We start from the raw sequence: 57,671 nt of genomic DNA on the forward strand, positions 1-57,671 counted from the left end.
GAACCTTTGCCGCAAGAGCCTGATTGAGCCGCTTGCCAAGATCGGCAATTTGCGCATTTTGCTCAACGTCCTTCGCCTCGCTGGCTTCGAGGGCCTGATTGAGTTTGGCTAGTTCCCTGCGGAGCGCAGCAATCTGGCTATTGAGGATGGTGACCTGTGACTGCGCCGCTGCCGAGAGTTTTTCTTCCTCTGACAGCTTGTCCTGCGACTGCAAATACAGGGCCTGCAACTCGGCAAGCCGAACATCCCGATCTTTGATGTCCTTCTGCGCGAGTACTGTTTGATCCTTCTCATCGGCAAGCCGGGCTTCAAGCTCCTTGCTGCGATCGCGGAGAGAACTGATTTCCGTATTCTTGTCCTCGAGTTTGCCAGCCATCTCGCTGACATCTTTTTCAAGTTTCTTGCGCATTTCCTCGAGGGTCGCAATGTCGCGTTTCAAGCTTTCAAGTTCGGCGAGGTTGGCCTTGACCGTTTTTTCGCTAACCGACAGCTTTTCCTCGATTTCAGCGCGGGCCGATTTGGCCGCTTCCGTTTCTTTCTTCTGTTCCCGAAGAAGGACGGTGAGCTTGTCGCGTTCTTCCTCCGCCGACAGGGCGCGGCTTGAAAGGGTATCGAATTGAATGATGACGTTGTCGCGTTCTTCCTGCACCTTGGCAAGATCGACGTTCATCTGGCTAATCTGATCTTCAAGATTGGCGCTGGTCCGGCGTTCAAGGGCCAGCAGGTCGGATAGCTCGTTGACCTGCTGGTTGAGCTTTTCAAGTGCGGCATCGCGCCCCGAAAGGGCGGTCGACAGAAAGAATTGCGCAAGGACAAAAACCACTAGCAAGAAGATAATGACAAGCAACAGGGTCGTCAGCGCATCGACAAATCCCGGCCAAATCTCGTATGGAGCGCGTTGTCCGCGACGTCTACGAGCCATTACTCACTCCGTTCCTGAACGCGGGCACCAGATCAACCACGGCGGCTTTCTTCAGCAATGGCGGCGATGGTCCGCGTTAGCAGTTTGATGTCGCTGCGAATGTCCTGTACCACCTGTTCGCGCCCATCTGCGCTTTCCTCAAGCAGACGGACCATATGCACATCAAGATTACGCAAATGGTTACGACTGGCCTGGTCGAGACCCGCCTGATCACCGTTTTTGGCGATCCGTTCCAGCACCGGTTTGAGGTCCGTCTGGCTTTCCGCAAGTCGTATGAGCAAATCCTGCTCGGTCCGCATCTGGTCGGTGAGGGCGGCGAGCCGTTCACTCAGGTTGATCAGCGAATTTTCCGCCGAGCCCCGCTTGTCCTCATTGCGGGCGAGAGTGCGTTGCAGATTATTCAGACTTTCGCCCGTCTGTTCGAGCAGGGCCTGAACATAGGCCGGAACGCTCTGGTCGCCCTCGGAGATGATGGCGGAGCCGGCGCCGGAAAAGCGGGTGATCGATGTCAGCCATTCTTCCAGATCGGTGTAAAAGCGGTTCTGCGCCTGACCGGCCTGCATATCCAGAAAACCGAGAACGAGCGAGCCGGATAACCCGAACAGCGAGGATGAAAAGGCAACGCCCATGCCTTTGAGGGGCTGCTCAAGACCGATTTTCAGTTCGTCAAAAATCTTGGAGAAATCCCCGCCGCCGACATTCAGGGTTGAAATCGCACCACCGACAGAATCAACCGTTTGCAATAGTCCCCAGAAGGTGCCGAGCAGGCCCAGAAAAACGAGGACATTGATCAGGTAACGCGATATATCCCGGCCTTCGTCGAGGCGCGCCGCGATACTGTCCAGAATAGTATTCATGGTGACAGCGGTCAGGCGTACCGGTCCCTTGGTGTCGCCGATGATGGTCGCCAGCGGCCCCAGCAATTTCGGTCCGCGTGCCGCCGGCAAGGACGACTCGCGCCGCCGCAGGCTTTGCGTCCAGTTAATGTCATAGCGAAGGATAATCACCTGTCGGAAAATAAACAGGATACCAAAAAGAAGGACAAAAAGGATCAGGCCGTTAAGCGGGGGATTGGCAACAAAGGCAGTTTGTATTTGCTGATAAAGCAGACCTGCAATGACAACGACAACCGCCAGGAAAATCCCCATTCGGATGAGGTAGCGGTTTGGCTTCTTGATATTCGGCGTTCCAGCCAGACTTTGAGGTTCAACGTTTGAATAAGTTGTCATGATTACCGTGCAATTAAGACCAGGTCAACGCGATCAGCCGGGCCTTGGCCTTCGGGTTCACCAAGTGCGCGTACTTCAATTTTTCTGTTTTCAATACCCATATCCATCAGTTTTGACCGAACGGCAAGCGCCCTGCCAAGTGACAGTCGGCGGGCGGCACTGACACTGTTGCCGGTGCCGTAAGCAAAGAGCTGGAGAACCTGTCCGTCGCTGCCTTTCATCTTGTCAATAATAGCTTGAATAACATCTCCGGCCACATCCGGCAACGCCGTTTCCCCTGCGTTAAAAAGGATGCTGTCCGATTTACCGTAGTTCGGTAATTTGGCAGAAGATATCGGGGAAGTTGGTTGTCTGGCGGCGGCAACAGCTATTTCCTTGTCCACTGCGCCGGATGGCGGGCCTTTCTCTTCAGCCGCGCGGTCAGCTGTGTTCTCTGCGAGACCCTTAGTGCTGACCTCAATATCATCAAGGCCGGACAACGGGATTGTCGGCTTGGCGGGGGTCGGCAAGGGCACAGGGACGGCTTTCGAGGCGGGCGAGACATTCTGATTGCCTGTCGCACCTGTATTTTCCGGCAGTTTGGCAAATTTAACCGGCGGCTTCGGGACTGGTTTTGATGCGAGCAGAGACGGCTTTATCCGGGGCGTGACAATTTTCGACGAAGTCTGGAGATTCTGGCTATTCCCGGTTACGCTTCCCGCCAGATCAGCAAGGGCGGGAGTGTATCCGCCAGCGCAGATAAGCAGGGTTGCAACCAGACTTGCGATTGTCCGGCGCCTTTTTGGTCCCGTCATACTCACCGTCATCTTACCTCCATTCAGGGTATCTCTCCGGCCGGTACTGTATGAGCAACCTACTGCGCTCTACCAAAATCTGCCAGTTGAAAATATCCAATGTATAGACTGGTCGCCTCATGTCAGCACAATACTGCAGGCGCCTCCACGTCACAATCACTTAGTTAGTTGCGCACGGTAGTCAACGACAGACTGCGAATATCGGACCGGGCGGATGCGGCTCGCTTTATTTTGAGAGCCGGTTTTTCCGGAGAATATCCATCATCGCGTTATTGATACCGCTATTCGTTGCCAGGATATCACCTTTTTCGAGCATTTTCTCACCACCGTCGAGTTGGGAGACTAGGGCTCCTGCTTCGCGGGCGATGATGATGCCAGCGGCCATATCCCACTCGGACAGATTACGTTCCCAGAAACCATCGAAGCGTCCGGCGGCGACATAGGCGAGATCAAGCGCGGCTGCCCCAAACCGGCGGACACCGGCGGAGACTGCCATGACACTCGCCAGTTCCTTCAGGAATTTTTCGTGATCGGCGACGCCCGTAAAGGGGATTCCGGTGGCCAGAATGCAATCGGCCATGCGTGTTCGGCTTGAAACCCGAAGGCGGCGGTCGTTCATAAAGGATCCGACGCCCTTTTCTGCCCAGAACAGTTCGTCCTTTACCGGGTCGAGAATGATGCCGGCAATAACCTCTTTACCGGCCTTGACGCCGATGGAAATGGCGAAATGGGGGATGCCATGAAGGAAATTCGTTGTCCCGTCGAGGGGGTCAACAACCCAGTAATGTATGCCGTCCTTGGATTCGACGAAGCCGCCCTCTTCAAGAATAAAGCCGAATTCGGGCCGCAGGCGGCCGAGTTCTTCGCGTAACGTCGCCTCAGCGGACAAATCCGCCTGACTGACGAAGTCTGCAGGTCCTTTGCGCGAAACCTGCAAATGCTCGACTTCATTAAAATCGCGCAGCATTTTGCGCGCAGCCTTGCGGGCAGAAAGTTCCATCGCATTTATGAGGGCGGATTTTCTCGCCATGTTCAATTACCTGATAAAATTCTCGGGTGACTGTAACGGCCCGATTAATCCGCTCGTTTGAGATACTCAGTTGTTTCCGTATTTACAATGATTTTCTCGCCCACACCGCAGAATGGCGGCACCATAATACGGACACCGTTTTCAAGAATGGCAGGTTTGTAGGAGGAGGCGGCGGTTTGCCCTTTCACGGTTGGTTCCGTCTCTGTGATTTCAAGAATTACCTGCTCGGGCAGGATCACCGTCAGCGGGCTTTCCTCGTGAAATTCGATTTCCACATCCATGCCGTCCTGAAGATAAACCGCTTGCTCGCCCACCATGTCCCGGTTAAGGGAGACCTGCTCATAGGTATCGGTATCCATGAAAGTCAACAGACCCCCATCTTCAAACAGGAACTGGTATGGTTTTTGTTCGAGGCGGACCTTATCGACGGATTCTGAGGCGCGAAAACGCTCGTTTAGTTTTGTGCCATCGCGCAGGTTTTTAAGCTCCACCTGCAGATAGGCGCCGCCTTTGCCCGGTTGGGTATGCTGGATCTTGATTGCAACCCAGAGGCCGCCCTTATGCTCAATGACATTGCCGGGACGAATGGCATTTCCGTTTATTTTCATGGTTGAACTCTGCTCACTCTAGGTTAAAAAAACTGGCTGGACCCTAACAAGTTGCGAGGGCCTTATCAATCACGCGATTGAAGGCTCTGACGGCCGCTTCCGGGCCCTCCGCAAATTCCCAAACGCCGGCCGATACCGCCAGGAAATCAGCGCCGCCGACGATCAGGGCGGCGGCATTCTCAACGGTAATTCCGCCAATTGCCACCGACGGGATTTCAACCATGCTCGACCACCATTCAAGCAGCTCCAGATCGGCCGCTACCGTGGGCGACTTGGTGGTTGAGGGGTAGAAAGCACCGAAGGCAACATAATCGGCACCACTTTCGGCGGCCTCGATCGCAAGATCCCGGGAGTTCTTGCAGGTTACCCCAATGATCGCATCTGGTCCCAAAATAGTGCGCGCCTCGCGGTAGGGCATATCGTCCTGACCGATATGGACGCCATCAACCCCGAGATCTCGTGCTAACGCGACATCGTCGTTGAGAAGAAAGGCGACGTTTGCTGCCTCCGCGATCGGCCGGAGGCGAAGAACGGTATCGCTGATTTCTGCCACCGAACTATTCTTGAGACGTAGTTGGAAACAGGCGACGTCCCCCCCGGCGAGGGCATTTTTAAAGGCAATTTCAAATGCGTTTAGGTCAATCTCGGATGGGGAGATCAAGTAGAGGCGGGTGCGGAATGTGTCTGCTTCCGAAGGGGTCGGCATTGGGGCTATTCCATATCGCTGTTATATTCGCCATCGCGGGCGGCACTGGTCAGTTTTGCGCGATGCAGGAACGCCTTCTGCGCATCGGCAACATTCTCCGGCTTTCCTTGCCAGACCGACAGGGCCGAGGCCTGAAGGGCGCGGCCGAAGGAATAGCTGATCTCCCAGGGAAATTTGTCCATCATGTTCATGGCATTCAGATGTGTCGTTGCCTGCATCTCGCTCTGCCCACCGGACAGAAAGACGATGCCGGGCACCGCCGCCGGGACAGTCTGCCCGAAACAATAGAGGGTCTTTACAGCGACTTCCTCGACTTCCGCCTGGATCGGGCAAGTGTCACCAGACACCACCATGTTCGGCTTGAGCAGCATCTGCTCAAGAACGACGCGTTGCTTATAAAGTTCGTCAAAAACGGTTTTGAGCATCGTTTCCGTGACCGCATAGCATTCGTCGATATTATGATTGCCATCCATCAAGACTTCCGGCTCGACGATGGGAACGATGTTCGCCTCCTGACAGAGCGCGGCATAGCGGGCGAGAGCATGGGCGTTGGTATCGATGCAATATTGACTGGGCGCACCGTCACTGATGCTGATGACCGCCCGCCATTTGGCGAAACGGGCGCCGAGAGTATAATACTCAGCAAGGCGCTCGCGCAGGCCATCAAGCCCCTCGGTCACCAACTCGCCTTCGGAAAAGGCAAGTGGCTTTGCCCCCATGTCGACCTTGATGCCGGGAATTATCCCGCGATCATTGAGAACTTCCGTAAACGGACGGCCGTCACTGGCCTTCTGGCGCAGGGTCTCATCATAGAGTATGACGCCGCTAATATAATCGCCAACCCCGTCAGCGGTGAAAAGCAATTCGCGGTAATCGCGGCGGCTGTCCTCGGTACTCGCTGTATTTATGCTGTCGAGGCGCTTCTTGATGGTGCCGGTGCTCTCATCGGCGGCAAGGATCCCTTTGCTGGGCGCAACGAGCGCCTTTGCAATGTCTTCCATGTCCATTTCATCCATGTTCTTCCTCCGATGTTAGAATTTCAGCGATCAAGGGCGGCAACGCCCGGTAGCGTCTTCCCCTCCATCCATTCAAGGAAAGCACCGCCCGCTGTTGAAATATAGGTAAATCCGTTCGTGACACCGGCCTTGGCGAGTGCCGCGACCGTATCGCCGCCTCCGGCAACGGAAATCAGCTCGCTGCTTTGGGTGCATTTCTCCGCTTCCCTTGCTACCGCGACCGTGCCGTCGCCAAAAGGGTCAATCTCGAAAGCACCGAGTGGGCCATTCCAGATCAATGTCTTTGTGGAGTGGAGTCGGTCGTTCAGATATTGAACCGACGCCGGACCGGCATCAAGGATCATCTCATCCGCCGCCACATCGCCGATGTCGGCAATCCTGTGGGCGGCCCCTGCCTTAAATTCTTTTGCCAGAACCGCGTCTGTCGGCAGGATGATGCCGCATCCCACGGTCTTCGCCTTCGCAAGGATATCTGACGCAGTGCCGGCGAGGTCATGCTCACAGAGCGACGCGCCAACATTGACGCCCTTGGCATTCAGGAAAGTATTGGCCATGCCACCGCCGATGACAAGGCTGTCGACCTTCTCGATGAGATTGAATAGGAGGTCGAGCTTGCTGGAGATTTTCGCACCGCCGACAATGGCCATTACCGGCCGTGTGGGGTTTTCGAGAGCCGCTGTGAGCGCGGTGAGTTCCGCTTCCATATTACGCCCGGCAAAGGCGGGCAGGATATGGGCAATAGCCTCGGTTGAGGCATGTGCGCGATGAGAGCAGGAAAAGGCGTCATTGACGTATATATCCCCGGCGGCAGCCAGTTGCGCGGCAAATGCCGGATCGTTCTTTTCCTCTCCGGGATGAAAGCGCACATTTTCGGCGAGGAGAATATCCCCGAGGTTCATTTTTTTGACCTGTTCTGCTAACTCGGGTCCGATGCAGTCGTTAGCAAAAGTGATCGGTTGGCCAAGGCGGTCGGCGAGGCCTGCGACCACGGGCCGCAGGGACATTTCCGGCACGCGAGTTCCCTTTGGGCGACCGAAATGGCTGAGAATAACAATTCTGGCCTGTTTCCTTGCCAATTCCTGTAATGTCGGGATGATCCGTTCAATGCGGGTGAAATCGGAAATCTTTCCGTCTTCCATCGGCACATTCAGATCGAGGCGAACGAGAACGGTTTTCCCCTTTGCTTCCAGATCATCAAGGGTCTTGAAAGCGACCATTCCGCTCACTCCGTTCTTAACTACAGCTCATCCGGCATTCGTCATGGCAATAGCCGTATCGCTCATCCGGTTCGAGAATCCCCATTCATTATCATACCAACTCAGAATTCGGACAAATGTTCCTTCAATCACCTGCGTCTGAGTCAGGTCGAAAGTTGAACTGGCCGGATTATGGTTGAAGTCGATGGAGACCAGCGGTTCGTCGTTGATATCCAGTACGCCTTTTAGCCGACCCTTTGAGGCCTCAATGATCGCAGCATTGATTTCCTCAACTGAAGTGGACCGCCCGGCAACAAAGGAGAGGTCAATCATCGAAACATTCGGTGTCGGCACCCGGATCGAGGTGCCATCCAGCTTGCCAGCAAGTTCCGGTAGCACCAGTCCGACCGCCTTGGCCGCGCCGGTCGACGTCGGGATCATTGACATGCCAGCGGCCCGTGCCCGGTGCAGATCGGAATGCAAGGTATCAAGGACCGGCTGGTCGCCAGTGAAGGCATGTACGGTGGTCATGAAACCATGCTTCAGCCCAACGGCATCATTAAGGACTTGGGCTACCGGTGCCAGACAGTTCGTGGTGCAGGAAGCATTGGAAACAACCGTGTGGCTGGCGGTCAGCTTGTCATGATTGACGCCATAGACGACGGTCATGTCGACTTCTGTTCCGGGGGCGGAGATCAGGACTTTTTTGGCACCTGCCTTTAAATGCGCGGCGGCCTTGTCGCGATGTGTGAACAGGCCTGTGCATTCAAAGGCGATATCCACCTTCAGATCGCCCCAAGGCAGATCGGCCGGATTACGTTCTGCCGTCACCTTTATCGGTCCGCGGCCAAGATCAATTGTATCGCCGGAAACAGTGACGGTTCCGGGATACCGGCCATGGACGCTGTCATATTTTAGCAGATGGGCATTCGCTTCCACCGAACCCAGATCGTTTATGCCGACGACCTCGATGTCGGTACGACCGGACTCATAGATCGCCCGCAGAATATTCCGTCCAATACGCCCAAAACCGTTAATTGCTACACGAACAGCCATTTTCCTTCACTCCTGATTTTTCGATTAAGCAGTCTGCACACTGCCTGCACCCATATTTAAACTTTGTTTTTGACGGCGGCAACAATCGCGTCCGCGGTGATGCCAAAATGTTTATAAAGATCTTCCGCCGGAGCGGATGCGCCAAATGAGTTGATGCCGATAAACACGCCGTCGGTCCCTATATATTTTTCCCAGCCCATGGAACAACCCGCCTCAATGGCAATGCGGAATGTATCAGCGCCGAGAGTTTTGTTTTTATAGGCCTCGTCCTGTTGATCGAAAAGCTCCCAACTGGGCATCGAGACAACGCGGCTGCCGATACCGGAGCCTTCAAGAAGCTTTTGCGCCTGAACCGCAATCGAGACCTCAGATCCAGTGGCAATGATCGTCACCTTGGCATCCAGGTTGGAAGCAGCGAGTTCGTAGCCGCCACGGGAACAAAGATTTTCATCCGTATGGTTTTTGCGCAGTAACTTAAGACCCTGACGACTGAGAGATAATATGGACGGTGTTGATTTCGCCTCAAGTGCCAGTTGCCAGCATTCCGCCGTTTCCACCGCGTCCGCGGGACGGAATACGTTGAGGTTCGGTATTGCCCTGAGCGCGGCCAGATGTTCGACCGGTTGATGGGTGGGGCCGTCCTCACCAAGGCCAATGGAATCATGAGTCATTACATAAATCACTCGCTGCTCCATCAGGGCCGACAGGCGAATCGCCGGACGCGCGTAGTCCGTGAACACCATAAATGTGCCGCCATAAGGAATGAAGCCCTTGTGCAGCGCGATGCCGTTCATGATCGCGGCCATCCCGAATTCGCGCACGCCGTAATAGATATAGCGGCCCGAGAAATCCTTCTGGTTGATCGGCTGCATTCCCGGAGTCTGCGTGAGATTGGAGCCGGTTAGGTCGGCCGAGCCACCGATGGTTTCACTGATGGTTTCGTTGATGATTTTCAAGGCTTCCTGGCTGGATTTTCGCGTTGCCCAGCCGGGCGCCTCTTCACTCAGTCCTTGTTTATAGGTGCAGATGGTATCATCGAAGTCAGCGGGAAGGTCACCTGAGAGACCCCGGTTGAACGCCGAGCGTTCCTCTTCCTCCAATGCGTCGAGGTTTTTCTCCCATTCGGCGGAGAGGCGCGCGCCCTTGGTTCCAACCGTGCGCCAGCAATCAAGGATCGTATCGGGGATCTCGAAGGGGGCATAGGGCCAACCAAGTTCTTTTCGGGCCAGGGCAATTTCGTCGGCACCCAGTGGCGCGCCATGAGCCCCGGAGGTTCCTTGCTTGTTGGGAGCCCCGAAGCCGATGGTTGTCCGGCAAGCGATCATTGAGGGCTTGCTGGTCGATTTTGCGGCTTCAATTGCCTTTTCTATCTGTCCGGCGTCATGGCCATCCACGGACTGCACATCCCAGCCCATCGCCTCGAACCGTTTCTGCTGATCGTCGGAGACGGACAGTTCGGTTGCGCCGTCGATGCTGATATTATTGTCATCCCAGAGAACAATCAGCTTGCTCAGAGCAAGATGCCCAGCGAAGGAGAGGGCTTCGTGGCTCAAACCCTCCATCAGGCAGCCGTCGCCGGTGATGACATAAGTATAATGGTCGACAACAGTCTTGAAACGCGCGGCCTGCATCCGTTCAGCGAGGGCCATACCCACAGACATGCCCAGTCCCTGACCGAGCGGGCCGGTCGTTGTCTCGATGCCATCGGCATGGCCATATTCAGGATGCCCGGCGGTTCTGGACCCCAATTGACGGAAATTCTTGATTTCCTTCAGGGTCATGTCCTTGTACCCGGTCAGGTACAGGAGCGAATAGAGCAGCATCGAGCCGTGCCCGGCGGACAGGATAAAGCGGTCGCGGTCGGGCCAATGCGGGTTCGCCGGATCAAATTTCAGAAATTTCGAAAAAAGGACAGTGGCAACATCGGCCATTCCCATGGGCATGCCCGGATGACCGGAGTTGGCCTGCTGGACGGCATCCATGGAGAGGGCGCGGATGGCATTCGCCATGTCATTATGCTTGGTCGAGTTTGGCGACGTCTTAAGCCCGATTTTGTTCATGCTTGGCTCATCTTTATCCACCAGTTCATCATTTTTCGTTCAGACACAGTTATTGCTATCTAGGGTAATCATGCAAATACTAAGGTCTTCAGATTGCTGGTGCCCACGTTGGGTTGGTTTCAGTTCGCATCAGTGATTCATGTCAGTCCGCGTATTTCCGGCGGAAATTTGTTCCGCAGGTCCTGCTCCCGGTCGGGACAGCCACAGGGCCATCTTTTAGGAATCGAGGGGAAGATGCCGCCCAATAACCGGTACGTCAACCGCTTAGTTGCTGTTAATCGGGGGAATCGGGATAAAAGCGCATCAAGCAATTGTGTTGACGAGCGTTACGGCATGATCGTATTGTCATGGGTGAGGGATTTCTGGTAACTGATCATAACCAATGTGAAAAAGTCTGATGGGGAATTTGGATAACAGCGAATCGAGAATGGAAGCCGCATTATTACGGCTTGAAAAAGCGGCTGCCTCGATCAGCACGGAACATCTGCGGGGCAATTTGTCGGCAGATACCGACGAACTTGCCGCAGAAAATGCGGCGCTGAAGCGCGAACTCGAAACACTAACGAAAAAATACGAGTCCTTGAAACAGAAGACGGAGATGGTCTCGGGGCGTCTTGATCACTCCATTGAACAGCTCAGCATGATACTGGAGCAATAAGATGACGTCATTGACAGTCAAGGTAAATGGCAGACCCTATCCTATTATCTGCGGGGACGGGGAAGAGGAGCATCTGGAATATCTTGCTGAGTTTGTCGATAAGAAAGTTCAGGACCTGGCGACATCGATCAGCAATGCTAGCGAAGGCCAACTATTATTAATGGCCTCCCTTTTGATCGCCGATGACCTGTCGCAGGCCTATGAGACAATCGAGAAGCTTCGGGACGGCGGGGCCGAGGCGAGCGTCGGCACCGATACGACTGCCTGGGCGGAAAAAATTGAGGCTATTGCACGTAAGCTCGAAAGTGCCTAAATAGGGATGGAGTGTTGTACTGGCTTGTGCGTTAGACGAATGACATCCTGGGGCCAATAACGAAATCCTGGGAACTGATCCCTGTCTGGACCGTGGTCCTAGCATATTGGTGCCCACCTGACTTGTCAGGCCACAGAGATTTCCACGCGTCGACGGCTATGTTGGTGCAGCACTTTTTATTTTATTTCTGATTGTAATCCTGTTATTTCAACCTTGAAAAACCGCCTGTGACCCCATCCCTTGCAGAACAAAAGCAGATGCAGCGCGAGCTGGCTTTTGCGACGCGCAGGGCAGTAGATGCGGACGATGCTGGCGATAGGGCGGCAGACCTTTTTCTGGCAAATTTTGCATCGCTTGAAAAAACCATCGTCTCCCTTTACTGGCCGCTCGGATCTGAACTTGATACGCGGCCGTTGCTTCATCAACTGCATGAGCGGGGGGCCATTTGCGCGCTGCCGGTCGTAGATCGTAAAGATCATCCGCTTCGCTTTCGGGCCTGGGAGCCGGATACCGTTCTCGAGCCGGGATCGTTCAAGACTCTCGTGCCATCAAAAAGTGCCAAATTTCTGACGCCCGCCGTTGTCGTCATCCCTTTCCTTGCATTTGATGCTGATGGTTATAGACTGGGATACGGGGGCGGATTTTATGATCGCACCCTGGATAAGCTGCGGTGGGAGCAGGGATGTCTCGCCGTTGGCTTCGGCTATGCGGCGCAACAAGTAGCCAAGGTTGTCACCGACCCGTTTGACCAGAAACTCGACTGGGTGGTGACGGAAGAATATGTTAGGAAAATAACGTGAAAATCCTTTATTTCGGGGATGTTGTCGGTCGCGCGGGCCGGGATGTTCTGGTTGGCAGGTTGCCGGAAATACGCCAGCGGCTCAGTGTTGATTTCGTCGTCGCTAATGGCGAGAATGCCGCTGGCGGGTTCGGCATCACCGAAAAAATCGCCGAGGAATTCTATGGTGCGGGCGTCGATTGCATCGTTTTGGGCAATCACAGTTTCGACCAGAAGGAGATAATGCCCTATCTGGAAAAGGACGCAAGAATGCTTCGTCCGCTCAATTACCCAAAAGATACCCCCGGCCGTGGGGCCAGTGCCTTCAAGATCCGGAGCGGGAAAAGCATTCTGGTGATGCAGGTTATGGGGCGGTTGTTCATGGATCCGCTCGATGATCCTTTTGCCGCCGTGGAAAAGATGCTGGCAACGGCAAAACTCGGAAAGAAATACGACGCCATCCTTGTTGATATCCATGGCGAGATCACGTCTGAGAAAATGTCCATGGGGCATTTCTGCGACGGCCGGGTATCGGCGGTGGTCGGCAGCCATACTCATGTCCCGACGGCGGACGCCCAGATATTTCCGGGTGGCACCGCCTATCAGACTGATGCGGGTATGTGCGGCGACTATAATTCAGTAATCGGCATGGAAAAGGATGAGCCGCTTCGCCGTTTCACCCGGAAAATCGCGGGTGGGCGCTTCACGCCGGCAACCGGGGAGGGAACGGCCTGCGGTATTTTTATTGAAACGGATGATAAAACCGGCCTCGCCAAATATATCGCGCCGCTCAGGGTTGGCGGTCGATTGATTGAATGCTGGCCGGAGACGGCGTAACTTCGGTTTCGTCATAAAAAGGACGTGCCTCTTGCTGGCGGATCGGCTACAAACGGCATCAACTGTAAATATCGGGACAAGGTCGAGAGACGAAATATGGCGGGACATTCACAATTCAAGAACATCATGCATCGCAAGGGCGCCCAGGACAAGAAGCGGGCGAAGATCTTTGCCAAGCATATTCGCGAGCTGACTGTGGCGGCGAAATCGGGTCTCCCGGATCCGGCCATGAACCCGCGCCTCAGAAGTGCCATTTCGGCCGCCCGCAGTGATAATATGCCCAATGACAATATCGATCGGGCGATCAAGCGGGCTTCGGGGGAGGGCACTGGCGAGGTCTATGAGGAAATTCGCTATGAAGGTTATGGCCCCGGCGGGGTTGCCGTCATTGTCGAAACCCTGACGGACAATCGTAACCGGACCGCGGCGGACGTGCGCGCGGCCTTCACCAAGTCCGGCGGCACCTTGGGGGAAACCGGGTCGGTTGCCTTTATGTTCGACCGTATCGGGCAGGTTATCTTTGAGGCCGCGGATATCAGCGGTGAAGACATGTTCGAAGCGGCGCTTGAGGCGGGTGCGGAAAATGTTGAGAGCGACGGTCAGATACACGAGGTGACCTGCGCGCTTGAGGATTTTAACGATGTGCGCGACGCGCTCGAGGAGAAATTCGGAAGCCCGCGTGAAGCGGGCGTCGTCTGGAAACCGCAAAATACTATCCCTGTAGAGACCGAGGATCTGGCGGGATCGATTTTCAAGCTGGTGGATGTGCTCGAAGATAATGACGATGTGCAGAGAGTATCGGCGAATTTTGATATTCCTGAAGAGATTATGGAAAAGCTGGACGGGTAAACCTGAAAGGATCGTCGTTCGACATGCGTTTATTGGGGCTGGATCCGGGACTTCGTCATACTGGCTGGGGAATAATCGAGGTGGAGGGAAATGCGCTTCGCCATCTCGCCAATGGGGCCGTTTCTTCGGACGGGTCCTTTGATCTGGCTAGGCGGCTTGTCCAGCTTTTTGAGGGTATCCAGAAAGTCATCGTCGACTGGGCCCCGGATGAGGCCGCGGTCGAGGAGACGTTTGTCAACAAGAACCCGGTTTCAACGTTAAAGCTCGGACAGGCGCGCGGGATTGCGCTGCTGGTACCGTCGCTGCACGGCCTCGCGGTCGAGGAATATGCTCCCAACAAAATCAAGAAATCCGTTGTCGGCGCCGGTCATGCCGGGAAAGATCAGATTCACGCCATGGTCGGGATGCTGCTGCCCGGCTGTGTCATTTCCAATGAACATGCCGCGGATGCGCTTGCCGTCGCCATCTGTCACGCCCATTACGCGGGCACCAACAGAAGTTTAAAGAAAGCCACGATGATGGCGGGACGGGCGCCGTGATTGCCAAACTCACTGGAAAGCTCGATGATATCGGCGAGGACTGGATCGTTGTTGATGTCGGTGGCGTCGGCTATCTCGTATTCTGTTCCGGCCGTACCCTTCGCCATTTGCCTGAAAAAGGCGGGCTCGTCAGCCTTTATATTGAAACCCATGTGCGCGAAGATCACATTCACCTGTACGGATTTGAGGGCGTCACCGAACGAGCCTGGTTCCTGCTTCTGCAAACCGTGCAGGGGGTTGGGGCCAAGGTTGCCCTCGGTGTCCTCTCGCTTTATGACGGCAACGAACTGACGCAGATTGTCGCTGCCGCGGACAAGTCGGCGCTGACCCGTGTTTCTGGAGTCGGGCCGAAGGTCGCCGCGCGGATTACGGCGGAACTCAAGGACAAGGTCGCAAAAATGGATCTGGGACCGGCCGTGCTCGGGCTTGGGACCGACAGCAAGCCAGTTGCCGCCCCGGCACAGGCCGCGGCCGGGGATGCGGTCTCCGCCTTGGTCAATCTTGGATATGGCCGGACCGAGGCCTTCGGTGCGGTGGCGGCGGCGGGCCGGGCCCTTGGCGCTGAGGCGACGGTTGAAGCCCTGATCACGGCCGGTTTGAAGGAGCTTGCCGCATGACCGAGGACCGGCTCGTAAGCTCCGCAGCGGCGGATCAGGAGGAAATGGAAACCCAGTTCCGGCCGCAGGTCATGAACGACTTTATTGGCCAGAAGCAGGTTCGCGACAACCTGAGTGTCTTCATCCGGGCGGCAAAATCCCGTGGGGAAGCCCTTGATCATGTGATGTTTTTTGGCCCCCCCGGCCTTGGCAAGACGACGCTCGCACAAATTGTTGCGCGGGAACTTGGTGTCAATTTCCGGGCGACAGCAGGGCCGGTAATCACAAAGGCGGGCGATCTGGCGGCGTTACTGACCAATCTTGACAAGAATGATGTCCTGTTTATCGATGAAATTCACCGATTGAGTCCGGCGGTAGAGGAAATCCTCTATCCGGCGATGGAGGATTTCCATCTTGATCTGATCATCGGTGAGGGACCGGCGGCGCGCTCAGTTCGCATTGATCTACCTCCCTTCACCCTGGTCGGCGCAACAACACGATCAGGATTGATCACTACTCCCCTCAGGGAGCGGTTCGGAATTCCGCTGCGGATGAATTTTTATGAGCCGGAGGAACTGAAATTGATCGTCGCGCGGGGCGCGCGGGTCCTCGGCCTCACCTTAACTGAAGACGGTGCCATTGAGATTGCCAATCGCAGCCGGGGAACTCCTCGCGTTGCCGGGCGTTTGCTACGTCGGGTCCGGGATTTTGCCTCGGTCGCGGGGGCAGATATTGTGGACGCGGTCAAGGCCGATGCGGCGCTTAACCGGCTGGAGGTGGACAAACGCGGACTGGATTCCATGGACCGGCGATATCTTGGCCGTATCGCTCACGACTTTGGCGGCGGTCCGGTTGGTGTGGAAACGCTTTCGGCCGCGCTGTCAGAGCCGCGTGACGCGATTGAGGATATTATTGAGCCCTACTTGATCCAGCAGGGATTTTTGCAGCGGACGCCGCGCGGACGGATGCTGACGCAGGCGGCCTTTGACCATCTGGGCCTGCCGTTCCCAAAGGAAGTTGGCGTCCAGCTTACGCTTATGGAAGATGAGGACAATAATGACTGAGGTGACAATGCTCGGCCGGTTCGAGGCGGGTCCGGGCGGGACACAGCATATATTTCCGGTGCCGGTCTATTGGGAAGATACCGACGCCGGCGGGATCGTTTATTATGCGAATTATCTCAAATTCACCGAGCGGGCCCGCACAGACATGTTGCGCGGTCTCGGCATCAACCAGCAGGAAATGCTGCGCGAGGACGGGGCAAATTTTGTCATCCGTGCCTGTGAAATTGAGTATATCAAGCCCGCCCGGCTGGAAGACCAACTCGAAATCGTCACGGTTATCACCAGCCTTCGGGGCGCGTCGCTTCATATGCAGCAAGATGTCTGCTGTGAAGGCGAAATATTGGTAAAAACCACGGTACGAGTAGCCTGTCTGGGTGAAGACGGAAAGCCACAGCGTCTTTCTTCTGCCATAAATGACAAGTTTAATGCGATTCTAGGCTATTCGGGGTTACTCGCGCATACAACAGCCAAGGAAGACTAAATGGAAAAAGAAACTCTCGTCGTTGCCCAGAACTTGGGCGGCGGTGCTCATGATTTGTCAATGATCAATCTGTTTTTGCAGGCGGATATTGTTGTGCAGATTGTCATGATTGTCCTTATTCTCGCCTCGTTCTGGAGCTGGGCCATTATCATTGACAAGATCGTTCGCTTTCGCCGAGTAAGCGCTGATGCCGATGAATTTGAGAATGAGTTCTGGTCGGGCGGCAACCTCGAGGATTTGCATCGGCGTGTCGGCACCAGCCCCGATAACCCGCTTGCTATGTTGTTCTCGGCGGCGATGAAGGAATGGTCGCGCTCGACGGAAAAAGGTCTTGGAAAGCATTCGCATACGGGCTTACAGGCGCGTATACACCAGGTCATGAGGGTCACCATAGATCGGGAAATGGACAGACTGGAAAAATATCTCGGATTTCTGGCGACCGTCGGCTCGACCGCCACATTTCTCGGCCTGTTCGGCACGGTCTGGGGTATTATGAACAGCTTCCAGTCAATTGCGGCGACCAAGGACACCAGTCTTGCGGTTGTTGCTCCCGGTATCGCCGAGGCTCTGTTTGCTACGGCGCTCGGGCTGGTTGCGGCAATTCCGGCGGTTGTCGCCTATAACAAATTCACCAATGACTTACAGCGCATCATCACGCGCCTTGAAGGGTTTGCCGGTGAATTTTCTGCCATTCTATCCCGCCAACTCGATCTTGACGACTGATCATGAATAATAACCCTTACACAGCCTTCACCGGCAAGGGGCGTCGTCGGCGCCATCAGCAGATGTCCGAGATCAACGTCACGCCCTTTGTCGATGTGATGCTGGTCTTGTTGATCGTCTTCATGGTAACCGCACCGCTGCTGACGGTCGGTGTTCCACTCGATCTGCCGAATACCAAGGCGGGGACCATTCAGGGCAATGACGAGCCACTGGTTATCAGTGTCAATCGCGAGGGAACCCTGTTCATTGAGGATATCGAGGTATCACTTGAAAATCTGGTGCCGAAGCTGCGGGCCATTACGGGCGCCAAACAGGACCAGCGGATTTTTGTCCGCGGAGACAGTAACGTGAATTACGGACGGGTCCTGTCAGTCATGGGCGAGATACATGACGCCGGCTTTACAAGGGTGGCAATGGTCTCTGGCGGTCCAGAGAAAAAGCGCCAGTCAGAGTCCAAAAAAGACAGCGAAAAGTAAGGAGGCATTTTCAAAAATGAGAGTGCCTGCACTAGCTTCGGCCGTATTGCATATGCTGATCCTCGTGATCATGTATACCGGCTTGCCGTTATTTACGGACCCGGAGATATTGGAGCAGCCAACCGTCATTCAGGTCGATTTTGTCGATGTGGCCGATATTACGAACCTGCCGAAACCGAAACCGGTTGTCAAACCCGAGCCGGAACCGAAGCCGGAGCCGAAAAAGGTAGAGCCGAAACCGGAACCCAAGCCTGAGCCCAAACCCGAACCAAAGCCGGAAATCAAGCCGGAACCGAAACCCGAACCGGTGGTCAAGCCGGAGCCTGAGCCCGAACCAAAACCCGAGGTGAAGCCGGAGACTGAGCCAGAACCCGTTCCAACGCCAAAGCTAAAGCCGGAACCCAAACCCGAGCCGAAGCCCAAACCGAAGCCTGAGCCAAAACCGGAGCCGAAGCCCAAACCGACGCCTGAGCCAAAACCGGAGCCGAAAAAGCCCGAACCGAAGCCGGAGCCAAAAAAACCGGCCTTTGATCTCAAGCAGATGAAGGCGCTTCTAGACAAGAAGAAGCGCGAACAGGCGGCGACCGCGTCGGAGGCGACGGACACAAAAAAGCCAAATTCTGCTGAAAAGGTGCCCAACTCATCAACTCAGGCGGCCGATGCCTCGCTGCCGATGTCGATCAGTGAACTGGATGCATTGAAACAACAGGTCCAGAAATGCTGGAGCGTCCCGACAGGTGCGGCAAATGCCGAGAATTTGGTGATAACGATCGAAGTGCGACTAAATCGGGACGGGACGTTGAACGGCTATCCAAATGTTGTTAATCAGGGGGCGTTCAAGAACGACTTTCAAAGAGTGGCCGCAGAGAGTGCAAGGCGGGCGGTTATTCTGTGCGCGCCCTATCAGCTGCCAGCGGATAAATATGAACGCTGGCGCGAAATCAAAATGAACTTCGACCCCAAGGAGATGTTCGGACAATGAAAGTAAAGATGATGCGTAAATTCAGGTTGGCCAGCGCGGTGATGATGGCTTTGGCCGCAAGCCTCGTTTTCTCCAGTATTGTCCGGGCCGAACTTGTCATCGACATAACCCAGGGTAATATCAAACCACTCCCCGTTGCGATAACGGATTTCTACAGCGAAACCGAGGCGACCGGCAAGATCGGCAAGCAGATGGCCGATGTCATCCGCGCCGATCTTGAACGCTCGGGGCTGTTCAAGCCGATTGATCCGCGTGCCTACCTGCAGGCCCCGCAGGATCTGCAGGTAACGCCAGTATTCGCCAATTGGCGCAAGATTGACGCGCAGGCGCTCTCCACCGGACTGGTCCGGGCGCTAGGGGATGGCCAGATCAATGTTCAATTCCGCCTTTGGGATGTCTATGCAGAGCAATATCTGGTGGGCGTGCAATATACGACGCCGCCGTCAAACTGGCGCCTTACGGCCCATCTGATTGCCGACCAGATCTACAAGCGATTGACCGGCGAAGAAGGGTATTTTTCCACTCGGGTCGTTTATGTCTCCGAGGCCGGTCCGGCGGATCACCGGATCAAGCGTCTGGCGATCATGGATCAGGACGGCGAAAACCACCAGTTCCTGACCAGCGGTGATGATCTTGTTCTGACACCGCGATTTTCTCCGACGCAGCAGGTCCTAACGTATTTGTCCTTTTTCAACAACAAGCCCCGGGTCTATCTTTACAATATCGATACCGGACAACAGGAAATACTCGGAGAGTTTCCGGGGATGACATTTGCGCCACGTTTCTCGCCGTCGGGTAATCAGGTGGTTATGAGCATGGCCCGGGACGGCAACACGGAAATTTACCTGATGGATTTGCGGACACGGGAGCTTAAGCGCCTGACCAATAATCCGGCTATCGATACGGCGCCGTCCTTTTCTCCGGATGGAACTCAGATTACGTTTGAATCGGACCGCGGTGGGCGCCAGCAGATCTATATTATGGATGCGGACGGCTCAAATGTCCGGCGGATCAGCTTCGGTAGTGGCAATTATGGCACACCTGTCTGGTCTCCGCGCGGTGACTTGATTGCCTTTACAAAACTAACCGGCGGTCAGTTTTCCATAGGAGTTATGCGTACGGATGGCTCGCAGGAACGCATTCTGACTGAAGGCTTTCATAATGAAGGTCCGTCCTGGGCTCCGAACGGCCGTGTTTTGGTCTTTTTCCGCCAGACTCGCGGAAAAAATGACGGGACCGGTGATAAAGTTCGCTTGTGGTCGATAGACCTGACGGGATATAACGAACGCGAGGTAATCACACCCGGTGACGGCTCGGATCCTGCCTGGTCCCCGCCGTATAACTTGAACCGGTGAGATTAAAGCAGTATAGTTTGCGAGTTTAAATAATCATGGGGACCATCTTTGAACGTTGAGCGCGGATAATTATTCCAAGTTTGACCTGAGATACCTGAAGTTCAATGATTTCCATAGGATGGGAGTTAAGTAAATGCGGCTCAATTTAGGCCTTAAAGCCTTAAGTATATTCACAGCGTTGCTGCTGGTTGCAGCATGTGAAACAGCACCAGTGGAAACCGGGGATAGTTCGGGTATGGGCGCGACCACCCAGACGACCGGAACATCTGGTTCCTCTACAACCACCGTCGTGACGGAAACGACATCGAGCGTACAGCCTGGCAGTCAGGAAGATCTTGTCCTGAATGTCGGCGATCGTGTATTTTTCGGATTTGACAAATATGACCTGTCGGATGAGGCACAAGCTACCTTGCAGCGCCAGGCCGCTTGGCTGAACGCAAACCCGACGGTGACCCTTCTGCTTGAAGGCAATGCCGACGAACGCGGTACGCGGGAATATAACCTTGCCCTCGGTGATCGCCGGGCAACAGCCGTCAAAAACTATCTGGTAACGCTGGGTGTTTCAGCCGGTCGTCTGTCGACGATTTCATATGGCAAAGAACGCCCTGTGGCCCTCGGCCATAACGAAGCTGCCTGGGCGCAGAACAGACGTACGGTTTCGGTTGTAAACTAGACGCGAGTTATCAATTCAAACGCCCGGTGCCGCGCTAACCTGTTTAGCGACGACAGCGGGCGTTTTTTTGTTGATGCAACATTCCTGTTAAATTGGCGGGTGTTACCTGCTGACCATAAAATTGCCAAATTTTCGAACGAGTTTGAAATCGCTGGAATGATTTAGATCTTTAGCGCAAAGGATTGAAAAGAGGGTGTGCCACCGATGACAGTGAGCTTATCAGGACGCGAGGATCGGAAATTGCGATTTGGGGCAAACAGAAAGCGTCTGGCCGGCTGCCTCCTCGCAGTGGCATTAACGATGGGCGGCAGTTCAATGGCGGTGGCCCAGAGCAGCGAGATCCGTTCCCTCGTGGACAGGATCAATCGGCTGGAGCAAGATATCACGGACGTGCAGCGGCAGGTTTATAGCGGTGCGCCGCCCGTCTCGCGACCGGCGAAACCATCATCCGCATCTCCATCATCACCGTCATCCACATCCTCCGAAGGCATCAGCAGTGACGGGCTCGCGCTTCTGTTGAAACGCATTGATGCTCTTGAAGAGGATCAACGACGGCAGACCGGTGTACAGGAAGAAACGACATTCAAGTTGAACCAGATTTCGACCCGCCTGGATAAGCTAGTCAAGGATGTCGATTTTCGCCTGACAGAAATCGAGACCCGTTTCGGCGGGCAGGGCAGTACAGGAATGGTGCCTTTGGCGGATACACAAAATCAGGCAACGACCGGCACGCCGGAAACATCCGGTCCCGCTGTGCTGGGGGAGCCCGCAATGCCCGATGGCAGCAAGGTTCTTGGCACGATGACAACTCCAAAGGGATTGACGCCGCCCGCATCGACAACAGGGGGTGGAACGGGCCAGTCGGCAGGCTCTCTCGCTCCGGCGACAGGCGCAGCTTTGCCGGATGGGTCAGCTTCGGATCAGTATAATTACGCTATTTCCCTTGTTCGCGCCGATCGTTATGACGAGGCGGAAGTGGCATTCAAGGAATTTCTGAGCATCCATAAGGATGATCCACTTGCCGGAAACGCCCAGTATTGGCTTGGGGAAACCTATTATGTGCGCGGTAATTTCCCGGACGCGGCCTCCGCTTTTTTTGAGGGCTACCAGAATTATCCGGACAGCTCGAAGGCCGCAGATAACCTGTTGAAACTTGGCATGACGCTGGGACGCATGGACCAGAAGAAAGAGGCCTGTGCCACTTTTGCCCAAATGGACAAGCAGTTCAATAAAATCCCGCTCCGTCTCAGCCGGACCGCCGATCGGGAAAAGAAAAACTTTGGATGCACCGGGTGAGGTGACGCAGGGTGGGCCTTATGACGGTCTCTGACCTGACCAACCTGTTTTATCGGAATATGGACGCCGCTGGGCTTGTATCGGGTGCTCGGTTGGCCGTAGCGGTTTCAGGGGGATCGGACAGCATGGCCCTTGTCTTGCTGGCCAATGACTGGGCAGCCCGGCGGGGTGTGGAACTTTACACTATTACTGTGGATCATGGATTACGTGCAGGCTCTGCTCTGGAGGCAGAAACTGTTGGTCGTTGGCTGACGGTACGGGGAATGCACCATGATATCCTGCGATGGGCTGGCCCCCGCCCGGATACCGCCATTCAACGGCGCGCGCGGGAGGCGCGCTATGATCTGATGGCGGAATATTGCAAAGACCGGGATATTCATAATCTCCTGCTAGGTCATCAAATGGAGGACCGGCTTGAAACCCTGCTCATGCGGTTGTCTAAGGGGAGCGGGCTTGAAGGTCTGACGGCGATTCAACCCTTGAGCTGGCGCGGGGCCCTGCAATTGCTTCGTCCATTGCTAGAGGTCAGACGGCAGGTCCTCAGAGACTATCTCATAGCGAACGGGCAGGAGTGGGTAGAGGATCCGAGTAACGACAACCCCGTCTATACGCGTACCCGTGTCGGGGCCTTGCTGGAGGAGTTGCAAGGACTCCCGGGCAGCAGTCTTGAGACCATTGCGTTATCGGCAATGCGGCTCAACCGGGCATCGGACGCCCTCGACCAGTTGACGATGGCGCGTCTTTCCGACTTTTGTGAGGTCAGTCCGTTTGGCTTTATCCGGTTTTCAACCGAAGCCGTCACTGGATGCCCTGAAGAGATTGCACTTCGGTTTCTTGCGCGGATTTTCACTGATGTCGCCGGGACAGGACAAAGGATCAGGTTGCAGGCGCTTGAAAATTTGTATGACAGGGTTTTTCGAAAGGACGGCGAGGGGCCAGAGACGCTCGCCGGGTGCCAGATTTCGAGATCACGCGGGAGCTGGCTGGTTTGCCGTGAGCCGGGTCGGAAGGGCTTACCCGAACAGCAGGTCACCGACAATCGGCTTTTGCTTTGGGACGGACGCTACCGGGTGGAAGATATGACACCGACCGCCGCACCTGAATTGCCGCTCGCGGTGCGCCGAATCGGTGCTGACGGCTGGCGTGTTCTGAAAGCGGAAGGATTGACAAAAGAGGAGCGGGAGTTGCCGGCGAAAGTGCGAAATAACCTGCCGGCTGTCTGGTCGGGCGAGAAACTTGTCGCCGCGCCGCTGTTTTCCTGCAACTTTGCGCAGTCTCCCATTGCAAAGGACCGCTTCAAGATGTTATTCAAACCTTTGATCTCCTGAAGTTCCTCAAGGATAAATAATGGCCTACCTATTGGAACTTGATGTTAACGGATTATATCTAGACTAGTTTTCATTCTACAGGCTGTACTTAATTATGACCGAACCAATCAGTCGGCCGGTCCGGGAAGGTAATAATTCGTGAATCTCTTTGGCAAGAATATCGTACTGTGGGTCATAATTGCCCTGCTCGTCGTCGCCCTTTTCAATATTTTTAATGATTCTTCCCCGCGGACCGCAGGAACCTCTCTTCCCTATTCAACTTTCTTGACGGAAGTGGAGAATGGCCGCGTCAAGAATGTCACCATTCAAGGGCATAACATCAAGGGATCGACTGAGGATGGCCGCTCGTTCACGACCTACGCGCCGGAAGACAGCACCCTCGTAAGCAAACTGAGTTCCCACGGCGTGACAATCAATGCAGCGCCGAAGGATGAGGGAAGCATGTTGATGACAACATTGCTGTCCTGGTTCCCGATGCTCCTGCTGATTGGTGTCTGGATTTTCTTCATGCGCCAGATGCAGGGCGGCGGTGGAAAAGCGATGGGCTTCGGCAAATCGAAGGCCAAGCTGCTGACGGAAAAACATGGCCGGGTGACATTCGAGGATGTTGCCGGGATCGAGGAAGCGAAAGAGGAACTCGAAGAAGTTGTTGATTTCCTGAAAAATCCTCAGAAATATCAACGTCTCGGCGGGAAAATCCCGAAGGGTGTATTGTTGATCGGCCCTCCCGGTACGGGTAAAACGCTGCTTGCACGCTCTGTTGCAGGTGAAGCCAATGTGCCGTTCTTTACCATTTCAGGTTCCGATTTCGTTGAAATGTTTGTCGGTGTCGGCGCCAGCCGCGTCCGCGATATGTTTGAGCAGGGCAAGAAAAATGCGCCTTGTATCATTTTCATCGACGAAATCGATGCGGTCGGTCGTCATCGTGGCGCCGGTCTCGGCGGCGGGAATGATGAACGCGAACAGACGCTCAACCAGATGCTGGTGGAGATGGATGGCTTTGAAACCAACGAAGGCGTGATTCTGCTGGCAGCGACAAACCGCCCCGATGTGCTTGATCCGGCGCTGCTGCGGCCCGGCCGTTTCGACCGTCAGGTCGTTGTGCCGAACCCGGATATCGTCGGCCGTGAGAAAATACTGAAGGTGCATATGCGCAAAGTTCCTCTGGCACAGGATGTGGATGCCCGTACGATTGCCCGTGGTACCCCCGGTTTCTCGGGCGCGGACCTTGCCAACCTGGTGAACGAGGCGGCCTTGTTGGCGGCGCGCAAGTCACGGAGGCTGGTCACACAGCAGGAATTCGAGGAAGCCAAGGACAAGGTCATGATGGGTGCAGAGCGGCGCTCCATGGTGATGTCGGAAGAAGAGAAGAAACTGACCGCTTATCACGAAGGCGGACACGCTCTTGTCGGTATGCATATGAAGGCCTCCGACCCGATCCATAAAGCAACGATCATCCCGCGCGGACGTGCGCTCGGCATGGTTATGCGCCTCCCGGAGAAGGACAGCTATTCCCTGCGCCGGGATCAATGTCTCGCGCATCTGGCGGTTGCCATGGGCGGACGGATTGCCGAGGAAATGATCTTCGGTCATGACGCCGTCACTACGGGTGCCTCCGGTGATATCAAGATGGCGACCGACATGGCCCGCCGTATGGTCACTGAATGGGGTCTTTCCGACAAGCTTGGACCGTTGTTATATGGCTCAAACCAGGAAGAAGTTTTTCTCGGCCATTCTGTCGCCCAGCAGAAAAACCTTTCCGATGCTACTGCTCAGCTGATTGATCAGGAAGTCCGGCGCTTCGTCGAGGAAGGCGAGGAGACCGCCCGCAAAATTCTTAATGAGCATATAGACCAGCTTCATCGTGTTGCGAAGGGCCTGCTTGAATACGAGACGCTGAGCGGTAAGGAAATCAAAATCCTGATGGATGGCGGTACGATTGACCGGCCGGAAGACATGGAAGCCCCGGTTGATAAGGGTCCGAGTTCTACGGTTCCTGACGCGGACGGGCATAAACGGCCCAGCACTCCGGGCGGGGATCTGGAGCCGGAACCGCAACCTGGTTCGTAAAGGGCGGGTTTATGCAAGAGTTTGAAAAAGGCTCCGCTTTACTGCGGGGCCTTTCTTCTATGGTGAAAGTTTATCTCGCGCCGGGCAATTCCGATGATGAGATTTTCGTGAGCCTTCGAAAAACAGCCCGAGAGGTTCTTCACTATCGGAGTTGGAAATCCGCCGTTCTGGATTGGGCGAAGAACGAAGGCGGCGACCTTGCCGTTGTTGTCGCCCACCAAATCAAGGCCCTTGATCTTTTTGTGACGACGGGGAGGAACACCGCGCTCTGCCCGCAGGTCATGGGCATTCTCAACGTGACGCCGGACAGCTTTTCCGACGGAGGGGCCCATTTGGATACTGCGGCCGCCCTGCGCCATGGTCAGCAAATGGTGAACGACGGAGCCACTATTCTCGACATCGGCGGGGAGAGCACCCGTCCGGGATCCGACGCGGTTCCCCTTGATACTGAACTGGCAAGGGTGAGTCCAGTAATCGAGGGATGCCGGAACCTAGGCGTTCGTATTTCGATCGATACCCGGAAAAAGGATCTGATGGCGGCAGCGGTGGCAGCGGGCGCAACCCTGATTAATGATGTGAGCGCCCTGGAGTATGATCCGGAAAGCCTGCCCTTCGTGGCGGAGAGTGGCCTGCCGGTCTGCCTGATGCATAGCGCGGCCGATCCGAAAATAATGCAGGACAATCCAGACTATGACCATGTCGTTTTCGATGTAATCGATTATCTTGGTGCGCGCATTGCGGCCTGCGAGGCGGCGGGGATACCCCGGAACCGGATAATTGTTGACCCCGGAATCGGGTTTGGCAAAACCGTCGAGCATAATCTCGCGCTGATAAAGGGCCTGCCTTATTTCCATGCCCTTGGATGCGATGTCCTGCTCGGCGCCTCACGCAAGGGCTTTATCGGCAAGCTGACCGGAGTACCGGTGGCAGCAGACCGTATCGCCGGATCGATCGCGGTTGCCCTTCACGGCGCAGAGGCGGGTGTGCATATTTTACGGGTTCACGACGTTGCCGAAACCTGTCAGGCAGTGCAAATCTGGCATTCCATTAAAACCGCCTCTTTTTAGACATGTTTTAAGGGTTTCCTGCTATGCTGATTTTAACAGCTTCAACCGGTAGAAATTAGGTATGACACGGAAATATTTTGGAACCGACGGCATTCGCGGTACTGCCAATCAGGAGCCGATGACTGCCGAGATTGCGTTGAAAGTCGGCAAGGCAGCAGGACGTAAATTTGCCGGGCGCGGCAATTTCCGGCATCGCGTGGTGATCGGCAAGGATACGCGCTTGTCCGGCTATATGGTCGAGCCCGCCCTGACGGCAGGATTTACCTCCGTTGGCATGGACGTGATTTTGGTCGGGCCATTGCCGACCCCGGCCATTGCCATGTTGACGCGCTCGCTCTGGGCGGATCTGGGCGTGATGATCTCTGCCTCCCATAACTCCTTTGAGGATAACGGCATCAAGCTTTTCGGGCCGGACGGTTACAAACTTTCCGATGAGGTTGAGAAAAGCATCGAGGCTGACATTATCGATGACAGCAACATAGCCCTGGCCGAGCCCCGGTTGCTCGGGCGGGCGCAACGGCTTGATGATGCTGGCGGGCGTTATATTGAATTTGCCAAAGGCAGTTTTCCGCGCAAGCAATTGCTCAAGGGTCTGAAGATTGTTGTCGATTGTGCAAACGGGGCGGCCTACCGGGTCGCGCCCACGGTGCTCTGGGAACTGGAGGCCGAGGTCATTTCCATGGGTGACAAGCCCAATGGCTTCAACATCAACGACGGATGCGGCTCCACTTCGACGGAGGCAATGTGCGCCCGGGTTGTCGCCGAGGGGGCTGATCTCGGGATTGCCCTTGACGGCGATGCAGATCGGTTGCTCGTTTGCGACGAAAATGGTCGCCTCATTGACGGTGACCAGCTTATGGCCTTGATCGCCCGCACCTGGCAACTGCGGGACCAGCTTCGCGGCGGCGGTATTGTCTCGACCGTTATGTCGAATATGGGCCTGGAAAAATATCTCGGTGGCCACGGTCTGTCACTAGTCCGCACGGGTGTCGGCGACCGATATGTCGTTGAGCATATGCGCGAGAACGGCTTTAATGTCGGCGGCGAGCAATCGGGCCATATTGTGCTCAGTGATTACAGCACGACCGGCGACGGTCTGATTGCGGCCCTTCAGATCCTGTCCGTCATCGTCGAGAAGGGACGCCCGGTTAGCGAGGTTTGCCACAATTTCGATCCGTTCCCGCAAATCCTAAAAAATGTCCGCTACACGTCCGGCGATCCACTGGCGGCGATTTCTGTTCAGAATGCCATTAAGGATGGCGAGAAACGCCTTGGCGCCGACGGACGGCTGTTGATCCGGAAGTCCGGCACCGAGCCGCTTATCCGTGTCATGGGGGAGGGAACCAACGACAGCCTCGTCAATGAAATCGTGGATAACATAGTAAGTGAGGTCACCGCCTCGATTGGCTAAAACTGTAACACTATTTTTGGGGATGCCATGAAGGGACGCGTACTTATCATTGCCGGATCTGATTCCGGTGGCGGCGCCGGAGTGCAGGCGGATATCAAGACGGTCACGGCGCTGGGCGGCTATGCGGCGACGGCCATAACCGCGCTCACCGCACAAAATACCTTGGGTGTTCAGTCGATTGAAACTGTCTCGGCCGCCTTCGTTGTCGAACAGATTGACGTTGTCTTGAGGGACATCGGGGCAGATGCCATCAAGATCGGTATGCTCCATCGCCGTGAGGTGGTGGAGGCCATTGCGGATTATTTCGATGCGGCCACGGACTTGCCACCGATCGTGCTCGACCCGGTGATGATTGCAAAGGGCGGCGCGGCCTTGCTTGCAGAGGACGCCGGAACCGCAATCAAAGCACGTTTGATTGGCTCTCATACCCATTTGCTCACCCCGAATATTCCGGAGGCCGAGCAACTGACCGGGATGAAGATTGAAAAGCTTTCCGATATGGAAAAGGCTGGGCGGTTGTTGCTGGATGCAGGTCCGATTGCCGTTCTCATGAAGGGTGGTCATGGGAAAGGTGAGATGATTGTAGATTTACTCGTCTCTCCCGAGGGGGTGCACACTTTCTCGCATCCTCGCATTGAGACCCGCCATACCCACGGTACCGGATGTACGTTATCGTCGGCAATTGCAACGGGCATCGCACAAGGCCTGCCGATGAAGGAGGCGGTCGCCCGCGCCCTTCGCTATATTGAGGTTGCCATCACACAGGCACCGGAAATCGGCGCCGGGCATGGTCCGCTCAACCATGGGCATACGGTTACCCGTTTCAGCTGAGTGCCGTAATCAGCGCTTCTATTTCATCTTCAGTATTATAGTAATGAAACGAAGCCCTTACCAGATCATCTATATCCCGTTTCTGAAAATCATAAAGCGTGCTGGAGGCCGACGATACCGACACATTGATGGTAGTTTCGCTCAATAGTTTCTTGATCTCTTCCGCCGGCTTTTCATCATGGGTGAAGGTGACGATCCCACCCTGCTCTGCGCCGATATCCTGCACGGTAAGGCCGCGGATTTTCGACAATTTCTCTCGCGCCGTTTTGGCAAGCCCGCGAAGCCGGTGAGAAGTCTCCTTGATGCCAAGGGCATTGAGATAATCCACGGCGACGCCAAGACCGATAACGGCGGCCGCATTGAATTCCCAGTTTTCGAAGCGGCGGGCATCGTCGCGCATTTTGTAATCAGTGAGTGATGTCCATTTCGCGCTATGCATATCAAGGAAGGGCGGCTCCAGCTTATCCATGAAACCCTGGCGCACATAGAGAAAGCCCGTGCCGCGCGGCCCCCGAAGATATTTCCGCCCGGTTGCCGAGAGCATATCGCAGCCGATTGCCGCGACATCCACGGGGACCTGACCAACGGCTTGACAGGCATCCAGCAGATAGGGAATGTCATGACGGCGCGCGACTTTACCGATTTCCGCCGCCGGATTGATCAGGCCGCCATTGGTCGGAATATGGGTGATCGAGATAAGCTTCACCCGTTCATCGATCATCTGTTCCAGCGCGGCAACATCCATTTGTCCGCTCGCATCACTCGGTACGAAATCAATTTTGACGCCAGTGCGCTTCGCCATTTGCAGATAGCCTATGACATTGGCGGCATATTCCGCCTCTGCCGTCAGGATGCGGTCGCCGGGCTTGAAGGGCATGCCATAAAAGGCCATCTGCCAGCCGTCGGTGGCATTCTCCGCCAACGCTATTTCAGTGCGGTCGCAGTTAATCAACTTGGCAATAGCATCATAGGTCCGCTCGAAAGCCGGTCTGGCGCGAGCATGCGCCTCATAGCCGCCAATGGCGAGTTCCAGATCGAGATGCTCCTTCACCGCCTCATAGACGGGGAGGGGCATCAGCGCCGCCCCCGCATTATTGAGGTGGATACGGTTCTTAACCCCCGGCGTATCGCGTCTGAGTTTGTCGATATCGAGAGTCATTCAGTCCCCCCTCAGCGGTGTCCGGCGACGGCGCGGGGAACATAGACATCCTTCAGCCGGGCAAGTTCGTCCATATCGAGGGAAATATCGAGCGACGCAATAGCTTCCTCCAATTGGTACATCTTGCTCGCGCCAATGATCGGGGCGGTGATCGCGGGGCGGTGATGCACCCAGGCAAGGGCGATCTGGGCCGGTGTCACACCGCGCGCCGCGGCAATTTCCTTCACCACGTCGAGCACCGCATAATCCGCATCCTGACCGATCCGCATTCTCTTTATCATCTGGTCACTCCGCGAACGGGTAGTATCGCCTTCGCTATCTTTTTCCTTGTTACCCGCAAGGAAACCGCGGGCAAGTGGCGACCAGGGAATAACGCCGATGCCCTGATCCTCACAGAGCGGGAGCATTTCGCGCTCTTCCTCGCGGTAAACAAGATTATAGACATTCTGCATGGAAATGAATTTTGCCCAACCGTTCTTCTCGGAGATCGCCAGGGATTTCATGAATTGCCAGGCATACATGGAGGACGCGCCGATATAGCGAGCCTTACCCGAGCGGACGACATCGTTCAGGGCTTCCAGTGTCTCCTCGATAGGGGTTTCATAGTCCCAGCGGTGAATTTGGTAAAGATCGACATAATCGGTCCCGAGACGACGAAGTGAATCGTCGATGGCCTGCAAAATATGCTTGCGGGACAGGCCCTGGCTCAATGGATGCTCGGTCATCGGATTAAAGACCTTGGTGGCGATGACGGTTTCGTCACGCCGCGTGAACTCCTTCAAGGCCCGGCCGACGATTTCCTCGGACACGCCCAGCGAATACATATCGGCGGTATCAAAGAAATTGATACCGCATTCGACGGCGCGCTTGAAGAAGGGGCGGCTCTCGTCCTCGGGCAATACCCAGTCTCGCCAGTTGGGGTCGCCATAGGTCATGGTGCCGAGGCAAAGCTCGCTGACTTTCAGGCCGGAATTTCCAAGTTTCTTGAAGTTCATTATTCTCTCCGCTAGAGCTGTCGTGAAAGCGCCGCGATCAGTTTATCGACATCGGCATCATTATTAAAGAGGTGAGGCGTGATCCGGAGCGAGGTGCCGCGGACGGAAATATAGATATCCTCGGCCAGCAGCCGATCCAGAAGATCACCCGGCAGACCTTTCTCATGCCGCAGGCCCAGAAAATGGCCGGCCCTGAGAGATAGCGGCAGCGATTTGAAACCCAGTTTCTCGCATTTTTGGGCAATGTCCGCCGTGCGCGCGGCGAGAGTTTTCTGAATCTCCGGTACTTTCCAGCCCAGAAGCTGCTCAAGCGCGGCAATCGCCATGGGCATCAGGGTGAAATTTGCCCGCTCCCCCATGTCGAAGCGGCAGGCGCCGGGCTGGTAATTCTCCGAATAGTCAACAAGACCGGCAAAATTCTCCGATCCCGCCCGCGCGATCCAGTTATATTCGAGCGGCTCCCCGTCCTGGAACTCCGGGGCGACATACATGAAGCCGAGGCTATAGGGCCCCAGCATCCATTTGTAGCAGGCGGCAACAAGAAAATCGGGCTTCACGCGTGCGACATCGATGGGCATCGCGCCGATTGATTGCGTGACGTCGAGAACCAGTTTTGCCCCATGCTCTCGGAGCTTCTGCCCAATTGCCTCAAGGTCAAGCAACGCGCCGTTCGTCCAATGGTTATGAGGAAGGGCGGCGACGGCGACCTGATCATCAATCGCGGCGAGGAGGGCGGCCGTCCAGTCATGATCGGCCGGGGTCTCGATTACAACCACCGTCGCGCCGGTTCGTTTTGCTAGCTCTGTCCAGCAGAAATAGTTGGAGGGAAACTGCTCGGCGAGCACGAGGATTTTCTGGCCGTTCTCGACCGCGATATTCCGGGCCGCCACGGCGAGGCCGTAGGACGCGCTGGAGATAATTGCGATATCATCCGGACCTGCGTTGACCAACGTCGCAAACAACGCCCGCGCCTGCTCCGATTCGGCAAAAAAATCATTCGGAGTGACGGTCCAGGGGGCGGACTTACGATCAACTCCCGCATATCCCGCCGCCTGGCCCGATTTCAACTGCGGCGACATATAGGCGCAATTGAAATAGGCAATATGATCAGGGATATCGAACAGGGAGCGCTGGCAGGGGATCATGAGCAGGGACCTCGGATAGGAGAAGGTTTTTCACATTTTTACGCTCAAAGCCCTGTTTGGCCAGTTCTTTATTGTCTCTGCGACAATAGCCCACGCATTTACGCCACGGCTCGATGCGGAACCGGAAGAGTCTGACAAAATGCCGCAGTGCAAAAATTCCCGTTGACAGCGCCCTTCAAATTTTGTCTATGGACGGCGGGCCACATCCCCCCACCGGGGTGCTCTAGACTGGAAGGTTTAGTTAATATGACAGAAGAAATGCGTCCTACGAGTCGCCCTGACTCTCCTTTGTTTTCATCCGGCCCTTGCGCCAAGCGCCCCGGATGGTCCCTCAAAAATCTTGAAAATGCCTGCCTCGGCCGGTCTCATCGTTCCGCTCCGGGCAAGGCCAAACTTAAAGCCGTGATCGATAAGCAGCGGGTTATTTTAGGCATTCCCGACGACTATAAAATCGGGATCGTACCGGGCTCGGACACCGGCGCCGTTGAAATGGCGCTCTGGTCAATGCTGGGCGCGCGTCCCGTGACGATGCTCGCTTGGGAAAGCTTTGGCTCCGGCTGGGCGACAGATGTCGTCAAGCAGCTAAAATTGACCGATGCCGAGGTGGTCACTGCCAATTATGGGGATATCCCCGATCTTACCGCCGTTGACTGGGCGCGCGATATCGTCTTCACCTGGAACGGGACCACCTCCGGCGTTCGGGTGCCGAACGGCGACTGGATTTCCGATAGCCGCGAGGGGCTGGCCATCTGCGATGCGACCTCGGCCGCGTTCGCCATGGACCTGCCGTGGGATAAACTCGATGTTGTGACCTGGTCCTGGCAGAAAGTGCTGGGCGGGGAGGCGGCCCATGGAATGCTGGTATTGAGCCCGCGCGCCGTTGAGCGGCTCGAAAATTACACGCCATCCTGGCCGCTCCCGAAGATTTTTCGCATGACCAAGGGCGGCAAGCTGATCGACGGGATATTCAAGGGTGAAACCATCAATACGCCCTCGATGCTCGCGGTTGAGGATGCCCTTGATGCCCTTGACTGGGCCGAGAGCGTTGGCGGAGGTTCTGGCCTGGTCTCGCGCACCGATAGCAATTTCAAGGTCATCGAAGACTGGGTTGCCAAGTCCGACTGGGCTGCCTTCCTTGCCGACGATCCGGCGATCCGCAGCACCACGTCTGTTTGTCTGAAAATTACAGATAAATGGTTTGCGGATTTATCGGCGGAGGATCAGGCCAAGGCGGCGAAACGTCTGGCAACGATTTTGGCCGATGAGGGAGCCGCGCTCGATATCGGCTCCTACCGGGATGCTCCTGCGGGTCTTCGGATCTGGGCAGGCGCAACCGTCGAGACCTCCGATCTTGAGGCGCTGATGCCCTGGCTCGACTGGGGCTATGCCGAGGTTAAATCCACTTATAAAATTATTTCCTAAATCCAAGGAACAGAAAAATGGTTAAAGTCCTTATCTCTGACAAGATGAGCCCTCGCGCTGCGGAAATTTTCCGGGAGCGGGGCGTTGAAGTTGATGAAAAACCCGGCATGACGGTGGAAGAGCTGAAAGCCTGCATTGGCGAGTATGACGGCCTTGCCGTTCGCTCGGCCACCAAGGCGACGGCGGAAATCATCGCCGAAGCCACCAACCTGAAAGTCATCGGCCGTGCCGGTATCGGGGTTGATAATGTAGATATCCCGTCGGCAACGGCGGCTGGTATCTGTGTAATGAACACGCCCTTTGGCAATGCGATCACCACCGCCGAACATGCCATCGCCATGATGTTTTCCCTCTCCCGCCATATCCCGGCGGCGAACCAGTCGACGCAGGCCGGAAAATGGGAGAAATCGAAATTCATGGGGGTCGAGCTTTACGGCAAGATTCTCGGTGTTATCGGCTGTGGTAATATCGGTTCGATCGTTGCCGACCGTGGGATCGGTCTCAAGATGAAGGTTGTTGCCTATGATCCGTTCCTGTCCCCTGAGCGGGCACTGGAAATCGGTGTCGAGAAGCTGGAGCTGGACGAGCTGTTCGCCCGCGCTGATTATATATCGCTGCACACCCCGATCACGGACAGCACGCGCAACATCATCAACGCGAAAAATATTGCCAAGATGAAAAAGGGCGTGCGCATCGTCAATTGCGCGCGCGGCGGCCTTGTGGTCGAGGAAGACCTGAAGGCGGCGCTGGAATCGGGACATGTCGCCGGTGCGGCGCTCGATGTGTACGCCGTGGAACCGGCAACGGAGAATATCCTGTTCGGGATGGAAAATGTCGTGACGACGCCGCATCTTGGCGCCTCCACTGATGAAGCACAGGTTAATGTCGCGATCCAGGTTGCTGAACAGATGTCTGATTATCTATTGCTGGGGTCGGTGACCAACGCGCTCAACATGCCGTCGGTTTCGGCGGAGGAAGCTCCAAAACTGAAGCCCTACATGGCGCTTGCGACACAGCTTGGCAGTTTCGCGGGCCAGGTAACAGAAAGTGGCATAAAGAGCGTGCGGATTGACTATGAAGGCAATGCCGCCGCACTAAACACCAAGCCGCTGACCTCGATCATTCTGCAAGAACTTCTGAGCCCCTTGCTCGATACCATCAATATGGTCAACGCCCCGCTTGTCGCCAAGGAGCGGGGCATCGACGTGACAGAGAGCTTCAATGATCGCGAAGAGGATTACCAGACCCTGATCCGTCTCTCGATTACAACAGAGCACCAGACCCGTGATATTGCGGGCACCTTGTTCGGCGATAATCGGCCGCGTATCGTTAGCATCAAGGGCATCAATATGGAGGCCGAATTGGGCCCGCATATGCTCTATGTGACTAATGAGGACAAGCCGGGATTTATCGGGGCGCTGGGATCTATTCTTGGTGAGTCGAACGTCAACATTGCGACCTTCCACCTCGGCCGTGACAAAAAGATTGGCCAGGCCATTGCCCTGATCGAGATAGATTCGGAATTATCCACGGCAACCCTGAATGCCGTTCGGGAACTGCCACATGTGGCCCAAGTTAAACCGCTGAATTTCTAGGATTATTCTAGCAAATCTCTCACCTTTGCGCGACCAAGAAAAAGCGGTACTTAAAAAGTACCGCTTTTTTGCTGTTCCTGTTGGCGGCGCGACCGAAATATGCTTTATAGGCCCACGTAATGAATGACTATTCCGAAAAAGGCCTGTTGCCAGCTGGTTTGGCAGACATGCTCCCACCGGCCGCGGCCCGGGAAGCGCTGATTAACCGCACCTTGATGCAGGTATTCGCGGCCAATGGCTATCTGCAGGTAAAACCTCCCTTAATCGAATTTGAAGAACATCTGCTTGAAGGATCCGGCGCCGCAATGGCGTCGAAAATGTTTCGGGTGATGGATCCTGTTTCCCATCGGATGATGGGAATCAGGACGGATATCACCCTGCAGATTGCCCGCGTCGCGACCACCCGGATGAAGCAGGATCCACGTCCGCTCCGTCTTTCTTATACGGGGCAGGTCCTGCGGGTGCACGGCACACAACTGCGACCGGAACGGCAGTTCGCGCAGGCCGGGGTGGAATTAATCGGTGGTGCGAATACAGCGGCCGATGCGGAGTTAGTCCTGCTCGCGGCGGAGGCTTTGGGTGCGCTGGAAATCGGCACTTATTCAATTGACCTGACACTTCCAATACTTGTTCCAACCATTTGTAATGAATTGAATATAGATGAGGAGACGGCACGCTCCGCTCGCGAAGCCCTCGATCACAAGGACGCGGCGGCGCTTACTGGATATGCAGCGCCGTTATCGACGATCCTGATTGCGCTCCTGAAGGCGTCGGGACCGGCCAAACAGGCAATTGCCGCCCTTGACGCAATATCCTTGCCAAGAAAAGCCGCGGCCCAGATTGAGGCGCTGAAACAGGTCGTGAGAGAACTCGCCGAGGCTTCCCCGAACCTGAGACTGACGATTGATCCTGGCGAATATCGTGGGTTTGAGTACCAGACGGGTTTAAGTTTCACCGTTTTTGCGCAAGGGGTACGCGGCGAACTCGGGCGCGGTGGACGCTATCTGTTGATGGATGGGGAACCGGCGTCCGGCTTTACCCTGTTTCTCGATAGCTTGATGCGGGCTGTTCCGCGCAAAACCATGGATGATCGGCTGTATCTTCCTTTCGGAACTGCGCGCGAAACAGGCTTCGACTTGCGCAACAAAGGCTGGAAAACGGTTGCCGGGTTGGCACCCGAGAAAAACATCAAAGCGGAAGCGAAGCGGCTGCAATGTGGCCATCTGCTCGCCGAGGACGGTGTAGAAAAACTCCCCTGAGTTATAGATGACATTAAGGACAGAGAATTATGGCGAACGTGGCAGTTGTTGGCTCCCAGTGGGGTGACGAAGGCAAGGGCAAGATTGTTGACTGGCTTTCTGAGCGGGCCGATGTTGTGGTTCGCTTTCAGGGTGGCCATAACGCGGGCCATACTCTTGTCGTTGACGGCAAAGTCTACAAGCTGAGCCTGCTCCCGTCCGGCGTCGTGCGGGGCGGCAAAATCTCGGTGATTGGCAATGGGGTGGTCGTTGATCCCTGGGCATTAGTGAAGGAAATCGAGACCGTGCGGGCGCAAGGCGTGACGGTCGATCGCAATACGCTGAAAATTGCGGAAAATGCGACCCTGATCCTGCCGCTGCATGGGGAGCTTGATGCTCTGCGCGAGGACGCCAGTTCCAATTCTGCGGTCAAGATCGGCACTACACGACGCGGCATTGGCCCGGCCTATGAGGACAAGGTGGCGCGGCGCGCAATCCGGGTTTGTGATCTGACCGATCAGGACCTGCTTGCACGGAAAATTGCCACCTTGCTTGACCATCATAATGCGCTTCGCAAGGGCATGGATGCGCCACTTGTGGATGGCAAGAAGCTGCTCGCTCAACTTATTGATATTGCTCCGCAAGTACTTGAATTTTCAGATATTGTCTGGCGCCGACTTGATGAGGCGAAGAAAAATCGCAAGCGGGTCCTGTTTGAGGGCGCGCAAGGGGCGATGCTGGATAACGACCATGGCACCTATCCGTTCGTGACGGCCTCCAACACCCTCGCGGGGCAGGCAGCTGTCGGCAGCGGTGTCGGGCCGGGGTCCGTCAATTATGTTCTCGGCATCACGAAGGCCTATACAACACGGGTCGGCGAGGGGCCATTTCCGACGGAGCTGTTTGACGAGGTCGGGGCAGGACTTGGCGAACGCGGGCGCGAATTTGGTGTTGTTACCGGGCGCAAGCGACGCTGTGGCTGGTTCGATGCGGTGATGGTGCGGCAGGCCGTGAAAACTGGCGGTATTACGGGCATTGCCTTGACCAAGCTCGATGTGCTGGACGGGATGGACAACCTTAAAATCTGCGTTGGCTATGATCTACGCGGCAAACGGATTGACTATTTCCCTTCCAACATGGTGGATCAGGCGGCGGTGACCCCCATTTATGAAACTATGGATGGATGGAGCGAAAGTACGTTTGGCGCCCGCAGCTGGGCCGACCTTCCGGCTGAGGCGGTCAAATATATTCGCCATGTCGAGGAACTGATCGAGGCCCCCGTGGCCCTGTTGTCAACCAGCCCGGAGCGCGAAGATACCATTTTGGTGCGGGATCCGTTTGAGGATTAACTGAGCGGCCGCGCAGCACCTTGAAGTTTAACGTCATTTTAACGTGAAATTGCGATATTGGTCTTTCAAGCTGGAGGAATGACCAAAACGGATCACGGATGACAGTTACTGAAGAAACGATTTTGAGAGAGGATGCGAACCCGGATAAGTCCGAAGGTCTCCTGAATGGGCGCTTTCGCGTGGATCTTTCCGCGCGCCTCAACACGTTCGATACCGGAATGAACCAGGCCTTCAAGGTCACGGATATTCGTAACTCGGATGCCGATCTGTTCGCGATTGTCGCCAATCCTTATAATGTACACCGGAAATCGCTGCTCGCGGTGATGGAATCCCGAACGATCCCCGGCATGATCGACCTGCGCGCCCGGGGTCCCGTTACTTTCGGTCCGGCGGATATCCGCGACACTTTTGTATTCGACAGGCCCAAGGGCGCGCGGGTTGTCCCGGATGCAGAAAACCCTCTTTCGGAAAAGCAGGTGCTGGAAAAAATCCTGCCGTCGATTACGGAAACGCTTTTGATCCTGCATCCCGGAGAAATTCCTCATCGCGGAATTCGTGCTGATAACCTATTTTATACTGATGAGTCCCGGCGAGGAGTCCTTCTCGGCGAGGGAGTCACGGCACCGGGTGGATCGGTTCAGCCCGCTGTTTATGAGCCGCTGGAAAGTGCAAGTGCCCATGTCTTTGGCCGGGGCGATGGCCTGCCCGGGCATGATATCTATGCACTCGGCGTGCTCATTGTCCATCTCCTGGGGGGTGTGTTGCCCCGGGCCGATCTCAGCGATGAAGATCTTTATGTTCAAAAACTCGAGCGTGGCAGTTACACTTTGCTGACGGAGGGGCTTGCATTGTCAAGCCGCGTCGCGGAATTGCTCCGCGGCGCGCTTCAGGACAATCCGTACCGGCGTTGGGATGTGACGATGCTGGCCCATTGGCGCGAGGTGGTCAACGATCCACCAAAGCAGGGGCCGGGGGACCGCATCGCTACGGGAAGTATTATTTTTGACGAGAAAGAATTTCTATCTCCCCGTCTCCTTGCTCATGCCATGAAAAAAAAGCCGGGAAATGCTTACCAGCTCCTGGAAAGCGATAAGCTTTCCACCTGGACGCGGAACGCGCTTCATGACGCTGAAACAGCGGATGAAATTTCCGATATCGCGCTATCCCAGACCGGTGCCGCCCCCGGACATCGGCGGAATGAGATGACAGCTGTGGCCCGCGCCTGCAGCCTGTTGGATCCGCGCGGAGTGTTTTGGTTTCGCGATGTTAGCTTTGCCCGTAGCGGGTTAGGAAACCTGCTCGTCAATGCAATCCAGATGGATATGGCGTCAATCAAAAGCGCTATCGCTGAGCTTCTTGAAAGCGGTCTTTTATTGAGCGTCGTTATAAATGACAGTGTTGGACCGATAAAGAAGCGGCGCGGATGGATCTCCTATGCCGATGCGTCCCATTGTTTCGAACATATGAAAAGCAAGTCCGATCCGGGTTTCGGGCTTGAGCGCTGCCTGTACGAATTAAACCCTGATGTTGCCTGTCTAAGCTCGATAACGCTTGGAAGCAACGTCAGGAACATGCGACAATTTATTGATATCATAGAAAAAAAGCTTCTTTCGTCGGGCGGAAGTGATAATCCGTTTGATCGCCATTCAGCAGCATTTATTGCGGCTAAATCCCGAGGTGTGGGAAAGATTTTAATCCAAATCGGCAGCGCCGAGCCCGAAAGCGTTACCGAGGCGGTCGCACGGTTGGCGCTCTTTTCAGCCTTGCAAAATATGTATCACCCAGCTCCTCTTCCCGGGCTCTGCTTATGGGCGGAAGCGGTTCTCCGGCCGGTGTTCGGAAAAATCCGCTCCCGGTTGCGGCGTGAAATCATCGAGCAACGCTTTGAAATTGCAAAGAAAAGCGGGAGTCTTGAAAATATTTTATCGGCGACGGATATTCAGCGGCAGTTAAAGGCGGATGAAAAGGAATATTCACAGGCGCTGACGATGGCAGCTATGACGGAGAAGACCGCTGCCCATCTCGAGCATGCGGTGGAAGAGCGTAAAATGGCAGCGGCAAGATACGGAAGCTGGATTACTGCCGTTCTTGCCATCGCGTCACTGGCGACCAGTATGATGGTTTCCTCCCTTTATTTTATCGGATAAGACGATGGCAAAGAAACCAGTACAGCAAGGCGGAACGCCCCATATCGGACAGGGGAAGCCAGCTTTCTGGATAATGATCTTCATAGCCTTTGGGCTGGTGTTGATGCCCCCAACCATGCTTATCTTGCTGTCGGGAATGATCCCCAGTATTGTCGCCGTGCTGTTGAACGGCAACGGGGCGGGTGGCAATCTTGCCGCTCTGATGGCGTTTAACCTGGCCGGTGTTATTCCGGTCATCGGAATTCTGTGGGAGCGGGGCCAGACATTCGCGCATGCCTTCGCGCTGCTGTCTGACGTCTATATGTGGCTGTCAATGTTCGGCGGCGCCGGGATCGCGGTCTTTCTGACCTGGGCCGTCCCGGTTTGTGTTTTCTCCCTCTATGAATTGCAGGCGAAATCGACGGTCGGCAAGCTTTACCGGCAACGACAGAAATTGATCGAGGAATGGGGGGGGCAGTTTGCTGCCGATATCAGGGATCAATCGACACCGGCGGAGTGATCCTTGCTTAACGCCCACGAGCTTTACCCTTTACGGCGATCCATCGGAGAAAGTGTTGCAAACACTCGCTCCGATGCCGGCCGTTCACACGCTCTCAGTTGGCGGCTTTTCCCGTTAAATACTTCCGCCCCGCAAGGTTAGTTGAATGGGCTGGTTTATAGGAGCGGCAGAAAGATATCTGTCACGGCTTCTTGATCGGGCACGTCAGGAAAAAAGGTGACGCGTTGCACGAATATCGGGAAGTCCCGCAGTTCATGACCGCTTGCAGGGAGCCATTCCCGGTAAAGATACGAGATTGCAGGGCGGAGATTGTCGCTCGATCCGGTCATTCTAACCTTGGCGCAGCGTCCAGCGGGAATTTCCCCTGACACGACGCCCTTACTGTTGCTATCGATCGGGCGGCTGGTCGCCGCGCAAATATCCAGTTGATATTCATCCGGCGGCGTTTCATCGGGGTCGCTATGAAAAATATTGAAGGTGGCACTTTTCTTTGGCGGAAGTCCCGCCTCTCGTCGCCATTCGATAAATTGACGAATGGTATCGCCAACAAGAGCCGGATCGCCATGATGGGATTTGACGGCAACGGATGTTGCAGGAAACTCGATGATTTTTACGTCTTCCGTGGTAAAGTTGGGGGACATGTAATTGTTCCTTATTTGATTAACAGGGGCGTAAGCTACATGCCAAGGATTCCATTGCGGGTCTTTCCGAAAAGCACTCGGGCTTTGGTTTTGGTGTTTCCGAAATGACCGGGTAAATGCCTCCGGCCCTTCGTATCCGCTGTCCAATGCTATTTCAAAAACGGACCTGTCTTTTCGAAACGCCAGCCTGAAAGCGGCGCGTTTAAACCGCATGAGCTGGATATAGCGATGAATAGTGATTCCGAAGAGAGCAGAAAATTGTCGCTGGAAATGGAATTTTGAGAATGCGGCAACATTTGCCAGAACATCCCCATTCAAATCATCTTCAAGATGGTCGTCAATATAGTTGAGAACCCTCTGCATTCGGGCAGAATATGGACTTGCATCGTTGATAGACATCTGAACCTCCTTGACACATGAGACCATACCCAGCGTTTCAAGGAAAGACCTGACGGATCGTGCTTTTTTGCCAACGGGTTGTGATGTCCATCCGGGGCTGAAATAATAAGGGGCGCTGTAGTCTTTACAGCGCCCTTTAAATTGTAAACCTGTGATGGAGCCTAGGCCAGACGTTCCTCCATGACCTTCGATTTCATCGCTCGTTGCAGTTTTTCGAAGGCGCGGACCTCAATCTGACGAACACGTTCCCGGCTGATGCTGTAGTGCTGGCTAAGATCTTCCAGCGTTTGCGGCTCATCACGTAACCGTCTTTCAGTGAGGATATGCCGTTCGCGATCATTGAGGCAATCCATAGCCTTGACCAGCATGGCCCGGCGGCTCTTGAGTTCCTGATTTTCCGCAAACACGGTTTCTTGGTCCGGCGTATCATCTTCCAGCCAGTCCATCCATTCGCCCTCGCTGTCTGCCCGCATAGGCGCGTTCAGACTATGGTCAGGGGCGGTGAGGCGGCGGTTCATATTAATGACCTCCTCCTCCGAGACGCTGAGCTTGGTGGAAATCGTCTTCACCTGTTCCGACGTCATGTCACCTTCGTCAATGGCCTCAATCTGGCCCTTGATTTTACGCAGGTTAAAGAACAGCTTTTTCTGGGCGGCGGTCGTCCCCATTTTCACGAGTGACCAAGTCCGCAGGATATATTCCTGAATAGCGGCCCGGATCCACCACATGGCATAAGTCGACAGGCGGAAGCCTTTTTCCGGCTCAAATCTTTTCACAGCCTGCATCATGCCGACGTTGCCTTCCGAAATCAGTTCGGCGACCGGCAGTCCATAGCCCCGGTATCCCATGGCAATCTTGGCAACCAAACGCAAATGGCTGGTCACCATTTTATGGGCGGCATCGGTATCTTCATGATCGCGCCAGGCTTTTGCCAGCATGTATTCCTCTCCCGGCTCCAGCATCGGAAATTTCCGAATTTCCTGAAGATAACGGGAAAGCCCGCCTTCTGGCGTCAAGACAGGTACGGAAGCAATAGTCATGACTGTAACCCTCTCTTTAAATCGGCACCTGTTCTCCGCCGTCTCGACGCACAGGGAACAAGCCCATCTATACAATTCCTGTATAATCCGAGACCAGACTGCCTTTCCGGAGCATTCCTACCCCCTGAATGCAGCAACCAGTCTCTTCATATCAGATGGGAATTCTACCGCAAAATTCAAGGGTTTGTCTGTGACAGGATGCACAAAGCCGAGGGTTTGCGCATGCAGGGCCTGCCGCCGGAAATCCTGAATAATTTTTTGTCGTTCTTCTGACAGTGTCTGGGTGCGGCGAGGCTTGGAACGGGTATAGACGGGGTCACCAACTAGCGGATGGCCGATATGGGCCATATGAACCCGGATCTGGTGAGTGCGACCGGTTTTGAGGTCGCAACGGACGAGACTGGCGACGTCGTTGAAATTTTCCTCAAGCTCATATGAAGTTGAGGCGGTTTTGCCACCGCCGCTCACCGTCGTCATGCGTTTTCGGTTATGCGGGTCGCGCCCGATATTCTCCTCAATCACGCCCGTTTTTGGATAGACCCGGCCCCATACGACCGCGCGATAGCGCCGTTCTATGTCATGGGCCTCGAACAGCGCGGCGAGGCCCTGATGGGCCGCATCGGTTTTTGCTGCCACCATCAGGCCGCTGGTATCCTTATCGATCCGGTGGACGATGCCGGGGCGTTTGACGCCACCAATACCGGACAGGCTATCCCGACAATGAAAAAGAAGGGCATTGACCAGCGTCCCAGACCAGTTGCCCGCCGCCGGATGCACCACCATTCCCGCCGATTTGTTGATGACGATCAGGTGGGCATCTTCAAAAACGATATCGAGGGGGATATCCTCAGGCTCGGGGTCCGGCTCCGTCGCGTCCGGAATGATGATCTCAAAAACCTCCCCGAGGCGGACGGTGCGAGCCGGGTCCTTCATTGCCTGTCCGTCAAGTTGAACCATTCCTGCCTTTATCAAGGCCTTGATCCGGCTTCGTGACAGGGCGTCGAGGGCGTCGGCAAGCAACCGGTCAAGGCGGCCTCCAACGGCGTCGTCTGAAACTTCAACTTGATGTGAACCCTTGAGAGATGGCATACCAATGAACCAGAGAAATTATTTTATAAACAGGCAGACAGATGACAGAAAACAGGGAGCCGCAATCGGAACCAAATCACGCCGTCCTGAAATGGATCGTCGGAGTTCTTGGCGCGTTGATCGTTCTTTTTGTGGTCGTCATAGGCGTTACCATATTTCAGCGCCTGACAGCAACCGATACTACCACATCTGAAACGTCGAGACCGCTTGCGGAACCCGCAACCACGGAGACGCATCTCGCCGAGCTTGGTGATATAAAAGTTTCGATCCCGGCGGATATGGAGATTATCGATCTTTCTGCTTCGAATGACCGGCTGTTCCTAATCCTTGGTGCCGACGGAATGACACAGCGGATTCTGGTTATCAGTTTGTCAGACGGATCGGTTCTGGGAACTCTCAATCTGGATAAAGACGGAAAATAATGGCATTGGTCATTGGCAGAGAGGCGCTTGATCGGCTTCTCGACCATGCGGAGGCACTTTGGCCAGAGGAGGCCTGTGCCTTGCTTATTGGCCGTCATCGACCTCGCCATTGCTGTAAAGTAACGCGAATAGCGTTTTCAGAAAATATTGCCGCTGATAAATGCCAGTCTTTTGAAATTGACCCCAGCCTTCGGATCAGGCTTGAAATGGAGCTTCAGGAGGGCGAGGATGCCATAATTGGCCTTTTCCATTCCCATCCTGACGGGGCGCCTGTCCCGTCCGCCACTGATGCCCGAGAGGTTCGCGAGCCTGAAATGATCTGGCTCATTGCAGGCATCTCTAACGGAAAGACTGTTGATACGCGGGCATTTTTGCCAAACGCTGAACCCGGTTTTGATCCCATTCCCCTGACCATAATAAACGATTGATAAAGGCGAGGTCCCGTTATGACTCAAGCGACGAAAATTAACTTTGCCAGTGACAACGCAGCGCCGGTGACACCGGAAATCCTCGCCGCCCTTGGCGATGCGAACATGGGGTCGGCGCTCGGCTACGGGAATGATCCGCTAACGGGCGAGGTCGAGGAAAAGCTTAAAAGCATTTTCGAATGCGATTTGATGGCCTTTCCCGTTGCCACGGGCACTGCCGCCAATGTCCTTGGTCTCAGCATTATGTTGCCCCCTTATGGGGCCGTTTATTGTCACCAGCTTGCTCATATCGAGCAGGACGAATGCGGCGCGCCGGAATTCTATTCGGGCGGCGGAAAACTTGCCCTGCTGGCGGGGGATGAAGGAAAACTGTCCGCAGATACCTTGTCGCGCGCTTTGTCGCAGGCCGGGGCCGGGGTGGTCCATCATGCCCAGCCGAGTGCCATTAGCGTAACCCAGGCCACAGAATGCGGGACACTTTATTCCCCGGGCGAGATCGGTGCCATCAGTGAGATCGCAAAACGCCATGGCCTCGGCCTGCATATGGATGGTGCGCGTTTCGCCAATGCCGCGGCCGCCCTCGACTGTACTCCCGCTGATATGACCTGGCGGGCAGGGGTCGATGTTCTCTCCTTTGGCGCCACCAAGAACGGCGCGATGGCGGCGGAGGCGGTTGTTTTCTTTGATATGGAAAAGGCCAGGGAATTTGAATTCCGCCGCAAGCGGGGCGGCCATCTCTTTTCAAAGATGCGCTATCTGTCAGCGCAGCTCAATGCCTATCTCACCAATGACCGGTGGTTGAAGACAGCCACCCATGCGAATGAAATGGCCTCTGGCCTGGCCGGGGAGATTTTCAATATCGCAGATGCCGAGCTTGTCTATCCAGTTGAGGCAAATATTGTTTTTGCCCGGTTGCCGGCGCATGTGCTCGTTCGTCTGGCGGCATCGGACGTTCTTTATTATCCGAGCGGCCCCGCTGAAAACAGGGAAATCCGGCTCGTTGCCTCCTGGAATACGACCGCGGATGACATTGAGAAACTGATGGCCGTTTTGCGCTGAAACATGTCTGATTTTCAATAAATTTCCGGCAAGGTTTGATTTACACGTCCGCAGTCGTTATTGAGGGGGCACGCGCGGAAAATTGGGGATAATGGACTTTTGCAAAATATTCAGGATTTCTGGAACATCGTCAGGGAGGTCTGGCATACGGGTTATATGGGCATCGATTTCAGCTCAATCATTACGGCGCTTCTGATCCTTGCCTTTGCACTGCTCATCCGCGGAGTTTTTACGAGGTTCGTAGTAAATCGCGTGGTCAAACTCGCACAGAGATCAAAAAGCCAGATTGACGATCAGGTCATTCTCGCCCTGAAGTGCCCGATCCGGTTTATCCCGGTTGTTCTCGGCATTTACTTCGCTCTCGAAATCCCGGGGTTCGAGCAGGAAGGAAATATCGCCATTGCCAGCGGCAGGATTATCCGCTCGCTCATTGTTTTTAATCTGTTCTGGGCCCTCTATTGTGCCATCGATCCGCTGACCTATTTTCTGGGCAGGCTGGAGGAATTATTCTCCGTCGAAATGGTCCGGTTTCTCGTCAAGATCATGAAAGGCATTGTCGCCGGTCTCGGGGCTGCGACAGTTCTTGAACTCTGGGGCATCCAGGTCGGACCGATTATCGCCGGTCTCGGGATCGTCGGCGTTGCGGTGGCGCTCGGCGCGCAGGACCTGTTCAAGAACCTGATCAGTGGGTTCCTGATCCTCGCCGAGAAACGGTTCAAGGCGGGGGACTGGGTCAAGGTAGATGACATTGTTGAAGGAACGGTGGAAAAAATCGGGTTTCGCTCGACAATGATCCGTCGCTTCGATAAGGCCCCGACAATCGTTCCGAACGCCACTTTCGCCGATAAGGCGGTGACTAATTTTTCCGAAATGACCCATCGCCGGATTTTCTGGAAAATTGGCGTCGAATATTCAACGACCGTCGCCCAATTGCAGACCATAACTGGAGAGATCAAGGATTACTTGATTGGCAATGAAGATTTCGTACAGCCCGAAGACGCGACAATGTTTGTCGTTACCGACAGCTTCAATCAGAGCAGTATTGATATCATGATCTATTGTTTCACGAAAACAACGGTCTGGGGCGACTGGCTCGATATCAAGCAGGATTTCGCCTATGCCATAAAACGGATTGTCGAAAATGCCGGGACGGGGTTCGCTTTCCCTTCCCTTTCCGTTTATCCGGGCGAAGGGGCAGAGACGCCAGATCCTTATGAACCACCCCCGGATTTCAAGCAGGGCCATACCGCACAAGGCAGCACCCCCATAGGGGACGAAGGGCGGTAGCCTTATGCCGGTGCCGACTTGCGGATGACAAACTCAAGGACGCCGTCTTTTTCCGTTTGCTTTTCAAGCAGATGGCCCGCGACATGACAGAAATGCCGGAAGTCGATACTGGAGGCGGGATCGGTCGCGATCACGGTAAGTCGCTCGCCATTGGCAAGGCCCTTCATGGCTTTTCTCGCCTTCAGCACCGGGAGCGGGCAATTGAGGCCGGAGGTATCTAACAGGTGATCGGTTCGGGCCATTTCTCTCTCTGTGGGCGCATCAGGATACAGACGTAATTTCTGCCAATTTACCGATAGGCAGAGAAGGGCGCAACTGCTGTTTTGAATCTCCAATGCCATCGGTTTCCCAACTGGATATGCTTGGAAATTAACGCTTTATACACTCTATTCTATCACTATAGGGGCCGATGGTCACAGTCATGTACATTTTATAACGGCTCATATTTTCTGGAATCAGGAGTCAATGCCAAAGCAGACCGAACAGACAGGGGCAATCAATCCCGGCTATTTTAATCAGGGAAGACGCCAATCCGGCACGAAGGCCACCGCCCAGCCGGGCATTGTCGCGCATTACGAGATTGGGGAGGCGACCAACTTCCTGAAACCCTACGGCAAGACCTTTGAAGAGGCGCTGGAAAACTTGATCACCGGCAGTATCCAGATCATCGGTCTGGAAGAGGTGCGGGCGCAATATTCGGAGCAATGGGGCCGCATCCGCAAAGACGTGATGACGATTGCTGATGCATTTCTAAGCCGCAAACTCGGCCGTCATGATATCTTTGTTCCCCTCGACGATGGCCATTTTGCGCTTCTGTTTGCCGATGTAACGCGCGAGGAAGCCCTAGAAAAATCCAGGTCAATTGCGGCAGACCTCGTCAATAAGCTGTTCGGGGAACTTCCGGGCGGCGAACTGATTTCAGTCGAGGCGGCAATGCTGGAGATCGAGGATTTTGACGGTCTTGACCGGATACGGTCGCTTGAGGATCTCGTTGCCTGTTTTCGTCAGGCCATTGTCAAGTCGCAGGATAAGGAAGCACGGGAGTTTCGCGAAAGAAAGCCCGAAATCAATGTGAAGTTTCGCCCGCTTATCAATCGTCGCAAGGGCTTTGTCGCCATGAACGAAGCGGTGAGCTCATGCGAGTTGGACGGGGAGGGCACGACCCTTGGCGAGGGTGATCCCGTGTTCAACGGCTCCTCGCGACTGCGGGCGGAGATGGATTTTCTGGTTTTACGCGAAACCGGCAAATTCCTGAAAAATCTTGGCGGTGTCGGTAATAAACCGATAATTTTTCTCTCGGTTCACTTCGAGACCCTGGCAAATGCATTCTGCCGCGGTAAATACGCCCGTATCCTCGCGGCCCTGCCACCCTATACCGGGCATCATATCGTCCTGAATGTTCAGGATATCGCTCCCGGTGTGCCAAACAGCCGCTATCGCCAGATCTTCACGTCGCTTCGCCTGCTTGTTCTAGGCTTTACGTTCGAGGTCAGTCCGAACTGGAATGATTTTGAGGCGATCCGCGATCTTCCCGTTCGCGCCATCACACTTGCCGGGCATGAAAGCCTTGAGCTGTCACATATTGAGGCCTTGTTCCACCGTACCAAAAAGCACGGACTGAAATGTATCTGGCGGTCAATCGATCATGACGCTCTCGCCCGTGCCGCCTTTACGATGGGTGTCGATTATGTCAGCGGACCTATTTTCGGGGCTGTCCATGACACCCCCTCCAAACCTTTTTCCCTGCCGCGCTAGTCTGTTTTAGGCCGTTTTAGGTCGTTCCAGAACCGCCACCATCTCGATATGCGGGGACCATAGAAACTGGTCAACGGGAAGAACGGAAATAAGGTCATATCCCCCGGCCAGCAAAATACCCACGTCCCGCGCAAAACTTATTGGATTGCAGGAAACTGCGACAACCGTCGGGATATCGCTTTTGGCAATCTCCTCCGCCTGTGCCTTTGCCCCGGCGCGCGGCGGATCGAAGAGCAGGCCATCGAACGCGGCAAGTTCAGCGGCCCGCAACGGGCGCCGAAACAAGTCCCGCTCCTCCGAGGTGACAGGAAGCATATTCTTGTTGGCGGCAGACTGCAGTGCCGTAATCAGGGATTTATCGGCTTCAACGGCATGAACCTTTGCACGATGAACGAGTGGAAAGGTAAAACTGCCGCAGCCAGCAAACAGGTCCACGATATGGGTCGCACCGTGAAGGGCCGCAATCGCCCGATTGACAAGGGCCAGTTCTCCGGCTTCCGTAGCTTGCAGAAATCCGCCGGGGGAGAGCGCGACGGAAATATCACCAATCCGGACATGCGACGGCTGGCAAGCGGTAATGACTTCCGGCAGATCCCCCCCCTGATGTTGCCAGGAAATCCGGGATAGCCCATTTTTTCGCGCAAAAAACGCGAGGGCTTCACGTTCGTATAATCCGATATCATAATCTGCTGTAATTAGCACGTCGGGGCCATTATCGGTCTGGGTCGCCGCAATTTTTGCTGTACTGTTACGAGCCATTACCCGGGGGAGCATTGCACGGAGCGGATTTACCAGGTCCATTAGCTTCCCGTTTATCAGCGGGCATTTGCCAACGTCAAAAATCTGGTGGCTGCGGCGAAGGTGAAAGCCGATCATCACTCCTTTTTTACGTTTTGAAGCAATGAACTCCACACGCCGTCGGCTTTGAGGGTCGCTGTTAACCGTCGATCCCACCTCAATATCATTAATGCCCGCCAGCGACAGGCAGTCCACGATCCGTTGCCGTTTCCATGTTGCTGTATAAGCAGGCATCAGATGCTGAAGACTGCAGCCGCCACAGGTGCCGAAATGATGGCACGAGGGGTGGGCTCGGTCTGGCCCGGCGACAAGAAGCTCATCGAGTTTCGCTATATATCCCCGGCCGTGTTGTTCCTGTTCCGTCGCCCGTATCTTATCTCCAGGGGCGGTATAGGGAACAAAATAGATTTTGCCGGCGTTCTCCGCGATGCCATCACCGTTGGCGCCAATCCGGTCAATGGTCAGATCAACCATCATAACAGGCTCCCAGTAGGAATTCGTGGTTGCCGTCACTGCCCTCAATCGGGCTGTCGATGATACCAAGAGAGCGCCAGCCAGAATGGGTGTTGATCCAGCCTTCCAGATCGACCGGAACGGTGGCAACCAGATCAGGGTCGCGGACGATGCCCCCCTTGCCCACATTTCCCTTGCCGACCTCGAACTGTGGCTTGACAAGGGCGATGAGGACGGCACCATTTGCCGCGAGAGAGAGCGCGGCGGGAAGGGCCAGTTTAAGCGAAATAAAGCTGACATCGGCGACAATAATCCCGAGCGGTTCGGGAATATGGGCCGCCGTCAGGTCGCGGGCATTGGTTTTTTCAAGATTGACGACACGGGGGTCTCTGGCGATTTCCGCATTAATCTGGCTGTGACCAACATCCACTGCATATATTTTCTTTGCGCCGCGACGCAGTAAGACCTGGGTAAAGCCACCGGTCGATGCGCCGATATCTGCGGCAATGCGGTCCCTCGGATCAATGCCGAAATGATCGAGCGCCGCTAGCAGTTTATGGGCACCGCGACCGACCCAGCTATCCGTCTGATCGCTGAGTTCGATGTCGGTCAGGGCCGTTACTTGCCGAGTTGTCTTGATAGTCACCGATCCGCCCACCGATACCTGTCCGCCAGCAATCAGGCTCTGCGCCCGCGCCCGGCTTTTGACAAGCTTGCGACGAACCAGTTCCAGATCGAGTCGTTGTGAGGGTAGTGTAGTATCCATTTTCTCTATATGGCGGAGATATTCCGCCGCGCTGTTGTGTCTTTTCCAAGTGCTGCCACTGCGGTATTTACAATTTGTTGATGGTTGAGGCCGGCCTGATTGTACATTTCGTCAATTTTATTCTGGTCAATGAAGATATCGGCCATACAGAGCGGGCGTACCTTCAACCCGTGATCCAGCAGCCCGTTCATGCTGAGGAATTGCAGGACATGGCTGCCGAAACCACCGATGGCCCCTTCTTCAATGGTGATTAGCAGATCATGGGTTTGGGCGAGCGTCCGGATGAGGTCTTCATCGAGGGGTTTGCAGAAACGGGCATCGGCGACGGTGGTGGAAATTCCCTTCGCCTCCAACTCTTCGGCCGCGAGCAATGTTTCCTGAAGGCGCGTTCCAAAGGACAAGAGAGCGACGCGGTCGCCCTCGCAGAGAATACGGCCTTTACCAATCGGCAGAACCTCTCCCTTTTCCGGCATCTCGACACCGACGCCTTCGCCGCGTGGATAGCGGAAGGCACAGGGCCCGGCGTCATAGGCCGCGGCCGTTGCCACCATATGTTTAAGCTCGGCTTCATCTGCCGGGGCCATTACCATCATATTCGGAAGTGTCGCAAGATAGGTAATATCAAAGGACCCGGCATGGGTCGGCCCGTCGGCCCCGACCAGACCGGCGCGATCAAGGGCAAAGCGGACCGGTAGGTTCTGGATCGCCACATCATGCACAACCTGATCATAGGCGCGTTGTAAAAAAGTGGAATAGATCGTGACGAAGGGTTTTAACCCCTCCGTGGCCATACCGGCGGCAAACGTCACCGCATGCTGCTCGGCGATGCCGACATCGAAGCAGCGGCCCGGGAATTCCTGTGCAAACAGGTTAAGGCCCGTCCCGTCCGGCATTGCCGCTGTCACGGCAACAATCTTGTCATCGTCGCGCGCCACCTCGATCAGGCTTTGCGCAAAAACCTTGGTGTAGGCGGGGGCGTTCGGGGCCGCCTTGGCCTGGGCGCCGGTAATCACGTCGAATTTGGAAACGCCGTGATATTTGTCGGCTGCCGCCTCGGCGGGGGCGTACCCCTTGCCTTTTTGTGTGACGCAATGGATCAGGATCGGGCCGTGCCGGGAATCCCGTGCATTTTTAAGAACCGGGATCAGATGTTCGAGATTATGCCCGTCGATCGGTCCAACATAATAAAACCCGAGTTCCTCAAACAGGGTGCCGCCGGTCATCATGCCGCGGGCAAATTCCTCGGCGCGGCGGGCAGTGCGCTCCAGCCTGCCGGGCAGCAGGGAGGCAAATTGCTTGGCAACCTCCCGCAGGCTGCGATAGGGCTTGCCGGACAGCAGCCGCGAAAGATAGGCGCTCATCGCCCCGACGGGCGGCGCGATCGACATGTCATTGTCATTGAGGATGACGATCTGGCGCGCATCCATGGCACCGGCGTTATTCATTGCCTCATAGGCCATGCCGGCACTGAGGGCGCCATCGCCGATGACGGAAATGACATTATTATGCTTTCCCAGCAAATCCCGCCCAACCGCCATCCCGAGGCCTGCGGAAATCGAGGTTGAGGAATGGGCAGCCCCGAACGGATCATATTCGCTTTCCGCGCGCTTGGTGAAGCCGGACAGCCCGCCGGGCTGGCGCAGCGTCCGGATACGGCCTCGGCGGCCGGTCAAAATCTTGTGTGGATAGCATTGATGACCTACGTCCCAGATCAAACGGTCTTCTGGTGTGTTGAACACATGATGGAGGGCAACTGTCAGTTCGACCACGCCAAGACCGGCACCGAGATGTCCGCCTGTCACCGAGACGGCGTCAATGGTCTCCGCCCGTAACTCACTGGCCAGCTGGATCAACTGGCTCATGGACAGGGCGCGCATATCCCGGGGCTCGTTAATCTGATCGAGCAGGGGAGTCTGAAGTTCTTTTGTCACGTTATTCATTCATTCTTATTTTCTGCGTTTGATTGTAAACGCTGCCGCGTCCCGTAGCAAATCCGCTTTTGGGCCGAATATCTCAAGATGCGATACGGCTTGCTCGGCGAGCATTGATGCGTGGATTTTAGCCTCTTCCACACCCAATAGCGAGACGAAGGTGATTTTCCCCGCCGCTTCGTCCTTACCGGTGACCTTCCCCATTTCCCGGGTCGTACCCTCTTTATCCAATATGTCGTCCGTGATCTGAAAGGCCAGCCCCAAATCATGGGCAAAGGCTTTTAAAGCATTCGTTTTTGCTGGTGACGCGTGACCAAGGATGGCGCCAGCCTCACAGGCAAAGGCAATCAGGGCGCCGGTCTTGAGCTGTTGCAGGCGGGTGATGGTGACGATATCTATAACTTTTGCGTTCGCGTAGATATCCATGGTTTGGCCCCCTACCATGCCCTTGGCGCCGATGGCTCGGGCCAGCTTCGCCACGAGAGACGCGCGCACCTCGGCTGAGGAGTGGGTTTTGGGATCGCTCAATATCTCAAAGGCGAGCGATTGGAGGGCATCGCCTGCAAGTATCGCTGTTGCCTCGTTGAATTTTTTGTGAACTGTTGGAATGCCGCGACGCAAATCGTCATCATCCATGCAGGGCAGGTCGTCATGGATCAGAGAATAGCTGTGGACGCACTCAAGCGCGACGGCAACCCGTATCGCATGGGGTCGGGGCACTAAAAACAGATCGGCGGCCTGGATCACGAGAAAAGCACGGAGACGTTTGCCGCCCGACAACACCGCATAGCGCATTGCCTTGTAGAGCTGCTTTTCCAGTCCTTCATTTAACGGTAGGAAAGCTTCGAGTTCCCGTTCTAAAAGCTGGGCAGTCTGACGAAGCGCTTTGCCAAATTCATCTTCCATATAGAATACTCAAGACGTTAATTAAGAGGATAGGCGGCGGTCTATGAAATCCGGAGCAGGATCATTCAATATTCGCCGGTTCAACGGTTAGAGTCCCGTTCTGACTGACGATTTTATCAACGCGTTCCTGTGCCGTTCGTAATTTGCTTTCGCAATGCTGCTTGAGAAGGGATCCGCGCGTATAAATATCGATGGAGAGGTCGAGATCGACCTTACCGGAATCAAGTTTTTCAACGATCTCCTCAAGCTCTTTCAAGGCTACCTCGAAGGTCATGCCGGCGATATCGTCGGGAAGTTTTTTGCTGTCGGACATAATTTCTCCTTTGCCAACTTATATCCTGCTCTCAGGTCCGGAGCAATGCTTTCACATGGGTATCGACGCCTTCCGCCAACGCGTCTAGGTCATAGCCGCCTTCCAGCACTGAAACAAGCCGTCCGCTGCAATGATCATTGGCGATCTGCATAAGTTCTTCTGAAATCCAGGTAAAATCCGAGCCTGTCAGGTTCAGGCTGGCGAGCGGGTCCTTTTCATGACCATCAAATCCCGCCGAGACCAGCAATAGCTCTGGATCAAATTTTTTGAGCGCGGGCAGGAGGATGTCACGATAAGCCGTCTGGAATTGTGAGGACCCGTCACCTGCGGCCAAAGGCACATTCAGAATATTGCCGACGCCGGTTTCATTTGCGCTGCCGGTTCCCGGGTAAAACGGGGCCTGATGCGTGGAGCCATAGAACACACCCGGATCATTCTCCAGTATCTGCTGTGTCCCGTTTCCATGATGAACATCGAAATCTATGATGGCGACACGATCAAGATTGTATTTTTGCCGGGCGTACAGGGCGCCGATGGCGATATTGTTGAACAGGCAGAAGCCCATCGCCCGGTCCGATTCCGCATGATGTCCCGGCGGGCGGATGGCGCAAAAGGCATTGCTATCCTTCTGTTCAAATACGGCGTCGATCGCCGCGATTACGGCACCAACGCCGCGCAAAGCTGCCGATCGGGAGCCCGGCGACATTTTCGTATCCGGATCGAGTGAGATAATACCAGCCTGTGGGGCCTTGGCCTCGAGGTCATCGAGATAGCTCTTCGTATGGGCAAGGGCGAGTGTCTCGCGGTCGGCGAGGGGGGCATCGCAGCGGACAAGATCGGGAAAATTTTCGAGATCAAGTTGATGCAGAACGGTCCGGAGCCGGTCCGGTCTTTCCGGATGGCCGACCCCTGTATCATGGAATAGGCAGTCACGGTGCGTGAAAAGATATGTTGTCATATGGCCTCAATCAGGAGATGCTGGTTATGATCAAACAATCCTGTTTGCAGATTTATTCTTTCGTTTCAAACTCGCCTGAAACAGATCTGCCGGGATCGATTTTCAGTAAAGCTAACGTAATTATGAAAAAAACGACACAAATAATCATAATCCTGATTATGGTCGCGGCGGGAGCGGTGGGGTGGCATTTCCGTGAGCGACTGCCCTATATCGGCGGCGCACAGAAAACTACGGCGACAAAGCGGCCGGCGCAAGCCCCACAGGAGGTAATCGTTGCCACCGTTATCCGGAAATCTCTGCCGCGGACGATCACCGCCGTCGGCACGGCAAAAGCTAACGAATCTGTCGATGTTACGTCCAAGGTCACTGCGAAAGTCACCCACATGGATTTCGCGGCGGGGCAAAAGGTGAAGAAGGGCACGTTGTTGGTTCAGCTTGATGATCTGGAACTTCAGGCCAATTTGTCCGAATCGCAGGCTCAGCGGGATAACGCCCGCAAGCTCTATGACCGTGCCCTGAAACTGTATGACACGAAAAATGTTCCGAGGGCCCAGGTTGACCTGTTGCAATCTGAACTGGCGGCGTCTGAGGCCAAGGTGTCCGGCGATAGGGCCCGGATCAGCGATTATAGGATAAGTGCCCCGTTTTCCGGTATTCTCGGATTTCGCGAAGTGAGCGTCGGCTCTCTTGTCCGCCCCGGTGATGTGATCACAACACTTGATGATATTGGGACGATCAAGCTCGATTTCGACCTGCCCGAAAGCTATCTTTCCGAGGTCCATCCAGATCAGAAATTTCGGGCAAAAACCATTGCCTATCCGGACCGGGTTTTTGAGGGTGTGGTCGGGACCATTGCCACTCGCGTGGATGCGGTAACCCGGGCGGTACGGATACGGGGACTTGTGCCGAATGAGGACGGTGTCCTCAAACCGGGCATGTTTTTATCGGTGGATTTGCAGGTGAGCATCGACAGCAACGCCCTGATGATCGCCGAGGAAGCCATCGTTACGACTGTTTCCGGCCCGCATGTCTACGTTATAAAAGACGATAAAGCCGTCCGTGCTCCGGTAAAAATAGGGCGCAGGATCAATGGGCTGGCGGAAATAACGGAAGGTCTTTCTGAAGGCGATGTGGTAATTGTCGAAGGCATACAAAAGGTGAAGGACGGATCACCGGTCAAAACCTCCTCAATCCTGCAGACGTCAGAGGCGAGTTGATGAACCTGCCCGACCTCGCCATTAAGCGTCCCGTTCTTGCCATCGTTTGTTCTCTCGTACTGATTCTGTTCGGTCTGTTTTCCTATCAGTCTCTGAGTGTTCGCGAATACCCGGATATCGACAGCCCCAATGTGTCCATCAGCACTGGCTATCGCGGCGCCTCGGCAGAGATTATTGAAAGCCAGATTACCCAGATCATCGAGGACGCGGTGGCCGGGATTAGCGGCGTGGTGCGGATACAATCGACGAGCCGCGAGGAATACTCCTCGGTGAATGTCGAGTTTTCACTCAACCGGGACATCGAATCCGCGACAAATGACATTCGCTCGCGGATTGCGCGGATTGTGAACCAGTTGCCCGAAGAAGCGGATTCCCCGCAGATTTCAAAAACCGAGAGCGATGCCCGGCCAATTCTCTGGCTGTCCCTGACCAGTAGCGCCCTCAATCAGCTGCAACTTACCGACTTTGCCGAGCGTAATCTGGTGGACCCTCTGTCAACGGTTGACGGGGTGGCGCAGGTTCGCATTGGCGGTGCCCGCCGCTATGCCATGCGGGTATGGCTGAATACGCCAGCGCTTGCCGCCCGAGGCCTGACTGTTCAGGACATTGAGAGTGCCGTGCGTGGACAGAATGTTCAGATTCCCTCGGGGCGCATTGAATCGAGTATGCGTGAGTTTAACATCAAGACGGAATCAGGTCTGAAAACGCCAGAGGAATTCAAGCGGATCATCATCACCGATACGGGCGAGGGGCCTGTTCGGCTTGGGGATGTGGCGGATGTCGAGATTGCCGCCGAAAACGACCGGACAAGTTTACGTATCAATGGAAAAACCGCCATTGGCCTCGGAATTATCCGTCAATCCGGTGCCAATGTTCTGGAGGTCGCCAATGGCGTCAAGGATATCATCAAGCGCCTGCAACAGGGACTGCCCGCTGGCCTTAATATTGCGGTTTCCTACGATCAGTCCGTTTTTATCAGCCAGTCGATCAAGGAGGTTTTTATTGCCCTCGCGATTGCCATGGTGCTGGTCATTTTTGTGATATTCCTGTTTTTGCGATCGATCCGGGCAACTTTTATTCCCGCTGTCGCCATCCCGGTTTCGATTATCGCGACGCTCACCATCCTTGCAGCGCTGGATTATTCAGTGAATGTCCTGACCCTGCTCGCGCTGGTGCTTGCTATTGGGCTTGTCGTCGATGATGCCATTGTTGTGCTTGAAAATATCCATCGCCGGATCGAGGAGGGGGAGCCTCCGCTTCTGGCGGCCAGCCGGGGCTCGCGTCAGGTCGCCTTCGCAGTCGTTGCCACAACCATCGTTCTGATCGCAGTGTTCATCCCGATTTCATTTCTGGAAGGGACCACGGGGCGGTTGTTCCGTGAATTCGGCGTCGCGGTGGCAGCGGCGGTGATGTTCTCAAGCTTTGTGGCGCTCACGCTCACCCCGATGCTTTGCTCTAAATTATTGGTGGAGGGGAATCGCGAAAGCTGGTTCTACAAGGTGACCGAGCGAATATTTGCTGGCATGGCCAGCGGATATGGAAGGTTGTTGCGGGGGACCTTGCAAATTCCACTTGTCATTATCGCCGTTGCGGTCGGCTTTTCGGCGCTCTCCTACACAATCTACAAAGAGATCCCGAAGGAGTTCGCCCCCACCGAGGATCGCGGAATATTCTATGTGCCGGTCCGGGCCCCGGAGGGGGCCAGTCTGGAGTATA

Annotated in this window: 55 protein-coding genes and 1 pseudogene (1 of these 56 running past the window's edge); 33 read left to right on the forward strand and 23 right to left on the reverse strand. The window is 55.2% G+C overall.

The genetic code is table 11. From position 1 onward, the window contains the following. The 10 genes and pseudogenes from ACESNI_RS12810 to tkt form a co-directional block, all read right to left on the reverse strand. Positions 1-922 (reverse strand): annotated as a pseudogene (locus ACESNI_RS12810) (chemotaxis protein); the annotation flags it as partial. A 32-nt stretch (positions 923-954) separates the two neighbouring features. Beyond that, the gene (locus ACESNI_RS12815; RefSeq protein ID WP_373087399.1) at positions 955-2,151 is read right to left on the reverse strand and encodes a flagellar motor protein MotA; all 1,197 of its coding nucleotides are present in this window, start codon (positions 2,149-2,151) and stop codon (positions 955-957) included. 2 nt (positions 2,152-2,153) lie between these two features. Continuing rightward, positions 2,154-2,957, reverse strand: a complete 804-nt coding sequence (locus ACESNI_RS12820; protein ID WP_373087402.1) for an OmpA family protein — start codon at positions 2,955-2,957, stop codon at positions 2,154-2,156. A gap of 214 nt (positions 2,958-3,171) precedes the next feature. Continuing rightward, complete coding sequence (locus tag ACESNI_RS12825) at positions 3,172-3,975, reverse strand: inositol monophosphatase family protein (RefSeq protein ID WP_373087404.1); 804 nt, start codon at positions 3,973-3,975, stop codon at positions 3,172-3,174. Between the two features lie 44 nt (positions 3,976-4,019). Further along, positions 4,020-4,583 (reverse strand): elongation factor P, encoded by a 564-nt coding sequence (gene efp / locus ACESNI_RS12830; RefSeq protein ID WP_373087407.1) that lies wholly within the window; start codon positions 4,581-4,583, stop codon positions 4,020-4,022. Positions 4,584-4,626: 43 nt separating this feature from the next. Continuing rightward, a complete protein-coding gene (thiE, locus tag ACESNI_RS12835) occupies positions 4,627-5,289 on the reverse strand; it encodes a thiamine phosphate synthase (RefSeq protein ID WP_373087409.1) in 663 nt (220 codons plus the stop codon). Between the two features lie 5 nt (positions 5,290-5,294). Next, the gene (locus ACESNI_RS12840; protein WP_373087411.1) at positions 5,295-6,305 is read right to left on the reverse strand and encodes a class I fructose-bisphosphate aldolase; all 1,011 of its coding nucleotides are present in this window, start codon (positions 6,303-6,305) and stop codon (positions 5,295-5,297) included. A 23-nt stretch (positions 6,306-6,328) separates the two neighbouring features. Continuing rightward, a complete protein-coding gene (pgk, locus tag ACESNI_RS12845) occupies positions 6,329-7,522 on the reverse strand; it encodes a phosphoglycerate kinase (RefSeq protein ID WP_373087413.1) in 1,194 nt (397 codons plus the stop codon). A gap of 27 nt (positions 7,523-7,549) precedes the next feature. Further along, positions 7,550-8,557 carry a type I glyceraldehyde-3-phosphate dehydrogenase gene (gene gap, locus ACESNI_RS12850; RefSeq protein WP_373087416.1) on the reverse strand — a complete coding sequence of 336 codons (1,008 nt, stop codon included), beginning with the start codon at positions 8,555-8,557 and terminating at the stop codon, positions 7,550-7,552. A gap of 56 nt (positions 8,558-8,613) precedes the next feature. Then, positions 8,614-10,617, reverse strand: a complete 2,004-nt coding sequence (tkt, locus tag ACESNI_RS12855) for a transketolase (RefSeq protein WP_373087419.1) — start codon at positions 10,615-10,617, stop codon at positions 8,614-8,616. A 427-nt stretch (positions 10,618-11,044) separates the two neighbouring features. Between tkt and ACESNI_RS12860 the strand changes: the two genes are divergently transcribed. The 20 genes from ACESNI_RS12860 to thiD all read left to right on the forward strand — a co-directional run bounded on the left by ACESNI_RS12860 (position 11,045) and on the right by thiD (position 28,944). Continuing rightward, positions 11,045-11,275 (forward strand): hypothetical protein, encoded by a 231-nt coding sequence (locus tag ACESNI_RS12860; RefSeq protein WP_373087421.1) that lies wholly within the window; start codon positions 11,045-11,047, stop codon positions 11,273-11,275. Position 11,276: 1 nt separating this feature from the next. Continuing rightward, positions 11,277-11,588, forward strand: a complete 312-nt coding sequence (locus tag ACESNI_RS12865; protein WP_373087423.1) for a cell division protein ZapA — start codon at positions 11,277-11,279, stop codon at positions 11,586-11,588. A 227-nt stretch (positions 11,589-11,815) separates the two neighbouring features. Beyond that, positions 11,816-12,388, forward strand: a complete 573-nt coding sequence (locus tag ACESNI_RS12870; protein WP_373087425.1) for a 5-formyltetrahydrofolate cyclo-ligase — start codon at positions 11,816-11,818, stop codon at positions 12,386-12,388. After that, positions 12,385-13,203 carry a YmdB family metallophosphoesterase gene (locus ACESNI_RS12875; protein WP_373087427.1) on the forward strand — a complete coding sequence of 273 codons (819 nt, stop codon included), beginning with the start codon at positions 12,385-12,387 and terminating at the stop codon, positions 13,201-13,203. The genes ACESNI_RS12870 and ACESNI_RS12875 overlap by 4 nt, the downstream gene beginning before the upstream one ends. 96 nt (positions 13,204-13,299) lie before the next feature. Continuing rightward, positions 13,300-14,052 carry a YebC/PmpR family DNA-binding transcriptional regulator gene (locus ACESNI_RS12880; protein ID WP_373087429.1) on the forward strand — a complete coding sequence of 251 codons (753 nt, stop codon included), beginning with the start codon at positions 13,300-13,302 and terminating at the stop codon, positions 14,050-14,052. 23 nt (positions 14,053-14,075) lie between these two features. Then, complete coding sequence (gene ruvC / locus ACESNI_RS12885; RefSeq protein WP_373087431.1) at positions 14,076-14,591, forward strand: crossover junction endodeoxyribonuclease RuvC; 516 nt, start codon at positions 14,076-14,078, stop codon at positions 14,589-14,591. Then, positions 14,588-15,208 carry a Holliday junction branch migration protein RuvA gene (gene ruvA, locus ACESNI_RS12890; protein WP_373087433.1) on the forward strand — a complete coding sequence of 207 codons (621 nt, stop codon included), beginning with the start codon at positions 14,588-14,590 and terminating at the stop codon, positions 15,206-15,208. The genes ruvC and ruvA overlap by 4 nt, the downstream gene beginning before the upstream one ends. Then, positions 15,205-16,251 carry a Holliday junction branch migration DNA helicase RuvB gene (gene ruvB, locus ACESNI_RS12895; RefSeq protein ID WP_373087435.1) on the forward strand — a complete coding sequence of 349 codons (1,047 nt, stop codon included), beginning with the start codon at positions 15,205-15,207 and terminating at the stop codon, positions 16,249-16,251. The genes ruvA and ruvB overlap by 4 nt, the downstream gene beginning before the upstream one ends. Next, entirely contained in the window at positions 16,244-16,732 is a 489-nt protein-coding gene (gene ybgC / locus ACESNI_RS12900; protein WP_373087438.1) for a tol-pal system-associated acyl-CoA thioesterase, read from the forward strand. The genes ruvB and ybgC overlap by 8 nt, the downstream gene beginning before the upstream one ends. Then, on the forward strand, positions 16,733-17,455 hold the full coding sequence (gene tolQ, locus ACESNI_RS12905) for a protein TolQ (RefSeq protein WP_373087440.1): 723 nt from the start codon (positions 16,733-16,735) through the stop codon (positions 17,453-17,455). Positions 17,456-17,457: 2 nt separating this feature from the next. Then, positions 17,458-17,931: a protein TolR gene (tolR, locus tag ACESNI_RS12910; protein ID WP_373087442.1), complete on the forward strand. Its 474-nt coding sequence runs from the start codon at positions 17,458-17,460 to the stop codon at positions 17,929-17,931. A gap of 16 nt (positions 17,932-17,947) precedes the next feature. Next, positions 17,948-18,913, forward strand: a complete 966-nt coding sequence (locus ACESNI_RS12915; RefSeq protein WP_373087444.1) for an energy transducer TonB — start codon at positions 17,948-17,950, stop codon at positions 18,911-18,913. After that, entirely contained in the window at positions 18,910-20,268 is a 1,359-nt protein-coding gene (gene tolB / locus ACESNI_RS12920; protein WP_373087445.1) for a Tol-Pal system beta propeller repeat protein TolB, read from the forward strand. Before ACESNI_RS12915 ends, tolB begins: the two co-directional genes overlap by 4 nt. A gap of 133 nt (positions 20,269-20,401) precedes the next feature. Further along, complete coding sequence (gene pal, locus ACESNI_RS12925; RefSeq protein ID WP_373087448.1) at positions 20,402-20,941, forward strand: peptidoglycan-associated lipoprotein Pal; 540 nt, start codon at positions 20,402-20,404, stop codon at positions 20,939-20,941. A gap of 204 nt (positions 20,942-21,145) precedes the next feature. Further along, on the forward strand, positions 21,146-22,237 hold the full coding sequence (gene ybgF / locus ACESNI_RS12930; RefSeq protein WP_373087451.1) for a tol-pal system protein YbgF: 1,092 nt from the start codon (positions 21,146-21,148) through the stop codon (positions 22,235-22,237). A 20-nt stretch (positions 22,238-22,257) separates the two neighbouring features. Next, positions 22,258-23,565: a tRNA lysidine(34) synthetase TilS gene (tilS, locus tag ACESNI_RS12935; RefSeq protein ID WP_373087453.1), complete on the forward strand. Its 1,308-nt coding sequence runs from the start codon at positions 22,258-22,260 to the stop codon at positions 23,563-23,565. 138 nt (positions 23,566-23,703) lie between these two features. After that, on the forward strand, positions 23,704-25,635 hold the full coding sequence (ftsH, locus tag ACESNI_RS12940) for an ATP-dependent zinc metalloprotease FtsH (RefSeq protein ID WP_373087455.1): 1,932 nt from the start codon (positions 23,704-23,706) through the stop codon (positions 25,633-25,635). Between the two features lie 11 nt (positions 25,636-25,646). After that, positions 25,647-26,702: a dihydropteroate synthase gene (folP, locus tag ACESNI_RS12945; protein WP_373087457.1), complete on the forward strand. Its 1,056-nt coding sequence runs from the start codon at positions 25,647-25,649 to the stop codon at positions 26,700-26,702. Positions 26,703-26,763: 61 nt separating this feature from the next. Next, positions 26,764-28,113 carry a phosphoglucosamine mutase gene (glmM, locus tag ACESNI_RS12950; RefSeq protein ID WP_373087459.1) on the forward strand — a complete coding sequence of 450 codons (1,350 nt, stop codon included), beginning with the start codon at positions 26,764-26,766 and terminating at the stop codon, positions 28,111-28,113. A 27-nt stretch (positions 28,114-28,140) separates the two neighbouring features. Then, complete coding sequence (gene thiD / locus ACESNI_RS12955) at positions 28,141-28,944, forward strand: bifunctional hydroxymethylpyrimidine kinase/phosphomethylpyrimidine kinase (protein ID WP_373087461.1); 804 nt, start codon at positions 28,141-28,143, stop codon at positions 28,942-28,944. Here thiD and ACESNI_RS12960 read toward each other — a convergent pair. The 3 genes from ACESNI_RS12960 to ACESNI_RS12970 are packed head-to-tail and all read right to left on the reverse strand — an operon-like array spanning position 28,937 to position 32,243. After that, positions 28,937-30,103: an aminotransferase class V-fold PLP-dependent enzyme gene (locus ACESNI_RS12960; RefSeq protein WP_373087463.1), complete on the reverse strand. Its 1,167-nt coding sequence runs from the start codon at positions 30,101-30,103 to the stop codon at positions 28,937-28,939. The genes thiD and ACESNI_RS12960 overlap by 8 nt on opposite strands. Positions 30,104-30,114: 11 nt before the next feature. Continuing rightward, the gene (locus ACESNI_RS12965; RefSeq protein ID WP_373087465.1) at positions 30,115-31,098 is read right to left on the reverse strand and encodes an aldo/keto reductase; all 984 of its coding nucleotides are present in this window, start codon (positions 31,096-31,098) and stop codon (positions 30,115-30,117) included. Between the two features lie 11 nt (positions 31,099-31,109). Then, positions 31,110-32,243, reverse strand: a complete 1,134-nt coding sequence (locus ACESNI_RS12970; RefSeq protein WP_373087468.1) for an aminotransferase class V-fold PLP-dependent enzyme — start codon at positions 32,241-32,243, stop codon at positions 31,110-31,112. 246 nt (positions 32,244-32,489) lie between these two features. On the opposite strand from ACESNI_RS12970, the gene ACESNI_RS12975 reads away from it, so the two are divergent. The 6 genes from ACESNI_RS12975 to ACESNI_RS13000 all read left to right on the forward strand — a co-directional run bounded on the left by ACESNI_RS12975 (position 32,490) and on the right by ACESNI_RS13000 (position 40,493). Then, positions 32,490-33,665 (forward strand): phosphoserine transaminase, encoded by a 1,176-nt coding sequence (locus ACESNI_RS12975; RefSeq protein ID WP_373087470.1) that lies wholly within the window; start codon positions 32,490-32,492, stop codon positions 33,663-33,665. Positions 33,666-33,682: 17 nt separating this feature from the next. Further along, positions 33,683-35,260, forward strand: coding sequence for a phosphoglycerate dehydrogenase (gene serA, locus ACESNI_RS12980; protein ID WP_373087472.1), 1,578 nt, complete (start codon positions 33,683-33,685; stop codon positions 35,258-35,260). 119 nt (positions 35,261-35,379) lie between these two features. Continuing rightward, entirely contained in the window at positions 35,380-36,519 is a 1,140-nt protein-coding gene (locus tag ACESNI_RS12985; RefSeq protein WP_373087474.1) for an ATP phosphoribosyltransferase regulatory subunit, read from the forward strand. A gap of 29 nt (positions 36,520-36,548) precedes the next feature. Continuing rightward, positions 36,549-37,847, forward strand: coding sequence for an adenylosuccinate synthase (locus ACESNI_RS12990; RefSeq protein ID WP_373087477.1), 1,299 nt, complete (start codon positions 36,549-36,551; stop codon positions 37,845-37,847). Positions 37,848-37,945: 98 nt separating this feature from the next. Next, positions 37,946-39,994: a hypothetical protein gene (locus ACESNI_RS12995; RefSeq protein WP_373087479.1), complete on the forward strand. Its 2,049-nt coding sequence runs from the start codon at positions 37,946-37,948 to the stop codon at positions 39,992-39,994. Positions 39,995-39,998: 4 nt separating this feature from the next. Then, a complete protein-coding gene (locus tag ACESNI_RS13000) occupies positions 39,999-40,493 on the forward strand; it encodes a hypothetical protein (RefSeq protein WP_373087481.1) in 495 nt (164 codons plus the stop codon). Positions 40,494-40,648: 155 nt separating this feature from the next. On the opposite strand, the gene ACESNI_RS13005 is transcribed toward ACESNI_RS13000, so the two are convergent. The 3 genes from ACESNI_RS13005 to ACESNI_RS13015 form a co-directional block, all read right to left on the reverse strand. Then, on the reverse strand, positions 40,649-41,533 hold the full coding sequence (locus ACESNI_RS13005) for a GyrI-like domain-containing protein (RefSeq protein WP_373087483.1): 885 nt from the start codon (positions 41,531-41,533) through the stop codon (positions 40,649-40,651). A gap of 161 nt (positions 41,534-41,694) precedes the next feature. Continuing rightward, positions 41,695-42,573 carry an RNA polymerase sigma factor RpoH gene (gene rpoH / locus ACESNI_RS13010; RefSeq protein WP_373087485.1) on the reverse strand — a complete coding sequence of 293 codons (879 nt, stop codon included), beginning with the start codon at positions 42,571-42,573 and terminating at the stop codon, positions 41,695-41,697. 117 nt (positions 42,574-42,690) lie between these two features. Then, positions 42,691-43,662 (reverse strand): RluA family pseudouridine synthase, encoded by a 972-nt coding sequence (locus ACESNI_RS13015; protein WP_373087487.1) that lies wholly within the window; start codon positions 43,660-43,662, stop codon positions 42,691-42,693. Positions 43,663-43,703: 41 nt separating this feature from the next. Here ACESNI_RS13015 and ACESNI_RS13020 point away from each other — a divergent pair, with 41 nt between their 5' ends. The 4 genes from ACESNI_RS13020 to ACESNI_RS13035 all read left to right on the forward strand — a co-directional run bounded on the left by ACESNI_RS13020 (position 43,704) and on the right by ACESNI_RS13035 (position 46,858). Next, positions 43,704-44,084 carry a hypothetical protein gene (locus ACESNI_RS13020; RefSeq protein ID WP_373087489.1) on the forward strand — a complete coding sequence of 127 codons (381 nt, stop codon included), beginning with the start codon at positions 43,704-43,706 and terminating at the stop codon, positions 44,082-44,084. Then, complete coding sequence (locus ACESNI_RS13025) at positions 44,084-44,512, forward strand: Mov34/MPN/PAD-1 family protein (RefSeq protein WP_373087491.1); 429 nt, start codon at positions 44,084-44,086, stop codon at positions 44,510-44,512. The genes ACESNI_RS13020 and ACESNI_RS13025 overlap by 1 nt, the downstream gene beginning before the upstream one ends. An 18-nt stretch (positions 44,513-44,530) precedes the next feature. Then, a complete protein-coding gene (locus ACESNI_RS13030; RefSeq protein ID WP_373087493.1) occupies positions 44,531-45,571 on the forward strand; it encodes a low specificity L-threonine aldolase in 1,041 nt (346 codons plus the stop codon). 99 nt (positions 45,572-45,670) lie between these two features. Continuing rightward, complete coding sequence (locus ACESNI_RS13035; RefSeq protein WP_373087495.1) at positions 45,671-46,858, forward strand: mechanosensitive ion channel family protein; 1,188 nt, start codon at positions 45,671-45,673, stop codon at positions 46,856-46,858. A 2-nt stretch (positions 46,859-46,860) separates the two neighbouring features. On the opposite strand, the gene ACESNI_RS13040 is transcribed toward ACESNI_RS13035, so the two are convergent. Beyond that, entirely contained in the window at positions 46,861-47,100 is a 240-nt protein-coding gene (locus ACESNI_RS13040) for a sulfurtransferase TusA family protein (protein ID WP_373087497.1), read from the reverse strand. 223 nt (positions 47,101-47,323) lie between these two features. Between ACESNI_RS13040 and ACESNI_RS13045 the strand changes: the two genes are divergently transcribed. Further along, entirely contained in the window at positions 47,324-48,613 is a 1,290-nt protein-coding gene (locus tag ACESNI_RS13045; protein ID WP_373087500.1) for a hypothetical protein, read from the forward strand. A gap of 6 nt (positions 48,614-48,619) precedes the next feature. Here ACESNI_RS13045 and ACESNI_RS13050 read toward each other — a convergent pair whose 3' ends face one another. The 6 genes from ACESNI_RS13050 to ACESNI_RS13075 all read right to left on the reverse strand — a co-directional run bounded on the left by ACESNI_RS13050 (position 48,620) and on the right by ACESNI_RS13075 (position 54,738). Then, positions 48,620-49,888: a class I SAM-dependent RNA methyltransferase gene (locus ACESNI_RS13050; protein ID WP_373087502.1), complete on the reverse strand. Its 1,269-nt coding sequence runs from the start codon at positions 49,886-49,888 to the stop codon at positions 48,620-48,622. Beyond that, the gene (locus ACESNI_RS13055) at positions 49,878-50,630 is read right to left on the reverse strand and encodes a TlyA family RNA methyltransferase (protein ID WP_373087504.1); all 753 of its coding nucleotides are present in this window, start codon (positions 50,628-50,630) and stop codon (positions 49,878-49,880) included. The genes ACESNI_RS13050 and ACESNI_RS13055 overlap by 11 nt, the downstream gene beginning before the upstream one ends. A 5-nt stretch (positions 50,631-50,635) precedes the next feature. After that, positions 50,636-52,570, reverse strand: a complete 1,935-nt coding sequence (gene dxs, locus ACESNI_RS13060) for a 1-deoxy-D-xylulose-5-phosphate synthase (protein WP_373087506.1) — start codon at positions 52,568-52,570, stop codon at positions 50,636-50,638. A 6-nt stretch (positions 52,571-52,576) separates the two neighbouring features. Next, a complete protein-coding gene (locus ACESNI_RS13065) occupies positions 52,577-53,467 on the reverse strand; it encodes a polyprenyl synthetase family protein (RefSeq protein WP_373087508.1) in 891 nt (296 codons plus the stop codon). Positions 53,468-53,528: 61 nt separating this feature from the next. Continuing rightward, positions 53,529-53,780 carry an exodeoxyribonuclease VII small subunit gene (locus tag ACESNI_RS13070; RefSeq protein ID WP_373087510.1) on the reverse strand — a complete coding sequence of 84 codons (252 nt, stop codon included), beginning with the start codon at positions 53,778-53,780 and terminating at the stop codon, positions 53,529-53,531. A 31-nt stretch (positions 53,781-53,811) separates the two neighbouring features. Next, on the reverse strand, positions 53,812-54,738 hold the full coding sequence (locus tag ACESNI_RS13075; protein WP_373087512.1) for a histone deacetylase family protein: 927 nt from the start codon (positions 54,736-54,738) through the stop codon (positions 53,812-53,814). A 122-nt stretch (positions 54,739-54,860) separates the two neighbouring features. Here ACESNI_RS13075 and ACESNI_RS13080 point away from each other — a divergent pair, with 122 nt between their 5' ends. Further along, positions 54,861-55,955 carry an efflux RND transporter periplasmic adaptor subunit gene (locus ACESNI_RS13080; RefSeq protein ID WP_373087515.1) on the forward strand — a complete coding sequence of 365 codons (1,095 nt, stop codon included), beginning with the start codon at positions 54,861-54,863 and terminating at the stop codon, positions 55,953-55,955. After that, on the forward strand, positions 55,955-57,671 hold the 5' portion of the coding sequence (locus ACESNI_RS13085; RefSeq protein ID WP_373087518.1) for an efflux RND transporter permease subunit. It continues 1,394 nt past the right edge of the window; only the first 1,717 of its 3,111 coding nucleotides appear in the window; the start codon lies at positions 55,955-55,957; its stop codon lies beyond the right edge, outside the window. Before ACESNI_RS13080 ends, ACESNI_RS13085 begins: the two co-directional genes overlap by 1 nt.

The organism is Sneathiella sp. (genome assembly GCF_041689005.1).
Taxonomy (GTDB): domain Bacteria; phylum Pseudomonadota; class Alphaproteobacteria; order Sneathiellales; family Sneathiellaceae; genus Sneathiella.

Coding starts and splice junctions, on each gene's coding strand:
- ACESNI_RS12915 (WP_373087444.1), top strand. CDS start 17,948: ATGAGAGTGCCTGCACTAGCTTCGGCCGTATTGCATATGCTGATCCTC.
- ACESNI_RS13065 (WP_373087508.1), bottom strand. CDS start 53,467: ATGGAAGATGAATTTGGCAAAGCGCTTCGTCAGACTGCCCAGCTTTTA.
- tkt (WP_373087419.1), bottom strand. CDS start 10,617: ATGAACAAAATCGGGCTTAAGACGTCGCCAAACTCGACCAAGCATAAT.
- ACESNI_RS13025 (WP_373087491.1), top strand. CDS start 44,084: ATGGCATTGGTCATTGGCAGAGAGGCGCTTGATCGGCTTCTCGACCAT.
- ACESNI_RS12880 (WP_373087429.1), top strand. CDS start 13,300: ATGGCGGGACATTCACAATTCAAGAACATCATGCATCGCAAGGGCGCC.
- ACESNI_RS12825 (WP_373087404.1), bottom strand. CDS start 3,975: ATGGCGAGAAAATCCGCCCTCATAAATGCGATGGAACTTTCTGCCCGC.
- tolR (WP_373087442.1), top strand. CDS start 17,458: ATGAATAATAACCCTTACACAGCCTTCACCGGCAAGGGGCGTCGTCGG.
- ACESNI_RS13080 (WP_373087515.1), top strand. CDS start 54,861: ATGAAAAAAACGACACAAATAATCATAATCCTGATTATGGTCGCGGCG.
- folP (WP_373087457.1), top strand. CDS start 25,647: ATGCAAGAGTTTGAAAAAGGCTCCGCTTTACTGCGGGGCCTTTCTTCT.
- ACESNI_RS13020 (WP_373087489.1), top strand. CDS start 43,704: ATGACAGAAAACAGGGAGCCGCAATCGGAACCAAATCACGCCGTCCTG.
- ruvB (WP_373087435.1), top strand. CDS start 15,205: ATGACCGAGGACCGGCTCGTAAGCTCCGCAGCGGCGGATCAGGAGGAA.
- ACESNI_RS13005 (WP_373087483.1), bottom strand. CDS start 41,533: ATGTCTATCAACGATGCAAGTCCATATTCTGCCCGAATGCAGAGGGTT.
- ACESNI_RS12820 (WP_373087402.1), bottom strand. CDS start 2,957: ATGACGGTGAGTATGACGGGACCAAAAAGGCGCCGGACAATCGCAAGT.
- ACESNI_RS12975 (WP_373087470.1), top strand. CDS start 32,490: ATGACAGAAGAAATGCGTCCTACGAGTCGCCCTGACTCTCCTTTGTTT.
- ACESNI_RS12840 (WP_373087411.1), bottom strand. CDS start 6,305: ATGGATGAAATGGACATGGAAGACATTGCAAAGGCGCTCGTTGCGCCC.
- ruvC (WP_373087431.1), top strand. CDS start 14,076: ATGCGTTTATTGGGGCTGGATCCGGGACTTCGTCATACTGGCTGGGGA.
- efp (WP_373087407.1), bottom strand. CDS start 4,583: ATGAAAATAAACGGAAATGCCATTCGTCCCGGCAATGTCATTGAGCAT.
- dxs (WP_373087506.1), bottom strand. CDS start 52,570: ATGAATAACGTGACAAAAGAACTTCAGACTCCCCTGCTCGATCAGATT.
- gap (WP_373087416.1), bottom strand. CDS start 8,557: ATGGCTGTTCGTGTAGCAATTAACGGTTTTGGGCGTATTGGACGGAAT.
- ACESNI_RS12970 (WP_373087468.1), bottom strand. CDS start 32,243: ATGATCCCCTGCCAGCGCTCCCTGTTCGATATCCCTGATCATATTGCC.
- ACESNI_RS12960 (WP_373087463.1), bottom strand. CDS start 30,103: ATGACTCTCGATATCGACAAACTCAGACGCGATACGCCGGGGGTTAAG.
- ACESNI_RS13015 (WP_373087487.1), bottom strand. CDS start 43,662: ATGCCATCTCTCAAGGGTTCACATCAAGTTGAAGTTTCAGACGACGCC.
- ACESNI_RS13000 (WP_373087481.1), top strand. CDS start 39,999: ATGGCAAAGAAACCAGTACAGCAAGGCGGAACGCCCCATATCGGACAG.
- ACESNI_RS12865 (WP_373087423.1), top strand. CDS start 11,277: ATGACGTCATTGACAGTCAAGGTAAATGGCAGACCCTATCCTATTATC.
- ACESNI_RS13070 (WP_373087510.1), bottom strand. CDS start 53,780: ATGTCCGACAGCAAAAAACTTCCCGACGATATCGCCGGCATGACCTTC.
- tolQ (WP_373087440.1), top strand. CDS start 16,733: ATGGAAAAAGAAACTCTCGTCGTTGCCCAGAACTTGGGCGGCGGTGCT.
- ybgC (WP_373087438.1), top strand. CDS start 16,244: ATGACTGAGGTGACAATGCTCGGCCGGTTCGAGGCGGGTCCGGGCGGG.
- ACESNI_RS13075 (WP_373087512.1), bottom strand. CDS start 54,738: ATGACAACATATCTTTTCACGCACCGTGACTGCCTATTCCATGATACA.
- ACESNI_RS13040 (WP_373087497.1), bottom strand. CDS start 47,100: ATGGCCCGAACCGATCACCTGTTAGATACCTCCGGCCTCAATTGCCCG.
- glmM (WP_373087459.1), top strand. CDS start 26,764: ATGACACGGAAATATTTTGGAACCGACGGCATTCGCGGTACTGCCAAT.
- thiD (WP_373087461.1), top strand. CDS start 28,141: ATGAAGGGACGCGTACTTATCATTGCCGGATCTGATTCCGGTGGCGGC.
- ACESNI_RS12860 (WP_373087421.1), top strand. CDS start 11,045: ATGGAAGCCGCATTATTACGGCTTGAAAAAGCGGCTGCCTCGATCAGC.
- tilS (WP_373087453.1), top strand. CDS start 22,258: ATGACGGTCTCTGACCTGACCAACCTGTTTTATCGGAATATGGACGCC.
- thiE (WP_373087409.1), bottom strand. CDS start 5,289: ATGCCGACCCCTTCGGAAGCAGACACATTCCGCACCCGCCTCTACTTG.
- ACESNI_RS12995 (WP_373087479.1), top strand. CDS start 37,946: ATGACAGTTACTGAAGAAACGATTTTGAGAGAGGATGCGAACCCGGAT.
- ACESNI_RS13030 (WP_373087493.1), top strand. CDS start 44,531: ATGACTCAAGCGACGAAAATTAACTTTGCCAGTGACAACGCAGCGCCG.
- ACESNI_RS13050 (WP_373087502.1), bottom strand. CDS start 49,888: ATGATGGTTGATCTGACCATTGACCGGATTGGCGCCAACGGTGATGGC.
- ACESNI_RS12990 (WP_373087477.1), top strand. CDS start 36,549: ATGGCGAACGTGGCAGTTGTTGGCTCCCAGTGGGGTGACGAAGGCAAG.
- tolB (WP_373087445.1), top strand. CDS start 18,910: ATGAAAGTAAAGATGATGCGTAAATTCAGGTTGGCCAGCGCGGTGATG.
- ACESNI_RS12965 (WP_373087465.1), bottom strand. CDS start 31,098: ATGAACTTCAAGAAACTTGGAAATTCCGGCCTGAAAGTCAGCGAGCTT.
- pal (WP_373087448.1), top strand. CDS start 20,402: ATGCGGCTCAATTTAGGCCTTAAAGCCTTAAGTATATTCACAGCGTTG.
- serA (WP_373087472.1), top strand. CDS start 33,683: ATGGTTAAAGTCCTTATCTCTGACAAGATGAGCCCTCGCGCTGCGGAA.
- rpoH (WP_373087485.1), bottom strand. CDS start 42,573: ATGACTATTGCTTCCGTACCTGTCTTGACGCCAGAAGGCGGGCTTTCC.
- pgk (WP_373087413.1), bottom strand. CDS start 7,522: ATGGTCGCTTTCAAGACCCTTGATGATCTGGAAGCAAAGGGGAAAACC.
- ACESNI_RS13055 (WP_373087504.1), bottom strand. CDS start 50,630: ATGGATACTACACTACCCTCACAACGACTCGATCTGGAACTGGTTCGT.
- ACESNI_RS12815 (WP_373087399.1), bottom strand. CDS start 2,151: ATGACAACTTATTCAAACGTTGAACCTCAAAGTCTGGCTGGAACGCCG.
- ybgF (WP_373087451.1), top strand. CDS start 21,146: ATGACAGTGAGCTTATCAGGACGCGAGGATCGGAAATTGCGATTTGGG.
- ACESNI_RS12985 (WP_373087474.1), top strand. CDS start 35,380: ATGAATGACTATTCCGAAAAAGGCCTGTTGCCAGCTGGTTTGGCAGAC.
- ACESNI_RS13045 (WP_373087500.1), top strand. CDS start 47,324: ATGCCAAAGCAGACCGAACAGACAGGGGCAATCAATCCCGGCTATTTT.